This is a genomic window from Halomonas alkalisoli (assembly GCF_021412585.1).
In the GTDB taxonomy this organism is placed as follows: domain Bacteria; phylum Pseudomonadota; class Gammaproteobacteria; order Pseudomonadales; family Halomonadaceae; genus Halomonas; species Halomonas alkalisoli.
This window is the reverse complement of record NZ_JAKCMI010000019.1, coordinates 1-57,671: the sequence shown is the minus strand read 5'-3', so window position 1 is coordinate 57,671 and position 57,671 is coordinate 1. Positions and strand designations below refer to the sequence as shown.

Genomic DNA, 57,671 nt, shown 5'->3' with positions numbered 1-57,671 from the left:
GGCGTTGGTGACCGGATGGGGGGCGCTACCGTTGAAGGGCCCCTCCATCTCGCCGTGCTCCAGCAGGAACTGAATGATGCGCACCAGATCCTCGCGGTGGATCCAGGGCATGAACTGCTTGCCGTCACCGAAGCGTCCGCCCAGCCCCAGCTTGAAGGGCGGCAGCATCTTCTCCAGGCTGCCGCCTCCGAGGTCCAGCACCAGGCCGGTACGCAGCAAGGCGACCCGCGTGCCGAAATCCGCCGCCTCCATGGCGGTGTCCTCCCAGCGCTTGCAGAGTCGGTGGGCGAATTCATCGTGGGGCGGCGTCTCTTCGGTGACCTCGCGATCGCCCTGGTCGCCGTAGTAGCCCATGGCCGAGCCCGACACCATCACTCGCGGCGCCATCCCCCCCGACTGCTTGAGCTGCTCGCAGAGGATCACCAGGTCGCGGGTGATATTGACTCGCGAGTCGATCAGCCGCTTCTTCTGACTGTCGCTCCAGCGACGCGCCGCTATCGGCTCGCCGGCCAGGTTGACGATGGCGTCCGGTGGCGAGTCGACGAAATCCAGCACGGAGCGACGAAGATCGGTGCCCGCCGGGAGCTGCCCCTTTACGGCTGCAGGGTCCCGCGAGACCACCTGCAGGCGATGCCCTGCCTCCTTGAGGCGCTGACAGAGGCGCTGTCCCACGAAGCCACTGCCACCCGTAATCAGCACATGCATAGCACCCTCCTCCCCTGGATTCATGATGGCGCGCAGATAGTTATACAGCCGTTGTACGCTTCTGCTAGTCTAACGTAAAAATCGATCCACCGTGTGAGGCCTCCATGTCACCACCGACACGCCCCACAGCTGCCATCATCGGTGCCGGCATCGCCGGCCTGGCCTGTGCGCGGGTACTTCAGGCCGCCGGCTGGCAGGTCACCCTGTTCGAGAAGGCCCGCGGCCCCGGCGGCCGCATGACCAGCCGGAGCCTCGCCGCCGCCACGGTGGATATCGGCGCGCAGTTCTTCAGCGTCCGGGACGAAGCCTTTCGTCGTGAAGCCGAAACCTGGCTGAAGGCCGGCCTGATAGCGCCCTGGCCTTGGAAACTGTGGCGGGTCACGAACGACGGCTGGCACTATCGTCATGATGGCAGAGAACGCTACGCAGGCAAGCCACGCATGAGCGCAGTGACGCGCCACCTCTCCCGGGGGCTGGCCCTGGAGGCGAACTGTCGCATCGTCTCGCTGGCGCGGGACACCGGCGGCTGGTCGCTCCAGGATCAGGCCAGGCAGCACCATGGCCCCTTCGACCATGTCGTGATCACGGCGCCTTCGCCCCAGGCTCAGGCACTGGTGGCGCCGCATGATTCCCGGCTGACCGAGGCGTGCGAGGGCGTCATCCAGCGCCCCTGCTGGGCGGCATGGGCCTGCTTCGACCGGCCGCTGGCCACGGCGCCGGGGGTCTCCCTTGACTGGCAGGCCGTGATGTTCTCCGAGGGTCCGCTGCGCTTCGTCGCCCGCAACGACCACAAGCCCGGCCGTGAGCAGCAGGGTGAAAGCCTCACCCTGCTTGCCCGGCTGGAGTGGAGTGAAGCGCATCTGGAAATGCATGAAACCAGCGTGGCCGACAGTCTGCTGACCGCCTTTCGCAAGACCTTGCCGGATTCGACCCTGCTGCCCGCCATCACGGCGATCGGCGCACACCGGTGGCGCTACGCCCAACCCGATGTCTTCGCCGGCGGCGAGGCCGTCAATCGGGACTATCGACTCTCGACCACTGGCCTTGCGCTCTGTGGCGACGGCTGGCGCGGGCCGCGGGTAGAGGACGCCTGGCTCTCAGGCCACCACCTGGGGCATGCGCTGGCGGCCCAGGATTGACGCCGCGCCCTGCAGGCACCACCCACTGATTGCGACGCCAATGGTTGTACATTGCGCGATTGGTGTACAATATTGTCCACCAAGGAGAGTCACGCCCGGGTGCCTGGCACCCTGCGGCGGCCTGGAACGGCAATGACAACAGCGAGAGGCAGATGCGAGCATGACCGACAAGGCAACCCACCCGGCCGACACACCGCTCTATCCGATCCGCGAAGTGTCGCGCATAACCGGTGTCAATTCGGTCACCCTGCGCGCCTGGGAACGGCGTTACGGGCTGATCTGCCCCCAGCGCACCCCCAAGGGTCATCGCCTCTACGCACGGGAAGACATCGAGCGCGTCGAGCAGATCCTGCAGTGGCTGAGCCGCGGCGTGCCGGTCAGCCAGGTCAAGGAACTGCTCGACCAGCCCGAAGCCGCCCCCGTCCCGGAGCCCGCCTCCGGGGATTGGCCCAGCCAGCGGCGCCAGCTGGTTGCCGCCGTGGAGGCGCTGGACATGGCGCAGCTGGAGCGGCTGTTCAACCAGAGCCTGGCGCTCTACCCGGTGACCACCGGCCTGGCCGAGCTCTGGCAGCCCGCCATCCGCGAGCTGGAAGAGCGCTGGGACGACCAGCTCGGTGCCAGGCTGCAACGCGTCAACCTGGAAACCTTCCTGCGCACGCGGATCGGCACCCGGCTCTACCATGCCAATCAGGTCGTCAAGGGCCCCGTCGTACTGATGGCCGCCCTGCCCGATGACCCCGGCCCGCTCTGGCTGCTGCTGGCAGCCCTGGCCGGCAGCGATGCCGGCTACCGCATCCAGCTGCTCGACGCCCCCCTGCCCTTCGGCGAACTGCCGCTGGCGGTGGAACGCCTCAAGGCCTCGGCCCTGATGCTCGTCAGCGGCCGCGCCGAGCGCCCCGACCTGATTCGCCGCCAGCTGCCCCGCCTGGCCGAGCAGCTCGATGTCCCCCTCGGGCTCACCGGGCCGGTGGCCCGCATACGCGGCAGCGACCTGGCCGATAGCCATGTGGAACTGCTCGGGGATGACCTCCCCCTGGCGCTGGCAAGGCTGCGCTCGCTGCTCAACGACGCCTGACCTTCGCTTTCCCACCAAGGAGCCACCATGTCCTGCGTGCTGATGTGGTTTCGCAGCGACCTGCGAGTCCATGACAATACGGCGCTGGCTGCCGCGGCACGCCAGGGCCCGGTTGTGGCGGTCTTCCTGCGCTCCCTGCCCCAGTGGCAAGGCTACGGCCACGGCCCCAACAAGCTCGACTTCTGGGGCCGTGGCGTGGCGGCGCTGCGTGACGACCTGGCCGGCCTGAACATCCCGCTGCTGCACCGGGATATCGAAACCTACGACCAGGCCCCGGCGACACTGCTCGGCATCGCCCGGGAGACAGGGGCGCAGGGGCTGCATTTCAATCGCGAGTACCCGCTGGACGAACAGCGGCGCGACCAGGCCGTGGCGACCACCTTCGCCCGGGCCGGGCTCTCCGCCACGGGGCATCACGATGCCACGACCTTCGCCCCCGGCGAACTGCTGACGGGAAAAGGGGACTATTTCCGCGTTTTCACCCCCTTCGCCAAGGCTTGGCATCGACAGCTCAGCGCCGAGCGCCTGACCCTTCGCGATACCCCTCCTCCCCAGTCACCGCCGGCCATTGCCAGCGACCCACTGCCGCCCTCTCCCCATTTCGGTGAGCAGCCCGTGTCGACCGATGACTGGCCTGCCGGCGTGGAGCCGGCAGCCGACCGGCTCGAGCGCTTCCTGCGCTTTCGCGGACGCCACTATGCGCGGCAGCGGGATGTGCCAGCCGTCCACGGTACCAGCGAGCTCTCGCCCTATCTGGCGCTGGGGATGATTTCCCATCGCCAGTGCCTGCAGGCCGTGTTCGGCGAGAACCATGGCCGGTTGGCCGAAGGCGATGTCGGCCTCGTGGCCTGGGTGAACGAACTGGTCTGGCGCGAGTTCTACCAGCACGTGGCGGCAGGCTTCCCGAGGGTGTGCCGGCATCACGCCTTTCAGCAGCATACCGAAGCCCTGGCGTGGCGCAGGGACGAGGCCGGCTTTCGTGCCTGGTGCGAGGGTCGGACCGGCTACCCCATCGTCGATGCCGCCATGCGCCAGCTGGTGCAGACCGGCTGGATGCACAATCGCCTGCGCATGATCACCGCCATGTTCCTCAGCAAGCACCTCTTGATCGACTGGCGACAGGGCGAGGCCTTCTTCCTGCGGCATCTGGTCGATGGCGAATTCTGCGCCAACAACGGCGGCTGGCAGTGGGCGGCTTCCACCGGCACCGACGCCGCCCCCTATTTCCGCATCTTCAACCCCACCACCCAGTCGAGCCGCTTCGACCCCGAGGGTGCCTTCATCGCCACATTCGTGCCGGAGCTGGCCGCGCTTCCCCCCAAGGGCAGGCTGGCTCCGTCCGCGGAGCAGCGTCACCAGACCCGCTACCCACCGCCGATCGTCGATCACAAGGTCGCCAGGCTGCGCGCCCTGGACGCCTTCAAGGCACTGACGCCCGACTGATCCTTACCCACGGGAGAGCCACCCCATGAGCCAGGAACCTGCCCTGGAGGCCTTCTGCGCCTTCTTCAATAAGCTAGACACAACCTATACAAATAAACTGTACGAGGTATATACTGAGGACGTGGTCTTCACCGACCCTCTGCACCATATCCAGGGGCGGGATGCGCTGGAAAGGTACTTCCATGGGTTGTACGAAAATGTGACCGAGTGCAGCTTCGATTTCCACGACCGCCTGCACCAGGGCAACGAGGCCTGTGTGACCTGGACGATGCGGCTGATCCATCCGCGACTGGCTCGCGGGCGCCCCGTCTCGGTGGATGGGTGCTCGAGGCTGTCATTCCCGGCTGAAGACCCACGGCGGGTGTGTCGACATCGGGATTTCTTCGATGCCGGCGCCATGCTCTACGAGCACCTGCCGATTCTGGGCCCGACGGTTCGCTTGCTCAAGCGCCGCCTGGGCGAGTAACCGGCACCGCCCTGCGGTGCGCTCAGGGAGGCGGCATGGTGGCATTGAGTGGAAGGCGGGTTGTCTGGCTGACCGGAGCGACCTCGGGTATCGGCCGCGCCCTGGCTACGCGCCTGCTGGATGAAGGGCATCACGTGGCACTGAGCGCCCGTAGCCTCGACGCCTTGGCCGAACTCGCCGGAGACCGGAGCAATGCCCTGCTGCTGCCGGTGGACGTGAGCGACCGTGAGGCGGTACGCGCCGCGGGGGTCCATCTCGACGACCTGTTCGGCCGACTGGACCTGGCGATATTCAACGCCGGCACCTGCGAGTACGTGGACGCACGGCGGTTCGATCTCGACCTGGTGCAGCGGGTCTTCGCGCCCAATTTCTTCGGCGTCCTTCATTGCCTGGATGCCGCACTGCCGCTGCTGCGCAAGGCTCGCGCCGAAGGCAGTCGCCCGCTGATCGCCGCGACCTCCAGCGCCTCGGCCTACGTGCCGTTGCCCCGGGCGGCCGCCTACGGCGCATCCAAGGCCGCCCTGAGCCATTTCCTGGAGTCGCTGCGCCTGGACCTGTACGAGGAGGGCATCGATATCAGCCTGATCCACCCCGGTTTCGTCGAGACGCCCCTGTCGGCGCGCAACGACTTCCCCATGCCCATGCGAATCTCTGCCTCCGCGGCTGCCGACGCGATTCTCGACGGCCTCGAGCGCCGCCGCCTGGACATCCATTTTCCCCGCCGCTTCACCCTGGGAGTGCGACTGATGGGCATCCTGCCCCCGACCCTGCGTCATCGCCTGGGCCTTCGCCTGGTGCGCCCGACGTACAGTGAGCCCCGCCCATGACCGCCTCCTTCTCCCCCGGCAACCCAGGTTCGCAAGCCGCTCAGCACGTCGCCGTGGTGGGCAGCGGCATCAGTGGCATGGCCGCCGCCTGGTACCTCAGCCAGCGTCACACGGTGACGCTGTTCGAGGCCGCCGACCGGCTGGGCGGGCATACGGCGACCGTGGATGTGGAGCTGGAAGGCCAGCACCACGCCATCGATACCGGGTTCATTGTCTTCAACGACCGCACCTACCCTCATTTTCAGCGCCTGCTCGCCGAACTCGGCGTTGCCAGCCAGCCCACCGAGATGAGTTTCTCGGTGCATGAGACGCTGCTGGATTTCGAGTACAACGGACACACCCTGGGCTCCCTGTTCGCCCAGCGCAGCAACCTGCTGAGCCCCCGTTTCTATCGCCTACTGGCCGATATCCTGCGCTTCAACCGGCGTGCTCTTCACGAGCTGGAGAGTGGCAGCCTTGGCGGCGACATGAGCCTCGGTGACTACCTGGACCAGGCCGGCTACGGCCGCGATTTCCAGCGCCGCTACCTGCTGCCCATGGGCGCGGCCATCTGGTCGGCGAGTGTTCGCGACATGCGCACCTTCCCGGCCCTCTTCTTCCTGCGCTTCTTTCATCACCACGGCCTGCTTTCGGTCAACGACCGCCCCCAGTGGTACACCCTGGTGGGCGGCTCTCGCGCCTACATTCCGGCACTGACCGCGCCCTATGCCGAGCGCATCCGGCTGGCCACCCCGGTTCTCGGCATCCACCGTGGCCCGGAAGGCGTGTTCATCGATTCCCGGGCGGGCCGGGAACGGTTCGATCAGGTGGTACTGGCCTGTCATGCGGACCAGGCCCAGGGGCTGCTGGTGGACGCCACCCCCGACGAGCGCGACATACTCGCCGCGTTGCCGTATCGAGACAACGACGTGGTACTGCACACCGACACCCGGCTGCTGCCCCGCCGCCGCCGCACCTGGGCAAGCTGGAACTACCGCCTCGATGGGCGGAGCGAAGACGCCCGGGCCGCCGTGACCTACAACATGAACATCCTGCAGCGGCTCGATACCGCGCACACCTTCTGCGTCACGCTCAACGACAGTGCTGCCATCGACCCGACGAAGGTACTCGGCCGATTCCGCTACGCGCACCCCCAGTTCTCGCTGGCCGGGCAGGCGGCACAAGCCCGCCACGCCGAGATCTCCAGCGTGCACCGACGCACCCATTTCTGCGGCGCTTACTGGCGCAACGGCTTTCACGAGGATGGCGTGTGGAGCGCCCTGCGTGTGGCGCGCGCCCTCGGCTGCGACGAACAGCGGCCCCCGGCCGCTACGCCCCCGCTTGCCCTGGAGGCGTCGTCATGACCGCCGCCCCCCGGTCGCGGGTCTATCATGGCACCCTGCGACACCGCCGCTTCCTGCCGCGAGAGCATGCCTTCGTCTATCGGCTATGGATGGCCTGGCTCGACCTGGATGAACTGCCCACGCTGTTCGATGGCGTCCCCGGCTTCAGCGCCCGGCGGCCGGCCCTGGCGCGCTTTCGTCGCAGCGACTACCTGGCACCCCATGACCGGCCACTCAAGCAGGCGGTGCGAGAGGAGGTCGAGCGCCAGCTCGGTGTCGCCCCAGGGGGCCGCATCTGCCTGCTGACGCAGCTGCGTACCCTGGGCTCGGGCTTCAACCCCCTGTCGCTCTATTACCTCTACGACAGCGACGGAAGCTTGCGCGCCCTGCTCGCCGAGGTCACCAATACGCCCTGGGGCGAGCGCACCCGCTACGCCTGTCGCGTGGAGCCTGGCCGTCACCATCACACCGCCGGCTTCGACAAGACGCTGCATGTGTCGCCCTTCCACCCCATGGACATGACCTACCGCTGGCGTTTCAACACGCCGGGGGAGCGGCTGTTGATGCATATGGAAAACTGGCGGGAGCAAGAGCGACACTTCGATGCCACCCTGCTCCTCGCCGCCAGGCCGGCCACCCGCCGGGTACTGCTGGAGACCCTGGCGCGCCAGCCCTGGATGAACCTCAAGAGCCGAGCCGCCATTTACCTGGAGGCGCTACGCCTGTGGCGCAAGGGCGTGCCGATCCATGGCCATCCCGCCCGTTCCACCCGCGAGGAGACTTCACCGTGACGTCCTTACGTTCCGCTTCCTGCTGCCCGGTGCCGGCCGACGGCGGGCGCCTGACACGCTGGCTCCGGCCCCGGGTGATGGCCCAGCTCGACCGCCTGGAGGGCGGCCGGATCACCCTGATCGAAGGCAACCAGTGCCACCATCTCGGCCAGGACGGCCCATTGCGGGTGACGCTGGTGGTGCGCCATCCACGGGCGTGGCGGCGCCTGGCCCTGGGAGGCAGCGTGGGAGCGGCCGAAGCCTTTATCGACGGCGACTGGGATGCGGACGACCTGGTGGCGCTGATCCGCCTGTTCGCCGCCAATCTGGAGCGGGTCAATGGCGACCTGGAAAACGGCACCGCCCGGGTCGGCCGCTGGCTACTGGGAGCCCTTAACACCCTGCGGCGCAATACCCGCCGCGGCGCCAAGCGTCACATCGCCGCCCACTACGATATCGGCAACGAGCTGTTCGCCACCTTCCTGGATCGCGAACACCGGATGTATTCCAGTGCCGTCTTCCCCCATGCCGATGCGACTCTCGAGGAGGCCTCGACCCACAAGCTCGACCTGATGCTGGCAAAGCTCGACGTGCGACCGGAGCATCACCTGCTGGAGATCGGTACCGGCTGGGGCGGGCTGGCCATCCATGCGGCGAAGACGCGCGGCTGCCGCGTCACCACCACGACCATTTCCGCCGAGCAGTACGCCTATACGGCACAACGCATCCGGGAAGAGGGGCTGGAGGAGAGGATCACGCTGCTGCAGTTGGACTACCGGGAGCTGGAGGGGCGCTTCGACCGGCTGATTTCGGTGGAGATGATCGAGGCCGTGGGGCATCAGTACCTGCCGACCTACCTCAAGACGCTGGATCGGCTGCTGACCGACGATGGCCTGGCCCTGCTCCAGGCCATCACCATTCGCGACCAGCGCTTCGAAGCCGCCAAGCGCGAGATGGACTTCATCAAGCGACACGTCTTTCCCGGTGGCTTCCTGCCCTCCCACCGGGTGATCCTCGACGGCATGACACGCCACACCTCGCTCAACGTGCTGGCACTCGACGAAATCGGCCCCCATTACGCCCGCACGCTGCGGGAATGGCGCCATCGCTTCGAGGCGAACCTGGAGACGGTGAGAAAGCTGGGCTACGAGGAGCGCTTCATTCGCCTGTGGCGCTACTATCTCTGCTACTGCGAGGGAGGCTTTCTCGAGCGGACGATCGGCACCTGCCACCTGCTGCTGGCCCGGCCCGGCGCCCGTCCGGGACCGCTGAAAGGCCTGCCGTGATCGCAGGCAGCGATCAGGCGACGGGAGTGGTGCCCAGCGAGGCTGTCGACGACTGCCCAGCCAGGCTCTGCCAGTGCTCCTCCAGCGCCCCGACTGCCATCGGGCGGGCGAAGTAGAACCCCTGAACCAGACGACAGCCGGCATCGCGCAGGAAGTCGAGCTGCCCCTGGGTCTCCACTCCCTCGGCGATGACATCCAGCGACAGCCCCCGAGCCATGGCCAGCACCGCACTGACGATGGCGGCATCGGCGGGGTCGTCGGGCAGCGAGCGGATGAAGGCCCGGTCCAGCTTGATCTTGTCCAGCGGCAGGCGCTTGAGGTAGCCCAGGGACGAATAGCCGGTACCGAAATCATCAATGGCAATGCGGTGGCCACGCTCTCGCAGAGCCTCGAGGCGCGGCACGATATCGCCGGCGCGTTCGTCGAGCAGCACCGACTCGGTCAGTTCGAGACCAAGCTGGCCGGCAGCAATGCCGTGGCGGGCCAGGCCGGAGGAGAGCGCCGACTCCAGCTCGCCCTGAAACATCTGGATGGCCGAGATATTGATCCATACCGGCAGCTTGGGCATCCCCATTTCACGCCAGCGCGCCATCTGCCCCAGGGCCTCGTCGATGACCCAGTTGCCAAGCATGCCCATCAGGCCGTGCCGCTCGGCCAGGGGAATGAAGTCGCCCGGCGAAACGAGGCCGTGCTCGGGGTGCCGCCAGCGCAGCAGGGCCTCCAGTCCCACCACGAGGCCATCGCTGGTGCGATGCTGGCTCTGGTAATAGAGCTCCAGCTGGCCGCCGTTGGCCAGTGCGTCACGCAGGCTATAGACCAGCGCCATCTGCGGCGTGTCCTGGACGTCCAGTGCCGGCCGGAAGCGCTGGCTGACGTTGCGGCCGTGACGCTTGGCCGAGTAGAGCGCCGACTCGAGCCGCTGGAAGAGCACGCCGGAGTCGCTGCCGTCTTCGGGGGCCCGGCAGCTGCCGATCGACAGCCCCAGGCGCAGGGAACGGTGATCGATCTCGAAGGGCTCGCCCAGGTGTTCACGCAGGCCGGCAATCCACTTGTCATGGTCGTCGAAGGTGGTGGTGCGGATCACCAGGAATTCGTCGCCGCCCAGGCGCCCCACCACGCCACCCGCCACATGCCCCGCCAATCGCTGCCCGAAGCGTGCCAGCAGGCGGTCGCCCTGGTCGACGCCCAGGCTGTCGTTGACCGACTTGAAGCCGTCGATATCGATCATCGCCATGTCCAGGCTTTCTCCCGCCCGCAGGTGGCGCAGGCGCGATGTCATCAGGTCATGGAGCCGTCGACGGTTGGGCAATCCGGTCAGCGGATCCTCGAAGCCGATGCGCCGCAGGTCCTGCTCGCGGGCCTTGTGCACGGAGATATCGGTGAAGGTGCCGACGTAGTGGCTGATCCGTCCTTTCCGGTCCACCACCGCCTTGACCCGCAGCCACTCGGGGTACTCCTCGCCCTGCTTGCGACGGTTCCATATTTCGCCCTCCCAGCGACCCTTGCTTTCCAGGGTTTGCCAGAAGCGCTTGAAGAAGCTGGAATCGTGCCGGGACGCCACCAGGTTGGCGGCATTGACGCCACGCACCTCCTCCTCGGTGAAACCGGTTATCCGGGTGAAGGCGGGGTTGACCGCCAGGATCCGGTTCTCGGCATCGGTGATCTGCACCCCCTCTTCGGAGAGCATCAGCGCCTGCTGCATCAGGTCGGCATTCTGCCGCTCACGTCGCAGCTGTCGCCAGGCATGGGTCAGGCCGGCCGCCACGACGGTCACCGCCACCAGGCGCAGGCCCGCACCAGGCAGCCAGATGCATGCCGGCAGCGCAGCCATTGCGGCCCAGGTCAACGGGCGATTGATCGCGTAGGGTGACCACATGTCGTATCCCGGTCAGACGGATGGAGGGAAAAACGCGCCCGTGCTGCGCATCGACCTATCGAATAGAGTATCGACAGCTAGCGCCATCACTTTAATCGCTCCTGCACCTCGCGTCATGCCTGACGTGCAATCCCCGGCCTCGGCCAGTAGACTAGTCGGGGCCGCCCAGGGCGGGACGGCCCAAGAGCCAATGCCGCGTCCGCTATACTCGCGGGGAGGCCCACAACAACTGCGACTCGGAACGACTCAGTGACCAAGCAACACTCTTTCGTACGCGAAGAACTGCTGGCGTGCAGCCGCGGTGAGCTTTTCGGCCCCGGCAATGCCCAATTGCCGGCTCCCAATATGCTGATGCTCGATCGCATCACGCATATCCACGAAGCGGGAGGCCAGTTCAACAAGGGCGAACTGACCGCCGAGCTGGATATTCATCCCGACCTCTGGTTCTTCGATTGCCACTTCCCCGGCGACCCGGTCATGCCCGGCTGCCTGGGCCTGGACGCCATGTGGCAGCTGGTGGGCTTCTATCTGGGCTGGCTCGGCCACCCCGGCAGGGGGCGGGCACTCGGCTGTGGTGAGGTGAAGTTCACCGGCCAGATTCTGCCCGATGCCAAGAAGGTCACCTACCAGATCAACATCAAGCGCATCATCACCCGGCGCCTGATTCTGGGCATGGCCGATGGTACAGTGACTGTCGACGGCCGCGAAATCTATCAGGCGAATGACCTGCGTGTCGGCCTGTTCACCTCTACCGCGAATTTCTGATCAGGAGGCTTCCATGCGACGAGTGGTAGTCACCGGCCTGGGCATCGTATCTTGCCTGGGCAACGACCGGCAGGCGGTCGTCGAGGCGCTAAGGAACGGGCGCTCGGGCATTCGCTTCAAGGAAGAGTATGCCGAACGCGGCTTTCGCAGCCAGGTGGCTGGGGCCGTGGATATCGATCTCGATAGCCTCATCGACCGCAAGCTGCGCCGCTTCATGGGCGACGCGGCGGCCTATGCGTATGTCAGCATGGCCCAGGCCGTCGAGGATTCGGGGCTCACACCGGAACAGGTCTCCCATGAGCGCACCGGCCTGATTGCCGGCTCCGGCGGCGCTTCCAGCGCCAACCAGGTCGAAGCCGCCGATGTCATGCGCGAGAAAGGCCTGCGCCGGGTCGGTCCCTATCGGGTCACCCGCACCATGGGCAGCACCGTTTCCGCCTGCCTGGCCACGCCCTTCCAGATCAAGGGGGTCAACTATTCGATCTCCTCGGCCTGCGCCACCTCGGCCCACTGCATCGGCAACGCCATGGAGCAGATCCAGCTGGGCAAGCAGGACATCGTCTTCGCCGGCGGCGGCGAGGAGGAGCACTGGACCCTCTCCTGCCTGTTCGATGCCATGGGCGCCCTGTCGACGCACTACAACGACACGCCCGAGAAGGCCTCACGGCCCTACGACAAGGCCCGCGACGGCTTCGTCATCGCCGGTGGCGGTGGCATGCTGGTGCTCGAAGAGCTGGAACACGCCAAGGCCCGCGGCGCGAAGATCTACGCCGAGCTGGTCGGCTATGGCGCCACCTCCGACGGCCACGACATGGTGGCCCCGTCGGGTGAAGGCGCGACTCGCTGCATGCGCCAGGCACTCGCCACGGTGGAAGGCGATATCGACTATATCAACACCCACGGCACCTCGACCCCGGTGGGTGATGTCGCCGAGCTCAAGGCCATCCGTGCGGTGTTCGGCGACAGCACGCCGGCCATGAGCTCCACCAAGTCGCTGACCGGTCACTCGTTGGGGGCCACCGGCGTACAGGAAACGATCTATTCGCTGCTGATGATGGAAAACGACTTCATCGCCGCCTCGGCCAACGTCGAGGAACTCGACGACCAGGCCGCCGGCTTCGATATCGTCACCAGCCGTCGCGACGGCGTATCCATCGACCGCGTGCTCTCCAACAGCTTCGGCTTCGGCGGCACCAACGCCTGCCTGGTACTCCAGCGTTATCGCGACTGAGCCAGTGTATTACTGACATCTGTCGCACCCTGAAAAAGGCGTCCGCTTCGCGGACGCCTTTTTCGTGACCCGGTTTTTTCCTGACCGGCAGACTTATGACGCGGAGCGGACACTCCTCCCGCGGGCAGGCGCAGGGGCCTCGGGCCGCGGCACTTCGGAAATCTCCGCCAGCCGCGCCTCGATCCATGCCTCCACCTCGACCAGCACCTCTTCGGGCGTGCGGCCCTCGGTGGCAATGGGCTCGCCCACCACCACGCTCAGCAGCCCCGGGTTCTTGACCCAGTGCCGACCCGGCCAACGCTCGCCGGCGTTGTGCGCCACCGGCACCACAGGCACCCCGGCACGACAGGCGATCACCGTACCGCTCTTGTTGTAGCGCCTGCGCTCGCCGGGCGCCACCCGGGTACCCTCGGGGAAGATCAGCACCGACAGGCCCTCGTTCAGGCGCTGTACGCCCTGGGTCAGGACCTGGCGCATGGCCCGGGCCGGCTTCGAACGGTCCAGTGCAATGGGGTGCAGCAGGCGCAACCCCCAGCCGAACAGGGGAATCCTCAGCAGCTCCTGCTTGAGCACCGTGCACACCGGCGGCTTGAGCACCTGCAGATAGATGGTTTCCCATTCACACTGATGATTGGCCAGGATCACGCAAGGCCCTTCCGGCAGATGCTCCCTGCCGCTGACCCGGTAACGCACGCCACAGGTCCAACGGAACCAGGCGGTAATGAAGTGGTTATAGAGATTGAGCAGCCGGTAACGGGTCGGCAGCGGCATAAGCGGTGCCACGGGCAGGAAGAGCCCCCCGCAAACCAGGATGGCGAGGAAATAGCCCAGGTAGAACAGCAGGCTGCGAATCACATTCATGGGTGAGCGTCACCCTCCTCGAGCGGTTGCCGCGCGTGACACCACTCGTCCAGCAGACGCCCCACCTCCAGCCGCCAGGGCTTCTGGTGAACGCCGAAGGCCTCCAGCACGCGCCGGCAATTGAGCACGCGTCGCAACGGCTGGTCGTGATGATGCTTGAGCGCCTTCACCTCCCCCAGCGCCACCTGTTCCCCCAGCCCCTCGAGGCGAGTCGACAGTTGCGTGCGAACCATGGTGGTGAAGGTATAGGCGCTGACCGGCTCCGTGCCCGCCAGGTGATAGGCGCCCCAGGCAGTGGAGCCGCAGCCGAGCTGGTGAAGCATGCCGATCAGTGCCATGGCCACGGCATCCGCCGAGGTGGGGCAGAAGATGACATCCTGGGCGGCACGCACATCCTCTCCGCCCATCAGGCTGTCGATCACACCGCTCAGCCAGGCATGCCCCCCCTCCAGGGCAAACAGCGGCCCCAGCCGTACGATCAGATGCCGGGGGTGACTGCTGCGGATCCGATCCCCGATGGCGATCAGGCGCCGCAGGCTCTCGTCCCGCGGCGCCGGGATCACATGCTCATCGATCGGGGTATCGAAGCCATCCTGGTAGAGCTGATCGGAGACGCACCAGACCAGCGGCATATCGATCTCGCGGCAAGCCGCAAGGACGACATCCACACCTTCGCCATGGCTCACTACCGCGGAGGGATCGATCTCCATCGGCGCCGACAGCGGCGGTATGATCACCGCATCCGGCTGCAGTTCGCGCAGGTAGGCGGCATCGACGGCGATACCGGGCTCGATAACCAGCTCGGTATCGCTTCTACGGTGCGCCACCCGGGCCAGTGCCAGGTTCAGGCAGTGACCGGCATCCAGTATCAGCAGCTTCACTCAACGCCTCCGCCCGTCATGACATGGGCACTCAGAACGGGAACATCAACTTATCTGAATCTGTGCAATAGATTCGCCACTGATTCCCCTTTAACAACAATGACATAAAGCACCTCGCTAGTCAATAGTCAACAAAAAGTGTGCAAGAAACTAAGCTGGGCCCCGTTCTTGGGACATTTTTGAACACTTTCTCGCCACGAAAATTTAACCCATTTATATCAACAGGATAGCCAAGGCCAGGGGCGGTGTACACCACGGAGATTACAACCTGACCTTGAAACGAAAGACACGATCATCAGGGCTGGGGGGATAGCCCGAAGCAGTTCCTCGTTCTATGCCTACTGCCCGCCGCCTCCTGAGCCATTTGAGGTCCTTCGTACCAGCGTCGACGAGTATATCATTCACATCACAGAGCACACGTGGCGGTCACTATGACTCCCATCGCCGCCAGACCTGATGCATGCAACATCGCTTAATAAGGTTAAGCACCCCAACCTGCCCCCCTTGACGTTCCTAGGACCGTGCATGGTGGCTTACCGCTGGGACGCAAAAACAGAATACAGGCTCAAGCAACTACCCACCGAAGTGGTTATGGTACCCCCATGGACGGGGTCAATGTAGATCTACCAGATTAGTTGACAGATGACACAGATGTAAGCAGTAGCTGATATTCGATAGGCGCTAACGCTTCTCATTGCGTGAAATCCTAGATACAGAAGATGAAGATGGTGCGTAACACAATGAAAATACTGGATATATCTACAGAAGAAATCGGACGCCAATCACATCATATAGTACCTGATACCAGGAGTAGCACTACATATTGACATTTGAGAATGCCAAGCTAGACTCATTAGGAAGCCCATGATGAGGTAAACCTGATGAGTAGTAGCCAGCACCCCGGATCTGAAAACAGCCAACGCCCTGACGTCCCCAAGGGCCCACCCAGCCAAACGCCTGGACGTCCCGACCATGTTCCTGGCCCTCCTCCGACACCTCGTTCGCCTGGGCACCGTGAGGTTGGCTGATGTATTGGTGGGATAAATGGCCTGGGCGGTTGGAAGCCGAAGCTCAGGCCTTTGTTGAATATGGGATCCCATATGAGATCGATTTAGAGGCCAAGGAGAAAGGCCTCTTGATCATTCAAGCCGCCTTTCTTTGGGAAGAAGAGGAACTCCCCCTCTCTATCTACTTCCCCGATGATTATCCGTACTTCCCTCCCAAGGTTACTACACAAAAACGTAACCTGAGACACCAAGAGCCTCATGAAGGCGGCCTCTGCCTACTAGCTCACGCACAGGATACTTGGGATACCAGTGATACGATTGCAGATGTAATCTCACGACAGCTACCAGATATATTACGGATCAATGAAGGTGATCCTAAAGCAAAACACAGAGAGGAGAAGATCGGCATCCCTATTGGGGCTTATATGACCTACGAAATCAACAGCCATTTATTACTTCCCAGCCTCCCTGAAAGCATATCACAAGGCAAAGGCACCCTTAATCTCAGACTGTCCAGCGCACATCCATTGAGGGGCATTGCATATAGCGCAAACAATGAAATGACAAGCAGTAAAATCGGAACCAACACAGTTGTCCAACAAAACACTGGGATATACTGCCATACGAATGCTTCTGGCTATTGGGCATATCTAAGCAATCCCCCTTCTTCTTTAGATGCAAAGACAATTATCAAAGAAGCCGAAAAGGACTTGGGCCACTCACTGCCAAGAAACATGCACAAATTCAAGGAGTATAGAAAAGACCAAAAACACCCATTAGAGCATAGGCTGGATATTTACGCATTCGCATATCATGATGAGCTAGAGCATGAAAAGAGCATTCCCACTTGGATTGTCGTAGCCAGGCGGAGCGTGAAAGGCACTGCAAGAACTGATGCACAGCTTATAAGATCACATGCTGAGAGCCGGAAAGAGGTTTTCAAGAGAATACCTGAAGCAAGTCCGCTAGAGGGTGCCACTGTCACTTGTATTGGGCTAGGTAGCATCGGATCACCTATAGCCATTGAGTTGGCAAAAGCAGGTATCGGTAAGCTCCACCTCGTTGACAGTGACATCGTAGAGCCAGGGAATAGTGTCCGATGGGCAAGCGGCTTCGGTGCAGCGGGATTGCACAAGAGCATTCATATAGCTCAGTTAATAAAGGTCAATTACCCCTACACACAAATAGGTGAACACATCCCCATTCGCATTGGAAGCACAGCTTATTTTGACGCCAAAAGTGGACAAAAATCATCTCATAACGAAACCCTTCACAGAGCCATTTCGGATAGTGACTTGATCATTGACTCAAGTGCATCTATGGGAGTACATCGTTACCTATCGAGTTTATCAAGAGGTTATGAAATTCCACATATCATCGTATCTTCCACTCATGGAGCATGGGGAGGAAGAGTTGCCAGGCTGACTCCTGGAGAGACGGGCTGCTGGAGCTGCTTACTACATTATGAGAATGATGGAAGCATCCCGATACCTAGTGACAAGATGGATGATGAGGCCGTGCAACCTCATGGATGCCTCGATCCAACCTTTACAGGCACATCCTTTGACTTGATGTCTATTTCTATGATGGCGACTAGGCTATCTGTTGCTACTTTGTGTCGCGGTAGCGATAGCGGCTATCCCGACTACGCTTGGGATTATAGTTCAATTTGTTTCCGAAATGAAGATGCCAACTTGTGTACACCATCGTGGAAGACTGCACGTATCAAACCACATCCAAGGTGTGCGGCATGCCAGCAAGATAAACAGCCACAACAGTCATAATTCATTATGCTTTTGAAGCAGAAAAAATTTAAGTAAAAAATTCAGTTGTTATCAATTGAAGACAAGACTCTTTGTACAGTACTAGGAGAGCACCCAGCCAGCTCAGCTGTCTTGCGTATGCTAAATCCTTTAGTTCGAATTTCTGCCACTCTCAAGTGTAGAGCGCTATCAGAAGGTCTCCCCTTGTAAACGCCACGAGATTTGGCTTTCTCAATGCCTTCTGCTTGCCTTCGCCTACGATCTTCATAATCTTTCCTAGCCACCGCAGCAAGCATATCCAAAAGCATGTCATTAACAGCATCAAGCATCCGGGCAGTAAAATCTTCACCACCTGTAGCCCGCATCGCTGCATGGCTCGTTGGTAAGTCCAGAGCGACAATTCGGACGCCAGCTTGCTGTATAGCCACTTTAAGCGATTCCCAATCAGCTCGGGCCAAGCGGGTCAGTCGATCCACCTGCTCTATTAGAAGCACATCTCCTGGCCCTGAATCTGCTAGTAGTCTGAGTAATTCAAAACGATCAGCTTGAGCACCACTTGCATTTTCAGTATACCAAGCAGCCACTCTGACACCATGTTCATCGGCAAATCGCTTAAGCACTATTCGCGCTCGATTCGCATCTTGGTCATTTGTAGAAGCTCGAAGATATCCACGGACAAAAATCTGTGGGGACATGATTGCGCACCTCCTTGTACCGTTTTGGTTGTATTTATATCCATTGTACCTCTTTGGATGCAAAAGGCAATATTATCAGTACAAAAGCAATGCCAACCAAGTCGTACTTGTTTAGGTATACCAAAATGGTCACAGGAAATTACAGCCTAAAAATATAAATGGTAACTAAATTAATTTTCCAAATAATATTCGGACGCTAAAAAAAGCGCAATAACTTATCAGCTAGATTGACAAGTGAAAAAAATGAGTCAAAATTATACAACCAATCTTTGGAGATAAGAAAAATGGATTTTCCTAATGTAGAGAAATGGGTCTTGGTGACTTTCAGCGATGGTGACACCACATATCGATTTTTATTTATTCATGTAAAGCTTCCAGGTGGGGGTCTTGATAACAGGGAATTTTGCATAAAACACTTTGATCCAACAGATTTGGTCGCGGAAACAAAGGATGAAGCGATTCAGTTAGCGGGTGAAGGCTTTGAATTAGGCTTCGATCTAGATTATTTATCACCGGCCAATGAGCCTTTTAGCATAATCTTGGCACTTGCTAATAGGAACAATCATCATGGGATTAAATACTTTCAAAACATTCTCAACAAAATAAGGTGGATAAGGCACTTTGGAAATTTTTCTGATAAGGACTTATGTCTCGAATCGACATTCGAAACACTACAAGCTTGGGAAGTAAACTGAATGTTGATCCAATGAACCAGAGCATCGACATGGATGTCATATTGAGGACTCTAGAAGCTGACCGCCGCGCCGATACGCTGGCGAAGGAGGTATCGCGCAGCCGGGTCAGGTACGGAATTGAAACCGAGAATCCTGAGAGACTTGTGGCCATCAATGTAAGAGGTAAAATCAGAAGCCTTACTCGGAAGGACGATTCGCGGTAGTGTTTCAGGCATTGCCGAACAACGTAGGAATTCTCCATGAACTTCAGCGTGCTAACGTATCTCGACGAGACTATCCCATACGAGGTGCGCGGAAGGGTGCTAAAGTTTGCCAAGGAGCGTCCTGAAACGGGGGATGAGCTGCTTTCTATCCTCCGGAAAGAAGCCCGAGCCTTGGAGCTGTATGACGCCATTTACGCCGATGTCGATGCAGAGCATGACCTACCCAACCCGATGCTGTCACGCACAGTCAGGGGCTGTATCGACCACGCGGGCCTAGTGCCAGATGGAGTTGACCGGGATATTCTGCACTGCGAATGCCCCAAGATCCTGGAGGCAATCGAAAGTGCGTATCAAAAGCACGTCCGGGATCAGCTTCAGGTTACGTGAAGTGGCCAACGAAATTCTGATCAGGTGCTAGGCTCAGATCAGACCGACCAAGAGATACTGATCATGAGCAAGAGACGTCGGCAGTACAACAGCAACTTCAAGTCCTATGTGGCCCTCGACGCCATGAACTGGCTTGATCTTTGCCATCATTTTCGAGGTGGAGCACCTGCACGCATCCGGTACCAGGCAACAAAAAACCCCACACCGCTGAGCGAGTATGGGGTTTCATGATCGAGCATCAGCAGCTGCCGACGCGCTGAATCAGTCTTCGGTGCGGACCAGCCAAGATTCGACAGTCTCATCGCCGAATTCGTCTTTCCATGCTTTTAGGGTTTTTTGATTGCCGCCTCGCGTTTCAACGACTTCGCCCGAGTGCGGATTTTCATAGATTTTTAGCTTACGCTTCCGACGCTGACCCGGTGCCTGCTGGCCACTATCAGCCTGCTGTCCGGGCCGGAGCAGAGACAGAACATCGGCAGAGCTTTTGTCAAAATCCTTCATTAACGATTCAAGCTGATTTTTGAACTCAATCTCCGTTTGGAGCCGGGGATCAGATTTCATTTTTTCCAGCTGTTCAGCGATTTGCTGCATTTGTTTTTCTTGCTGGGCGTACTGTTGCAGAAGATTTGACATAGGATAGGTCTCTAGAGGGTTAATTCACATGTGGCATGATAATTAAATGTAAATAAAAACGCAATGGCATTTTTTCCTTGCTGCCTTGGTTCAATGGCAAATGGCGAGTGGTGTACTCGAGTAGCTTGCAGAAGTTACCACTGCTCAATCTAGGCTGCCAAGCCAAGGACTGCGTCTAATAGCCTTCATATGCTTCACATTTTCACAGCAACCAATCAATCTGTCGAGTGTCTCGTGCTGCTTAGATCATCGTTGATGGGCAAGCATTTCTCAACAGATCAAGGATACGGGAAGGGAAGCTAGCTTCTTGCCCACCAAACGTCACAGCTGTTCATCTATAGCCTTACCGGTTCAGAATTTCCGCGCACCCTGTACGACATCAAGGAATAATTAGACACATTCCAGATGTCGGGCGCGGCCAATCCGCCTAGCCAACCGGCCAGGTGCCGTCCTGCGTAGGTAACGACAAGGGTGGTACCGAAGACATGTGGCTGCATGGTTCGTGGGTATGGTTTCGGTCGATGTGGATATTCCCGCCGATCTTCCTTGCCGTGATGCTGATCTATCTCTTTCGCGGCGCGGGCTGACCAAAGCGCGGTGGATGTCAACGTCAGTGAAGAAGACCCGTACCCGTCACTCCCAGGCCTACAAGGACGAGGCCTTGGCACTCGCTGATCGTGTTGGTGCCAGTACCGCCGCTCGTGAGCTAGGGCTTCAACCCAGTCAGCTCTACCAATGGCGAGCCAAGGCCAACAGCAGCAAAGTGCCTCGGCTCGCGGCAGCCAGTATTGCTCGACGCTGTACCAGTCGTTGCTGACGCGGCACGACCTCAAGTGCAGCATGAGCGCCAAGGGCAACTGTTACGACAATGCCTGCGCTGAGAGCTTCTTCCACAGCCTCAAGGTTGAAGCCTTCCACGGTGAGCGATTCGAGACCCGTGAGGCGATGCGACGACAGGTGTTCAAGTCATTGAGTTGCACTACAACCGGCAGCGCCGGCACAGTGCAATCGGGATGATTAGCCCAGAGGCCTTTGAGGCTCGAATGATCGCTTAGATCGGTGTCCAATAATGCTGACTAAGATCACTCTCAAGCGCTATTGATGGCTGTATAGCCACCATATCCCGCTGAAGGCGCTGGACCATCAAGCACCGATTGCAGCGATGAAGGAATGGCAGGCCAAACGGCCTAAGCCATTTACCAACGGGTAGTCAATCATACAGCACACGACAACTAACTGAAGCAGTACCCACCTCCTGAATAGACTGCGCCATGAAGCTAGTTTTAATCTTTTGTTCCCGGCGAGCACCAAAACAATAAAGCGGGGCCTTCGGGGGTCCTCTCTTTTCCTTCCGACCAGATTAGATAATGAAAGTAAACTTAGCGTCTAAAAGGCACTTTCTTCTAGTAAAACAGTCCCTGTTATTTCGCCTTCGGAAACTATTACCAGGCAATTATGTACTTTTCTATAATGCTTGGAAACCTTCGTATCTCTTGGCTTCAGCTTTGCACTACATAGCTTGCACTTTACTAAATGACTTATGCTAGCAGTCTTTTCGTTTCTGACTGACTCTTTATTGTTAACTATTAGTTCTCTGTGCCCATCCAACTCCTCGGTTATCCCAATGCAGTTAAACTTTATAGTAGCTTCGTAGAAATCCCATACCACTCGCTCAGAGGGGTCATAAAGGCATAGCTGTCCGCTAAGTTTTCTAGCATCTCCCCTAGACTCGAATACTATGATTTTATCCTCAGCCTCCATGGATAACTTTGTAGAATGAAAATAATCAGAATACTCACATTGAGTGACAACTCCGAGTGACGATAGCTTAGAGATATTTCTTTTGGATTCTTTATCCCCCAAACCTCTACGCTTGTTTGCATCCGTATTATCCTCAAAACAGGGATGTAAGTACCATGGAGGTGAGAGAGGAGGGTCCAACCAGACTGCCCCCCATTATGTCTAATAAAAAAGACAGATCCACCACATTTTGGGCAGCGCGTCGGACGGCAGCCACTATCTTTAGAAATGGCTGAGTTCGTGCTTGCCTGGTAACTTAAATGCTTATCTCTGAAGCTACCCTTCCCACCTTTTCCTAAATGCCCATCTCCTCCCCAGCCGCAGGTACAATCTAGCGGGTGGTTCCATGCATTACATCCCATACTTCACCACTTCTTTAGGTTGGTTCTTGGATAGCAGGCTAACTGGCCAGTGAAAGCATTTCTATCTAAGTAATCCTTATCAAAAAATTAAGCGGCAATTCTGAATCCAGGTTTTTTACATGCGGCAACGACCATCGGAAAATAGTGATACTTGGCGAGGAAATCCAATAACTGTGTCCACAAACTGGATTCTAACCCCTCCATTTGCCCAACCCCACACACCTTTGCCAAACTGAGGAGCCTGGGTATCGCATGATTGTCCCATGTAAATGACCCCATCCTTGTATCGGAGACGACGAACGGGGAAGCGAAGGCCTATCTCTTCCTCGACCAACTCGGTAGCGAGGATCTCACCAAGATCTCCAGAACTTCCCTTGGTCGTTTGACGCATTGTGGCGCTGAGGATTTTACTGGCGACGTCGTATCCGAGTCGCTCCACGTCCTCAGCGATGCGTTCGAGATGATCGTAGTGCGAGCGGATGGTGTTAACTAGGTCATTGCGGATCTTATCGAGGCCACCATCCTTCTCGACGTAGGTCCAGTAATGCTTGCGCTTATTCTTTTCTTTGGTGAACTGGCACCACCTTTCATACAGCCGCACGGCGCTCCACCGTTTATCTGACTCTAATCCTGACACCGGTTATGGCGCACTGGCGGCACCTTGACAACTTCGCTTACCCAGCTTCATTGATGTCACCCTTTCTGAATGGCAACTTTGGGTCTTTTAGAGCTGATCATTGATGGAAAGTATTGACCGCCATACGAGCAGGCACGCTACCGCCGAGGGAATCCTGACGCGAGCTGCGCCTTCCCATCCTGGAGGCCTGAGACGTCGCCATTTCGAGACATGGCAGCATCAGGCAGATACATACTTTCACATTACAGACTAATCAAACTTTCTTCGATTAGCGAATGGTGGTCTTGAGGCGTGTCAGTGAAATGTTCCCTTTGTGCACGCGTTGGGATTAGGGCATGGATGACAAAGCCAGTCCCACACGGGGAGGGCCGGGGCCGACGAGATGTGTTGGGATGGGCCAGTGCTAGCTCGGCGACAGTGAAAGTGCCGTGTTCAAGGTGAGCTTGAACAGCAAGAAAGCTCGTCGGCGGCCATCAGCCTCACATCACGCCAGCTAGCGGTGAGGGATCGTGCCCAGTTCGTTCACCCAGATCAGAACAATGGCTCACCATAACAGCATCGGGTGGCGGCTTAATCGGCACAATGACTCACCACAACGGCCTCGGCAGCTACCAACTCGGCACGATCACTCACGATAGTGCCCTGGCGGCCCGCAGCTAGGCACAATCTCTCACCACAACGGCTTCGGCAGCTATCAACTCGGCACGTTCACTCACCGTTAGAGCCCTGGCGGCCCGCAGCTAGGCACAATCTCTCACCACAACGGCTTCGGCAGCTATCAACTCGGCACGATCACTCACCGTTAGAGCCCTGGCGGCCATCAGTTAGGCACAATCTCTCACCACAACGGCTTCGGCAGCTATCAACTCGGCACGATCACTCACCGTTAGAGCCCTGGCGGCCATCAGCTAGGCACAATGGCTCACCACAACGGCTTTGGCAGCTACCAACTCGGCACGATCACTCCTCGGGAGTGCCCTGGTGGCCCGCAGCTAGGCACTATCGCTCACCACAACGGCCTCGGCAGCTATCAACTCGGCACGATCACTCACCGTTAGAGCCCTGGCGGCCATCAGCTAGGCACAATGGCTCACCACAACAGTCCCGGCAGCACCGATCTCGGCACAATCACTCGCCGGAGGAGTTCTGGGTGGCCGTCAGCTAGGCACAAAGACTCACCACAACGGCTTTGGCAGCTACCAACTCGGCACGATCACTCCCCGGGAGTGCCCTGGTGGCCCGCAGCTAGGCACTATCGCTCACCACAACGGCCTCGGCAGCTATCAACTCGGCACGATCACTCACCTGGAATGCCCTGCCGGCCCTAAGCTAGGCACAATCGCTCACCACAACGGCTTCGGCAGTTCCTTACTCGGCACGATCACTCACCGGAAGTAGCTTGAGCAGCCATCAGCTCGGCACAATGGCTCACCACAACAGTCCCGGCAGCACCGATCTCGGCACAATTACTCACCGGAGGAGTTCTGGGTGGCCGTCAGCTAGGCACTAAGACTCACCACAACGGCTTCGGCAGCTACCAACTAGGCATGATCACTACTGGGAGTGCCCTGGCGGCTCTCAGCTAGGCACAATCACTCACCGGGAGTGCCCTGGCGGCTCTCAGCTAGGCACAATCACTCACCACAACGGCTTCGGCAGCTACCAACTAGCCATGATCACTCCTGGGAGTGCCCTGGCGGCCCTCAGCTAGGCACAATGGCTCACCACAACGGCCTCGGCAGGTCCGATCTCGGCACAATCGCTCACCAGTTCCCCTGGACGGTGGCCTACTAGGCACGATCATTCACCTCTAGAAATGTCTTTAACCGCTCGCTTGGAGACTCATGAAAGTGAGTTCATAGGTCGGGGATAGCGACCAGCTGCCGGATGTGGTGTAGGCAACGCACCCTCCGCTGAAACCGGTGAGCCATCGTGCCTAGCTGAGTGGGATCAACCTGGATATAGCCGTCGATCCTCCCTACCCTCCGGCCGGTTTTGACGGTTCCGGTGAGTCATGGTGCCTAGCTGATCGCCCTTCAGGCGCCTTCTAGCGTGCCAGTGGGATCGGGGATAGCGACCGGCCGCCGAATGTGGTGTAGGCAAAGCATCCCGGGTGGTGAGGCGAGAGGCGGGCCATCGCGCCGCGCTGAGCGAGATCAACCAGGATAGGGCCGTGGATCCTCCCTACCCCACGGCCCTATTTCAGCTGCCGGCTAGCAGAATGCGCTACGGAATACGATGACGCGCAGATGGGACCTGGCGCGATGTGGTATAGGCAACGCCCCCGATTGCTGGGGCGAGAGGCGGCGGCTCGGTATCAGTAACCTGCCGAAAGTCAGTTTCCTTGGGGAAGCACTGAAGGGACCCCATCCTCTGGACCACCTGACAGGTCATCTAAGCTCTGATCAGTAGTTCATAGGCGTCAGGGAGTGTATAGAGCACGACGGACGGGTGCCTGACGGGAATGATCGGCATACTTTTCGCTCTGAGTGCCCTGAGATACTGGTTGCCATAGAAAGCACTTTCCGTAAGCACGCCCTGGCCCACCTTCAGGCCATTGACAAACAGGTCCAGGAGCACTTTCAGGCGATGAGCAAAAACTGCCGCTAATTTCCTGACTCGCCGATAATGCGCCACCATGAAATTTACTTGGGATAAGTAGGTGATGCATGGGCATCCAATCGATATCGGCGACCACGCTTGGTAAATAAGCTATAGTAGCTGAGCTGCGCTAGAATGGATGCATTAGCTAGAAGGGTGCCACCAACAGATGTCTTCATTTTATGGCTTGCCCAAGTAAAAGACAGGTCGTGCTTATAGCATCTTGATTACAGAATGCGGATGAGACTGTGTGAAAAATTTGAAGTATATCACATATCTTAAGAATTTTTTGGATTTGGCGATCTCTCGAAAATTTTGAGGAGGCTGTATATGAAACCCCACCAAATTACGCGTACAACTTCCTGCTCTAGGAATAATCTAAATTTCAATATAGCCTCGACCAGAGCGATCAATTAGACAAGGTTGTCATAATACCTTCGCAAAGATCCACTTGCAGTGCCTGCGATAAACAGTCCCCTTTACACAAAAACCAACACTCTACTCATACATTATAAAATACTGCGAACTGGGGACAACAAAACGTTTTTTATTTATCTCCAGCACACTATTGGCCCCAAGACCATGAAGCAAAAGAGACGCCTTATAAATACGATTATCCTCCTGCCCAACCTCTGACTCGACGAACTTCCTGTAGTCGTCTTTGAACTGAACAGTAGCACTTTCATTTCTAACGCCAATCAAACTTAATGCGTTAGCAATTAAATTACCTCCAAATTGAGCAGCATTAATAACAGGTATTAGATAGATTACCAACACAAAGACAACACTTATTTTACTCTTCGACTTTTTCTTTTCTTCTGATTCTTCACAAAACTCATCTATCGAATCCCATATCAGATAGAAAACCGTCATGAGCACAACTGATGAAACCACCTCTTTGATCGACAACAAATCCTTGAGCATTACAATTAAGGCCAACAAAGCAAAAATAGTAACAGCATTGTAGCGCAAGGCTTTCTTAAGCTTACCCTTTGTCAATGGTAGAAACTTAGACTCTTCGCCTTCCCTAGGTATGTTACGAACCTTATTATAGAACCAGTTTTTATTAAAATAAGGAACGCCTAGTTTTCGCAACTGCCGCAATGCAATAATAGACACACAAAAGAGAAGGAGCACCACGACTGAATACACCAAACCGAATACAAGGGCCACTGCGATTAACAAAATGCCATCGCCTACCGTCAAGCCAGAGGGATAGTATCCAACGCCACCGCTATATATAAGAATTATAAGTAAACCTATCCCCATGCCAAGTTGTAACGACACTTTAAGCATTTTTGAAATCATGTTTAGCTGCGTTTCAATTTCAGCCAACTTCATATAATATCCCCCTATCGAGTAAATATTATTCGACAGCAACATCTGTTCTCTATTATAAGAGCATGACAACAGAGCAGAAATGGCGCAACAGTTGCACGACTGGTACGAGAGATTGGATCTATCAATAGTGACATTTCTTCGTCATGCCAGCATCGACAGAAGCGCTCCTTGAAGGCTGGTACAATGAGGCAGAGATCAACTGCCGCCAGCTAACGAAAGCCGATGACATCGCGAGGTCCCGCTGATCATGTGCGGACGTTTTGTGCATTTCTCCGAGATTTCCAGCGTAGCTGGCCGTCTCGGGCTGTCCGAGCCGCACAGTAGCTGGAAGCCCTGCTACAACGTGGCCCCTGGCACCTGGATTCATGTCGTCAGGCGACATGATGACGACTCTTCCCTAGTACTAGATAAAGTGTGGTGGGGATACAAGCCTCAGTGGGCTAAGGAGGACGCCCCTGAGCCGATCAATGCCACTGTCGAGAAGGTGGCCATCTCCAACTTCTTCAAGGGAGCGTTTGCCCACCATCGATGCCTTGTACCGGCAGATGGATGGTTCGAATGGGTGGTAGTTGATGGCCAGAAGCAACCGCACTACTTTTGCCGCGAGGATCGTGAGCTGATCTGGCTGGCAGCAATCTGGGCCGAGCGCGTCGATGGTGTCCCCGGCTGCGCGATCTTGACCGAACCCGCTCGCGGCGTTGCCAAGCAGATCCATGCCCGCATGCCGCTCGTGCTAGATGACGAGAGCCTGGAGCCTTGGCTCGATCCAGACATGACAGACCGTGAGATAATGCGCCAGGTCATTCATCACCTGAGCGCCGAGTACATCACCCACTGGCCCGTGTCGTCGCGCGTCAACAAACCCATCGAGAACGATCCCAAGCTGATCGAGCCTGTTACCTCCGGCTCGCATTGATGTTTGTCCCTCCCCCCAAGATCATAGGTCGTTTTACGCAGGGGGCAGAAGGATCATGCTGAATCGCCTGTTCGTGGCCTGGCTGGCCCGCCTCCCACTAGCCGCTCAGGCCGATGTCCTGAGCGGCAGCTGGAACATCCGCCATCTCGGCTGATTACCGCTTGCCAAAATGATACCTCCTGCCTCTGGACCACCAAGAGGCACATGACCGCATCTCCGACCATGCACCAGTCTATGTCGGCCTGAGCGGCGCCAAGCTGCAAACCGTGCATGCCGTCAGCGGGACGCTTCTGCCTAGCACCTCGGCTCCCGATTGCATCGACCTCAATACGAGTAGCGGCTCGCGCCTGGAAGACTTGCCACACATCGGCCCGGCCCGTGGCAAGGACATCGTAGAAGGTCGACCCTAGACGTCTGCGGATCGCCTTACCCGTATTAGCGGCCTTGGTACCGTCAGGGTGCGAGAGATCCAGACCAGGGCTCTGCTGGGGGAGAGAGCATGAAATAGCCGTCGCCAAAAACAGACTTGTCGATAATAGTGACTGTCTATAGCCTGATAGACGCAAACCAGCAGAGGACATGCAGATGACTAGCAAGACAACTCAAAAGACACGCCAGCAACTCAATGATCGCTCAAATGCACTTAACCCCAATAGGGGTACCAACGGCACCAACCATGAGAACGGGAAAGTGCACGGCAATCGTGGGAAGCAGTTTAACCCGAACAATCGCTAAACCAATGGAGAGGCCCTAGCATACTCTAGGGCCTTCATCAATATGCGCAAAGAGCTAGGCTACCCTTCACTTGGAGATGTTGTTAAATACGTATTCCGAGCTTCAGGAACAATGCCTCGGAAAGGCGCTCATGGCAATAACAACATATTCTCTGAGGAAGAAAAAAAAAGCATACAGAAGAAATTACAACGCCTTGCCGCAGAGGAAGGTGAGCTAGAAAATAATTTATATGAATCATTCGCTGCTGCTAGCCAATTGCTTTCAGAAGTGCTCACCTGTCCAATAACAGCAAGCCAGATTGAGGATATCATCAACGACTTATATGAATGCTATTATGACTTGATCAAAGAAAAAGGCACGCTGATGTCTAAGCCGGACACGGTTCGGTATTTTGTGACAGCATATGGAGTGGATGTCGGTGTCCGCTCTCTTACTTTAAGCTGGCTCAAATGGAGGCCTCACTACCCTTGTACGATTACGCCAGACAAAGAGTTTTGGTATCTTCCAGCAGAGAAGCACGGTGGAGTGACATGGCCACTTTCACACGCTCTAAAATGGGCATATGACGTGGTTGGTGTTTCACAAACCCGATTTCACCAACCGCACGGCATCGGCACGGATTATCACCTAGACAACAATCTTAAGTGCGCAAAGTCTTGGACAAGTGGGCAGGCCATTCCCAGCATGTTTGTTCTCAAGAAAAATCTTGATGACTCCTTTCAGGCCTTATCAGATAACGGAATTTTTGTTGAAAACTCGAAACGCAATAATATTATTACGGTCGTGTCTTTGTCACGCATTTCAACAATGATCGCAAAAGATATTGAGCACTACTATGGGACTGACTTCCTATTTGACGTTATTGCGCAGATCAAGAAGTATGTCTCTTGGATACAAGAAGAGATAATTGAATATGACCATGAGCTTCAAAAGCATGCGACTTTTATGAACAAGCCTAGCAAGCAATACCATCAATTGAGGTGGAAAATACTTGCCGGCTTTTGGGGTCATTTTGAAGCCAAAAAAACTTCAGCTCAAAAATTAATTAACGAACACATGGGAGATGACCATAAAGTTAACCCAGGTATAATTAACTGGCTAGAAAAGCGTTATGGCCCCTACAGTGCTTTGGTGCCAATAGATAGTCAAAACCGGAGCAATGCAGATAAGCCGGAGCGATTTGAGGATATTGTCGAAGATGCCTTAAAGATGCTCAACGATTCGGCATCCATTAATGATTCATTAACCATTATTTGTGACGAAATACGTCTGCATCAAATCGACAAACATGCCCCATGGCTTATTCCCTGGCTACAAGGAGCATCCTGCTACTGGTCAGGGCATTATGGTGACGCTTTTCATTACTACCAGGAAGCGTACACGCTAGCCAAATATAGTGCTGGCAATTACCAGTACCGCTTGCTTAATCAATATCTCGAGGTCGCAGCAAAAACTGGACGATGGCGAGATTTCAAAAAAGCAGCTAATTGGGCATCTTACTTAAACTTTCCAATTCGCTGGTTGCGCGAAGATGAGCCAAACGACGAAAACCTAAGGTCCGTGTATAATTTATTGGGCAACCCTAAGCTTAAGTATGCAAGATTATAGTTGTTGTCACAAAAGTTAAGGTAATTACCGGACACTTGTCTCCTCGGATGCATACCCCAAGTTCAGTTGACAGCTCCAAGCCTGGACCAAAAAGTCCTATTCCAGCGCTGCTTATATGCGACTGACAGCAGCTGTTAATGCACCTTGGGCAGCTCATCCCAGTGCGTTGTCCAGCGTGGTGTGCGGTTGGCACAGCGAAGATGCCAGGCAGCACTGGCCGAGGGACGTCCGAACGTCACAGTGCCACGTCCTATCCTGCCGTTGAGTTTGTCGAGGGTCGCCATCAGGCGGTCGTTGCGTTCACGGTCAGCTCGGCTCTCTGGTGTATCCAGCAGCGAGAGCTGTTGCCGATTGGCATCCACCAGATCGACCAGCATCACACCCGCTTTCATGAACAGGTAACGCGGACGATAGATGGCATCGAATGCTTGGCTGGCGGCATGCAGGATGTCACGGCTATCGTCGGTGGGCTGAGGCAGTTCCACGATGGTGCTGGGGGAGTACTGCGGCAGATCGGGACGGTGACAATTGGTTTTGAGAAATACATAGACGGCACGCGCCACGCTGTTCTGGGTCCGCAGCTTCTCGGCGCTGCGCTGAGCGAACTGCCGGATGGCCTGGTGGATCTCCTGCCGGTTTCCGGTCAGGCGGCCGAAGGAGCGCGAGGTCATGATTCGCTGACGGGCCTCCCCCGAATCGTTCATCTCGATGCATGGGATCCCCTTCAACTCCAAGCAGGTGCGCTCCAAGGTCACCGAGAAGCGTTGTCGAATCTGCTTCGGCTCCGCCTGCGCCAAGTCCCACGCCGACTGAATGCCAAGTAGGCCTAGCCTTTCGACCAGCCGACGTCCCACACCCCATACATCGCCCAGCGACACCTGCTGCAACAGCGCCTCACACTGAGCGCTGCCGGGCCTAAGTACGCAAACGCCGCCATAGATCGGTATCTTTTTGGCCGCCCGGTTGGCCAACTTGGCCAGGGTGCGGGTTGGGGCAATCCCAACGCTGACGGGGATATGTGTGTATCGCCGTACTTTGGTGAACAGTTCCTGGGCATGGGCAAGCATTTGTTCGGGAGCGAAACCATCGAAGCGCACAAACATCTCGTCGATCGAATACGGCTCGACCCCTGCCGAGTACTCCTCCAGCACCTGCTGTACCCGAGAGGACATGTCGCCGTATAGCTCATAGTTGGACGACAGCAGCTGGATTCGGTGCTGACGCAGCAGCGGCCTCAGCTCAAAGGCCGGTGTGCCCATCTCCACCCCCAGTGCCTTGAGTTCATTGGAGCGTGCGATCACGCAGCCGTCGTTGTTAGAGAGCACACCCACGGGAACGCCCTCGAGACGTGGCTGGAAGGCCCTTTCACAGCTGACATAAAAGTTATTGCAGTCAATTAGTCCGATCATGGCGCTGCATCCAGACTACACGAGGTACTCATGGACCACGGCACGAACGACGCCCCAGGCTTGGCATTCCAGATCAGCAGCAGGGATCGGCCGATAGCTGGGGTTACCCGAGGTCAGGTAGGGCCGATTACCAATCAGCTCATAGCGCTTCACCACCAGCTCCCCTTCCACAGACGCCACCAGGATGTGTCCTGGCCTTGGCTCGATTGCGCTGTCGATTACCAGGAGGTCGCCGGCATGGATGCCTAGTGCCTCCATGCTGTCGCCGGTCACGGTCATGAAGAAGGTCGAAGCAGCTCGCTTCACCAACCGTTCGTTGAGATCCAGAGTGCGCCCCTCGTAGTCTTGGGCCGGGCTGGGAAAGCCCGAGAGGCCGCCCCGCGTGAGGACCAACGGGAACGGGAGCGGCAAGGCCGGCGGCTCCGGATGGGCAGGGATGAGCGTGTCGTGGGACATGGTGGCCTCCTATTGATACCTGATATTTATACAGTATCAGGCAGGAGGCGCCGTCTGCCAAGGTCTCCGGACACTCGTGAGGCTAAACTTGGCCTATTCCTCGTCCGCAGCAGGCATTTATTCAGTATCCCTACTTTAGCAGTGACAGAATTTCTGGATTCGGCCAGAAGCAGCCTTTGAGATTTTTTTGATATATAACGCCCACAGCATGGGAAAATTTGTCCCTGTGCCTGTGCCTGTGCCTGTGCCTGTGCCTGTGCCTGTGCCTGTGCCTGTGCCTGTGCCTGTGCCTGTGCCTGTGATTGTTAGGGCATTTATCCCTACGGGGCATCAATGCACTCCTCAATCGAGTTTTTCATATAGAAAACAAGCGCTTCAAAATCCTCCTGCCTCCCCCATCGATCCTCAATCTTTCCCAGGTAGCCTTCCCGCGCATACTTCAATAGCATTGCGTGGTGAGGAGGTGCTTGCTTCTCCGCCCACTCCGCAGCCGTATCTTTTGGGGCAATATCGCCAGTAGTTGCGGTCAGCCACATACGCGACAAGGTCAAAACGACATTACGCTCATCTCCAGCTGCCTCTGCCAAAAGACTGGGCAAAGAATCCCGGATTGCCCTCCGGATATCAGTCATTGGTACCGGCTCAAAAACCTTAGCAGCATAGCTTCCATACAGCGGCAGGCTGTTATCCATCACTTTCTTCAGAACAATTGCAAGATCAGGATCTTGGACTGGTTCCGGAACGCTTCCGGCGTCAAATTCCTCTCGCAACCACTCACCGTATACAAACTCAGCCCGAGGCGGGAATTGCCACGGCACGACATCAGAAACCGTTATCACCGTCAGCTCTACCGGCCTGATGGCTTGCGGATTCCCGATCGCGCCGGATACGCTCATTAACTGAGACACTAGGGTCTTTCTTTGCTCAAAGGTAGGCGGGGTAGAGACTGCAACCAAGATATCTACGTCGCTATCGCGCTTTAAACCACCAACAACGGCAGAGCCGAAGAGATAAATGCCGATAATCGAATCACCAAGCACACCTTCAACGACTGACTGTGCATTTTTCGCTTCATCTGGTATCTCTGTATCTGCCATATCCGCCGGGAGGTCCTGTCTCTCTAACGCCAAAATCAGCGCGAGTTTACGAGTCCTCTGGATTTTCTTGTTCAATGATTTTCATGCGATGTGCAACTTCATTTTCTAGCTCTATCATGTGGATTTGCATTTCTTTGTACTCGATAGACGATCTTTCTAAATTATTTCTTACTTGAGCATGCTCCGCTGATAACGCAGAATATTGGTTCATGAAACGCTCAAAATCTGGATTTTCTATATCGTCTCTGGATAAATGTTCTTGACGATGCCGTATATTATTACGTGCCGCATCTAGCTCCTGCATCCGTTGTTGTAGCATTTGTAGCTCTTTCTCATGCGACATTAACTTGTGCTTGCTGTGCTCCAACTCTTGAAACAAGTGATTCATCTCGATTTTTCGCCTATTCAGGTACTCCATCTCTTTCCTGCGCTTATTGGCCAGCTTGTCTCTTCGTCTAACCTCTCTAATCTCTTCAACTATTTCATCACTTACTTGCTCATCTAGATTTTCTCTAGCCAACTCTAAAAAACGATCAGCTTGATACATATGAAAAGTGCTGTTCGCTCTATCTTTGAACTCTTTAATTAACTCTGGGCGTGGCCCTACAGTTCTTCCCTTGAACTTCTCCCACCAATCTTCTTTTTTATCATCTGTGACTAGTACAACGCCTTTCCCGGAATCGATGGCTTTGTCGATGACTTGGGCCCAAACAATAAGATCTCCGTACTTTCGGCATTTTTCTACAAAAATCTCGCTATCACCAGACTTAGAGCCATCTTTGAATCCCGGTGGTATCTTTTGCCTATACCTTTCTTCACCCTCGGATATCAATTCAACTAACTTGTCTTTTTCGTAAGGCGAGCCGACCCTATTCTCGAAAATAGCTGAAATAGCCCCTTTAATTTCATCATTTGAAATTCTATTCGTATGAACTGCCTTATTCTTATTCAGCTCCTCACAAAGCTCATCAAACACACGACTAACTTTAGCCATGGTGCTGTTGCTAACAAAGGGGTGCTGACGAGCATTCTCAAGATCACTTTTTAGAGTCTCAATCGATTTTTGGGTTTCATCATATGACCTCTCTTGTTGATCTATAACAGAAAGGCGGTTATTCAAGTACTCTTCGGCTGCCCTATGCGGAATCCACGCTCGATCCTTAATCTTCTCTAGAATACGAAGAAATTCGCTTCGAGTTGTATCTGAGTACCTATATAAATTCAAAAGTATATTGGCATCGAAGACGAACAACGACGTGCCCCAGATCTCTCTCAGTCTTATTTCACTTTCTTTAAAGTGACCAGGGAATAAATCCTTCATACTTACTCCAAAATTGGAAAGTTGTATTATGTAGCATACTCGATATTCCACTTGAACGTGCATGCATGTTCAATAATATTATGCTGCGCGTTCGACCACACCTCATCCTATTGAAACCCCTTGGTATTAATTATAATTGGCTATATAACACCGGTCATCGTGCATGCTACATATCCCCAATGAACGTGATCGATGCCTTTCTGGCATGTCGGTTTTGGGCCCCTGGATTCATCAGAATAGACTAACATTTCTCATTCGGCCAGAAGCAGCCTTTCAGCACCTTTTGATATTACGTTCAGCTTGAGCCGCGGCTTGCCTTAGCGCGCAGCGGAAGAACAAGTCGTTGGACTCGAAGCGGTTGTTATGTAGTTTTGCTCCATTTCGCCAGAGTTTCATCATACGGGCCCTCGTACTTCCAACGGCTCAAGAAATACTTTCGCTCATCTCTTGGAAAACCGGTTGCGCAATATATGAACGCCATTTGCTGCCAAGGATCCATCTGACCATATGATTCTTTATGCTCACGGAGCCAATCGAATGCCTCATTCTCCCTAGCTGCCAGCAGAATCTCCCGTCTGGCATAAGAATCGCTATTTTGAAACCTGGCTGCGAGCACAGAAAAATGATTCATGTGTTTGTTTCTTGTAAACAGACTCAAAATAGAAAGACGAAAGAATTCATTATTTGCAATCTCTTCTACATCCAAGAGTTGAATGAGCTTTTCGCCAATCTCCACCCATTGCTCGGGCTTGATCGACTGGATTGAGGATATATAAGTGCAGATGTTTGCAAGGCAAGGGCCTAATCTCTCGATGTTTTCGACCGAAACATCCAGCGCCCCCGGATGTCCAACTTGCGCAAGCCTGCGATAAAACCAACGAAGTCGAATATAGTCAACCTCATCTTTGGAAAGATACTCATCAATGATTCCGCGAATCACTTTCCCCGAGAATCTCTTCCAATCTTCCGGCTTTACGTCGTTGTAGGAAATGCTGACATAAGGGTTCCCGCCAGTGTATTTACGAATGATCTTCAGTAGCCGATCTTCATTCTTATTGATCGGACGGTCTTCAATCATTTCCGCGCACAGCATTTGAAAATCAGCGGGAGAGAACACTTTGGTCTTGTGCCGCTGTAACATCAGCCGTTGTTGCTTGTCTAGAATGTTTGCCATCAATGACAAGGCTGATTGCGCTGCCTTGCTTGAGCCGCAAAAAACTACGATGTCATCAGCGTACCGTAAGAATTGAAGTCCGTTAGACTTCATGCTGTTATCTATTGGTATTAAGGTTGCCTCGGCAATCAAGTGAATTGCGTGCGGCCCAATTGGGACTCCTCTAGACACCCCGGCAGTGGTCGACTCAAGCAATGATACTATCCATTTGACAGCTTGATTGGGGAAGCCGGAAGCAATCAACTGGTTTTCCACTGCATGGTGATAAATCTGGTTATAAAAATCGGCAATGTCGCAGTACAAGATCGCCGACGCGCTCTTGCTCTTGTGGCATGCGCTTGTCCAGAAGTCATTCCATGCGGTCTTTGAGCTATACAATCCTTCATCAAGGTTGGGGGCAAATCGATAGCTGAAGACTTGCGCAGGCTCTAATCGCCGATCCTCTATTCCCGTTCCATATTGATGGATGATTGCCGTCAGAAGTATCGAATCTTGGGGGTGGAGCTGTGTGGCCTGTCGATAAGAAATGTCATCTTTCGGAACAATGAAACGACGACAGGACTTGGCAAGGAATGCGGTGAGCGGTTTTCCTTCGACTTTTGCGCGAAACTCATCTGCGGAAGCGCGAATCGCTTCATGCTCTAGGACCTTCGGGAAGATGTCGCCATCAGAGTGAAGAGTCAGGAACTCGATCGCCCATTCAATTGAGTCACTCCGTAATGTCATTCTATTTTCCTTGATTAAAATAACACCCGGCTCATGCGCCGATTTGGAGCTGCGAAGCGGCGGAAAATCAGTCGCCGTGCAGCCGATTGTTATTAGAAAGGTATCTCTACGAGTTCAAGGTTGAAGTCAAATTCATGATCGTAGTTCCCATCAGAAGTTTCGAGTCGGAGTATTCCCCTCCCACCAACATTATACTCCTCTTTAATTTCATCACCCTCCCATGCTTTCGCGATAGTCCGGCTCGCCTTAAGTTTAACTTGAGCCCATCCATTGCGGCCGATCTTCGGCACTGGCGGCGAGATAAAGTAGCGATACTTAAAAGGCTCTATATCTGCTTCAGAGTGAGGACACTCTTTGGAATCGTGGATTACTTTCCAATCGTTACCAGTATAGAGATAAATAGCAGAAATCTCCGGCGAGACCCGGTTCGTTTTGTTGTGCAGGTCAAACGTGAACGTTATTATTGCTTCAGCGGTGTGTTTTGATGTACTTAGATCCCCAGAAGGAGCCTTCGTTGTGACTGATATTTTATTTTCTTCTCGCCCTTGGGCTTCAGCTTTTGCCCATGCGATATTTTTTGAAAGCTCTTCTTTCAAGTAAGCAATAGAACCGCCATAAACAATATGTCTTTTGTGCTTTAAATCAAAAGGTATATCCGAAGCATCATTTGTTAAAAGAATGCATATTTTATCTTTTGCGTGGGCATAGCCAAGCTCATAAAATACGTTCGCGTTTCTATTTGTAAGATCAGCAATGATGAAATCGGCAACGTCTATTTGACGATATATTCTATCCAGCATCCCTTCACCAAAAAGCTGCTCATCAAGCCTTTCTGCAAGGACCTCATTTTCTTTAGCGGCGGACTTAATCCCCAACTGGTATATGTCATCAAAGTCTGAGCTAAAAGGCATCAGAACGAAGGTAAAATAATCTATCTCTTTACTCAAAAACCTCTCCATTGTAGATATAACAGTAGTATTAGGTAGCGTGCTCGATATTCCACTTGAACATGCATGCGTATTCAAATGTTATGCTGAGCGCTCGACCAACTGTCAGGATATTGAAATCCCTGGCCTTTAATTATAATTCGGCCACATAGCACACCGATCATAGCGCATACTACATATCCCCAATGACGTGCACACAGCCTTTCTGGCATGTCCGCTTTGGGTCGTTTCGAGCCAATCACTGATTGAAAGTATTGACCGCCATACGAGCAGGCACGCTACCGCCGAGGGAATCCTGACGCGAACTGACGTCTCCCTTGAGTAGCGGCCTGGTGCGTCGCAATTCTAAGACACGCCAGCATCCGGCAGATACATACGTTCACACAGATTAATCAAACATTCATCTACTTGCGAATATTGGCCTTGAGATGCGTCAACGAAATGCTCCATAGCTCAGTGCGTTGAGAGGGCCGCCAGCATAGGAGAACCGGTCTCACGCGACCATGGAGCGAACTGTACTGGCCTAGGCTTTGTCCGAAAAGTCTGCCCGTAGGCAACGGTCTATGCACGCCAGGCATACCATGGCCCTGAAGCTGCTGGCCAACTTGTCGTATCGCGTGCAGACCCGCCGCAGCTCCTTGATCCAGCCGAAACAGCGCTCGATGATGTTTCGGTCTCGATAGCGGGGCTTATCAAAGCCCCTCGGGGCGCCAGGGCGCGGTTTTAGCTTCATCTTGCGCCGGGCAATGATCGGCTTCATACGGTGCCGGTCGCAGTAGCGGCGCAGCGGGTCACTATCATAGCCCTTGTCTGCCACGATGAAGCGGCAGCGCTTGCGGGGCCGACCCTTGGCCCCAGGCAGATGAACGTGCTCCATGGCGGGGTTGAAGTGCCGAGTATCCGAGTCCTGCCCGGGTGACAAGGTGAACGTCAGCGGCCAACCATTCCGGTCACAGACCATGTGGATCTTGGTGGTCAGGCCGCGCCGGCTGCGGCCCAGGGCATGGTCTATGGGTTCTTGGTGCCCCCCTTTTTGCCGCCTCCAGAGGCGGCCCGGGTGGCGCGGATCGACGTCGAATCGATCATCCAGGTATCCAGATCCATCAGGCCATCCTCTCGCAAGCGGAGCTGGAGACGTGCCAGGACAGCTTCGAAGGTGCCGTCATCGCGCCACTGGCGGAAGCGGTCGTAGAAGGTCTTCCCAGGACCATAGCGCTCGGGTAGATCGCGCCATTTGGCACCCGAGCACAGGATCCAGAAGATGCCGTTCAACACCTGTCGGTCATCGCGGCGTGGGCGCCCTGTCTGCTGCGGTGGCGAGACGATGTCCTCGATGAGGCCCCAACCGCTCTCGGAGATCTCGTAGCGTCCTGCCATGGGTCACCTATGCTGCTGCGGCATAGGTGACATTAGCAAATTCGAGTTTTCGGACAAAGCCTAGGCGAGGGCAGCTTGGCAGCATGGGATTTCCCGAATTAACCGCACTTCCTGTGTCGTAAGTCTCGCGAGATGTTCCTGCCGGCGGCCACCTGGGACAAGCGTGACGGCGGCAACTCCGGCTGCGCGTTCCTCACTCCGCTCAACGATCCCTCCTTGAAAGCTCCCGAGCTGATTGGTCCATCAATGAAGACTCAGGTTGACCGCTGCCATCGTGATGACGAGGATTTGACGTTTCACGCAGGGAGTGAGGTGGCATGGTAATTCGTCTTTTTGTGGCATGGTTGGTGATGATGCCGTCGCTGACCTTCGCTGACATCATCGTTGGCAGCTGGAATATTAAGAATCTCGGATGGGATAACGATAAGCGCTACGACAAGGTCGCCCACGTTGCCAGCCACTTCGATTTACTTGCGATCCAGGAGCTAATGAACGAAGAGGCACTGGAGCGTCTGGAACAGGAGGTCGAGGCGATGACGGGAGAGTCTTGGTCTTCCATGGCCAGTCATGCGCTTGGGCGCTCCACATACAGGGAGCAGTATGCGTTCCTCTGGCGGGACAGCGCGGTCGAGTATCACAGTGGCGCGGTGGTCTTCTTCGACCACCGCGACATGTTTGCCAGGGAGCCCTACTCCGCTAAGTTCCGCAGCCGTCAGACTGGTCAGGAATTTGCAGCGGCCACCGTGCATATCACCTATGGCCGGCGCCTCGTGGATCGTTTGCCAGAGATAGAGGCCCTCGCCGATTACTGGCAGTGGCTCGAAGAGGTCTACCCCGATACGCCTCGCCTGTTGCTCGGTGACTTCAATCTGCGGCCCGAGCACCTTGGCTGGGAACCTTTGCGCGCACTCGGCGTGATACCCGTCATCACTGACGGAGCCACCACGCTGGGACTGACCGATGGTCGCTATGCAAACCTATACGATAACATCTGGAAAATTGGCAGTAGGCTCGATGTGACTGAGCGCGGCATCGTCCGATTCCCTGAGCTGTTCGGCATCGACCACGAACGGGCACGTGACGCCGTTTCCGATCATGCGCCGGTCTATCTAACGCTGGGTAGCGCCAGGCTTGAGTTGAGAGCATTCAACGGCAACGTCCATATCCCTGGTGAATTCGAGGAATCCTGTATTGACATCAATGCGGCCGATCCCGAACAGTTGAACCAGCTGCCCCATGTAGGGCCGGCACGCGCAACCAACATCGATGAGGGGCGCCCATGGCAGTCCCTGGAGGATCTCACACGGATTCAAGGCCTAAGCGCGGCCAGAATCGACGAAATACAAAAAAGCGGCCTGCTCTGCGAGTGATCGATCAACGGTCCGAAAGCAGGTCGCTCCAGCGAGTCTTATATTCAAGTGCCTTGTACTATGGAAGCATCGCTTATGGCTTCAAGATGCCATGAGCGCCTAGGAACACCGTCCCCTGCCCTAATAGCGATTAATAGCACTCAGCGTCTGCGTCAGCCTCTCCGAGCGTTCTCTACCCGCCGTGAAGCACAGTCGTATTGATGAAATTTCCTGCCGACCATTTAGACCTATGCCCGCCTTAATGTAGGTATTGCCTTGCAATCTGTGCTCGAGCCAACGCCATAATAGTTAGCCAGGCTCATACTTTCTTATTACTCTCATATAAGAATAATTTTTTATCGCTGAATTATTGATAATCACATAAAGCCCTCCTACTCTGTAACAGGAACTTACAATAGGGAGGGGGGGCAACATGAAATCCATAAAAGAAATACCAGTAGCTAACGCAATGAAAGCAAAAACCATCGCTGATGGTAATGTTGTTGAAATCCTTTCACACTTGATCATTAACGCGCTGGTTAGTGTCCTTTTTGCATGCCTCTTAGTGGCAATGTTTTTTATATTTTACGCTTTTTGCTTACCTCTTTTCTATGTTATGTACTCAGGTTCGATTACTGCTGGCATTAAATTTGGCTGGGACAATACATTGCAGTATTCCATATACTCAGGTGCAATAGGGGGTATAGGTTTTTTCTTGGTCATGGGGATAGGCCCGATCATTTATCGCGAAAAATCTGATGAAAACCACAAGCGCTATCATGAAATCAAAACATCCGAGGGCTTCGAGAATGCGGAAGAACTTAAGTCTAAAGAATTCAACATAATGACGAACAGCAATTTAAGCAAGGTGCTTATCATATGGGGAAAGCAGTACGCACCAAACCCGGATTACACTGTGATTAATCCTGAGGACATCATTGAATCCGAAGTATATGTTGATGATCTTATGGTTTCAAAAGCCACTTCGGGGGTCAGCGGCAGCCTAGCAGGCGCCGCAGTTGGCGGGATTTTAACCGGAGGGACCGGCGCGATTGTCGGTGCGATTGCGGGAAAAAACAACAAGTCAATGACCGAAGTGAGAATTCGTAAGGTCGCCATCAACTTGATACTGAAAAACCCAAAAAGACCTTATGTTGAGCTAGCATTCTATGAAACAGGCCACAAAAATTACAAGGGACTAAAGAAAGGCGACTGGCTCTTAGATCACCACATAGATAGTGCAAATCATTGGCAAGCCGTATTTCAGAATCTAATCGCGGCGAAGCAGATTAATTAATTATTGAAGATTAAATATTATAATGTATAATTTTAGAAGAGGGATAGTATCAGCCTTAAATATTGAGCACATGCTTGACTAACTTTAAAAATTGGAGCGTGGCATTAAAATGAATATGAAATCAATTGTCGTAACCGCAACAATTGCTGCTTCTGTTATGACCACATCAGCGTTTGCCTGGACTACCGCAACATCTGATGACGAGTGGCGCTCTGGATGGGGCCAAGGTGTAGCAGAGGCGGAAGTCACACGTGGGTCGGGCAATAAGATCTATGTAGCTTGTGAGAGTGGAAGTAGACGCGCCAGTTCTATTCATTTCAGTCTTGCAGGAGATGGGCCGAGGTCGAATGAGATCATAATGATTTTTGATCAAGGACCTCTAGAAACAATTTCTGTAGATCAAAATGGTACTATATCATCAGATAGCCGCGCGGGCGCATTAAACTTTGATCATGTTCTTGAAAAGCTTAAAATACATAACAGTGTCTATATCCGATTTTCTGATGGACGTGAATCAACATTCACTCTTAAGGGCTCAGCTAAAGCAATCAGCGAAGATTGTAGGGCCGCCTTCTGGGACTAAATTAAGGGGTAAGGTATTATAGGGATGCGATCATGCATCCAATAATTTTGTTATCCATAAACTGTGCAATAACCAAACTCATTACAAGCTTTGGGTATTGCTCGAAATCTTCACTCCTTAGAGGTAACTAGGGAATCCCAGACCTTCCACCCAGAAACCGGTCCACCGTCAATGTGAGATTTCCGCTACGTTTACTCTGATAGTATGAGATCTCGCGATGAACCCGGCTTATTCATGAGGCAAGTCTGAGAACGAAGATAGCTGGTGGTTTCTCGTTATCCCCATAGATTCCATCCTGCAACGGGGCCATCCGCGTTGAGCTTGATGGCCAGCGCATCACCAGTGACAACGGTGCCTTGCTGCTGCGCGAAGCCCTCGACAGCAGCGGCGTGATCGCCGCCCTTGAGGATCGCCTGGTCGACCAGCACGACCCGCAGCGCGTCCGTCATTCGCTAGCCAGCCTGCTGCGCACCGTGGTTTTGCAGCATGCTAAGAGTTGGATTGATCTCAATGAAGTGGATAGTTACAGGCACCCCCTCGATCTAATACCCTAATTCAGCACCTGATGAATAAAGCAGGTTCAGAACACCGCTGCATAGGCTTGAATGACAATCGCGACGACCGCGTTCATTACCTTGGGCACGGCCAATCCCTCCCACAGCGCCTGGTCGATGAAGTAGAAGGCGGCCGAGAGGATCAAGAGCGGGAGCAGATTTCGTAACGCATAGGCGATAACGAGCCCTGTCACAAGTACGAGCAGAGCGCCGAGGCCTGCCTGCTCCAGCGATCCGTCGGAGCTGACGTAGGAGACTGCGCCGCCTGCTAACGCTAACATCAAGAGGACGGCCTGTAGCGATCTCGGTAGGGGCATGGCCCGGCCATTTCGCCTGGGCGAGATGGGACCGCCGCTACCCGGCGCCTTGCGGTAGGGATCCCTGCCGGTACCGGCGCAATGGATGCAGACATGATTGTCACGATCGAAACCGAAACCACCGCAAATCTCGCACAAGGCAGCCGACATAAGCCTACCCTCCGGCGAACAACGCCCAACAATAACAAATTAGGTCAGAAGCGCATTTCGCGCAAGCGCTGTGAAAGCGAACGGATGCCCGCAACTTGCTGTCGTGCTTTATTCAACTGTCGTCGTCTTAAACCTATTGCTCTTGGTGAGCGCGAAACCAAAATAAAGGTTTTAATATCTAACCTCTACTTACCACACACCCCATAACATAAGAATGCTAATAACCTGAATTCAAGCATTAAGCGCAGCACCTGCGGTTTCCAGGGCTCCTGAGTACCCCCCAGGAACACCTGTGCCGGTGTCCGATAACCGAGTCGCTTCCTAGGGCGGTCATTCAGCTTATTGACCACCTTGGGTAGCTCGGGGTCCGTTACCTGCCGGGAGTCCGTTCCCTTGGGGAAGTACTGCCGTACCAGGCCATTAGTGTTCTCGTTGCTCCCACGCTGGACGGAGCAGTAGGGATCACAAAAGTACGTCGCTGCGGTCACCGCCATGGCCACCGCCATGGCCACCGCCATGGCCACCGCTTCATGACCGGCGAATTCGGAACCATTGTCTAGTGCGATGGTGTGGCCAGCACCCGGCGAGGCTTCAGCAGGCGGATCATGGCCGCTTGCGTCAGCTTCGCCGAGATCCTGGGCAGCCGTGCCGCCAGCAGGTAGCCGCTCCGACGCTCTACCAGCGTAACTAGCCCCGATTGCTTGTGACCCTGGATCACGGTGTCGCCCTCCCAGTGGCCGATGAAGAGCCTGGCATCGACCTCAGTCGGGCGATGCTCGATGCCCGCCCGGTTAGGAATCTTGCCAAGCTCTGCGCTCTTGGCCTGGGGCCGGTGCTTGCTGCGCCGTGTGGGCTGGCGGAGATGCCGCCAGTGATCACCACCACGCGCCCTGTCATCCCAGATCAAGAAGTAGATCCACTGGTGCCTGACGCCTACGCCTGCCAAGGGCGCCATGAAACCGCTGATCTGTTCCGGGTTCCACTCCTCACGCAGCCGGTCGGCGACGGCAGCGATCATGCTGGGCAACCTCTTCGTCCGCTTCTAGGCGGTGCGGCGCCGGTGATCACTGAGAGACTGGGCCTGCTCGGGCTTGTAGCCACCAAAGTTGGCGTTGCGGCGCAGCTCACGGCTGATGGTGCTGCTGTGGATGCCCAGCTCTCTGGCGATCTGCCGCTGGCTCACACCAAAGTCATGGCGGGCGAATATCTGATATCGTTGGGTCTGGGTCAGCTGTCGGTATCCCATGCTCTGCTTCACTTTGGTAGGTAAGGCAGGGAGGGTACCGGCGCTGGCCCTCCTGCCTCTACCGTGCGGTCCAAAGTGCTGGGGTACTCTATGAATCTAAAAAGTATTGTAACTATTGCTAAAAGAATGGCTATAACAGACAGAGATATTCTTAAAGCTCCCGGAGAGACAAGGCCTGGAAATTCTAGCTCATATCTTAATTTTAATAAATTGATTAGCGCTATAGCCACAGACAATGAAAACAAAATTAAAAATATAAACTTATTATCGTCATTTAAAAGGGCACCAACCACCCAAAAGTTGGCAGGGACTTCATAATTAGCGACCATGAGCGCAAAAGCAATAGAAGCCAAGGGTATTAGAATAGAATATAAAACAAATCTAGAAGATACAGAGCGTTGCATTCTATGTAGTGAAATGTCTTTATAAATTTTCTCTCGCACCACATACTCGGCCAAGCCAGAAAGAAGACGGTCAGGCAATTTTAACAAACAAAAATGCGTGCCTCCAGTTTTAGATTTTCTTCGTTCCTCCAGCGCCTTATCATATTCTGGCCTTACTTTATGTGGTTCCTCTTTTTTTAACCATTTTAGCAATGCTTTATAAAATGGCACAACGATATCATATGTTGTTTTATCAACTCCTTTAATTTCTGAAAGCAATGGCTTAATTTCTTCTAAACTATCTTCAATAATTTCCACATTAGGTTCTTCCATGTAAAACTGAATCTTACACCGCAATAGCTGCGAAAGGATAAATTCAGCAACTACATCTTTACGTTTGAATTTATTATTATCCTTGCAAAGATAGGACTGAAGCTGCTGCGTTAGTTCTTTTGCGTCTGATTCAATTGTTTTCACAAGATTTTTTTCATAGACTGAAAATGTCTCGACACGACAGCACATCGCACATATTCCATATGATATAGCTTTAAAATCATTATTTCCTTTTTCCTCAAAAATATGCTTTACCTCACAGTTCATCGAAGCGCCTTCAGTTGGATTGCCTAGCATACTGTTCAGTGTTGCTTTTTGGTGGAGGTAAAGTGGCCAGACTTCCGAGTTAACAACATCTTCATATTTTGTCTTTTTTACATACTCGAAATAACAACCCAAAGTATTTATGCTTTTTTTATACCCCACCAAATCAGAAGAATAATACTGATAATCTAAAAAGGCCAAAGCTGAAAATATTGATTTTATTTCCTCATGGAAGTCTCCGTGGTAAGCAGGCCTGTACCGCATCACTTGAAAAAAGCTCAAATCTGATTCAATGATTCTAATTCCTTCTTGCCACCCTTGTTCGAAGTCAAGGTCTTTGACTCTTCTTTTCCATATTCTTTTATAAGAAAAAGTACAAATTAATATTATTTTAACCAATCTCCAAAAAAAACATTTAAGCTGGAATAAAAACCACGAATGTATTTTTTTAAATTTCATTTTCTACCTCCCTACCTCTCTATCTGCCAGAGTAGTTGTCACCTAACCAAATTTAGAGGCCTGGATTCATAGAATAACCGCTGCAATTTGGATTTAACGGTAGAGGCAGGAGGGCCAGCACCGATACCCTCCCTGCTTTACCGAGGGGATGGAGTCCGACGCACCCTATACCGGTGCTGCTGCGCCACACTAGAGGGTGGGAGGGCCACTGCCCGCCCATGGCTAAGGAGCACTTCCCATGACTATTTCCCGAATCGGTGTTGATATTGCCAAGTCTGTTTTCGACGTCTACGGTGTCGACCGTCATGATCAGGTTCAATAGCGCAGTAAGTTCTCCTGTGACAAGTGGCTGGGCGCGATCGCCAACCGTGTCCCTGTCGGTGCCGAGATCGCCATGGAAGCCTGTGCCTCATCTCACTATTGGGCGGGTGAACTTCAGGCACGCGGATATCACGTTAAGCTGATCGCGGCTCAGTTCGTGAAGCCCTACATCAAGAGCAACAAGAGTGACCGCGTTGATGCCGAGGCCTTCTGTGAGGCCATGAGAAGACCAACGATGCACTTCGTGGCGGCCAAGACGGCAGCTCAACAAGATATTCAGGCCGCTCACCCTATCCGGGAAGAGCTTGTTCAGCATCGCACGGCCAAGGCAAACCAGATTCACGGGTTGGTTGGCGAGTACGGGCTGGTGGCCCCCATCGGTATCGGTCAGCTACGCACGGCACTGCCACGCTGGCTGGAAGACGCCGAGAACGGCTTGACCGATAACTTCCGCTTCCTGCTTGCGGGGCTCGCCGAAGATCTCCGGTACCTGGATGACCGCATTGCCACGGTCACGGAGCGCATCGCGCACCACTCCAAAACTGTCCCTGTAGCGAAACGCCTGATGACTCTCCGGGGTGTCGGCATCATTACAGCCAGCGCGCTGGCCGGCGGCCTAGGTGATGCTAAGGCCTTCAAGCGCGGACGTGACTTTGCTCCCCTCACTGGGCCTGACGCCGCGTCAACACAGTACCGGCGGACGAGATCGCTTGCTGGGGATCAGCAAAAGGAGACAGTTATCTGCGGACATTGCTGGTACATGGTGCTCGAGCGGTCTTGCGATACACGGAAGGCAAGGAGGACAACCTGAGTCACTGGGTCCGGCAGCTGGCTGAGCGAAAACATGCCAACGTGGCAGTGATCGCCTTGGCCAACAAGACGGCGCGTATCGCCTGGTCGATCACCTGTCACGACATTGCATATGATCCGGATAGGGCAGCCCAAGCTGCGTAAATCCAACCCCATGAATCTAATGATTTTATTTCACTGAGGTCACCCACCACCACGATTGCTGAGCATGCTGCAAGATGGCAAACAGGTCGAACCGACGTCGGTAAACCCCGTTTTGGTCGAAGAGCAAGCAACTCGCTTTACCATTTGGGAACTGACGTGCGGATAGCCCATCAGGGTCCGATGCCTCTGGCATCATCTTAAAGATCGGATATACGTGTGTAGTCGTACCTACCAACTATCGTGCCTCGTGCTTGCAACCGGGTCGGACTCCATATACGACCAAAGTGAAGCAGAGCATGGGATACCGACAGCTGACCCAGACCCAACGATACCAGATTCACGCCCAACGAGGTGTCGGCATGAGCCAGCGACAGATCGCCAGAGAGCTTGGCATCCACAACAGCACTGTCAGCCGCGAGCTGCACCGTAACGCCGCTGCTGATGGGTATGATCCCGAGCAGGCTCAGACACTTAGCGATGACCGGCGCCGCACCGCCTGGAAGAGGACGAAGCGCCTGCCCAGCATGATCGCAGCCGTCGCCGATCGTCTGCGCGAAGAGTGGAGCCCGGAGCAGATCAGCGGCTTCATGACGCCCTTGACGGGCATGGGCGTGAGTCACCAGTGGATCTACTCCTTGATCTGGGATGACAAGGCACTCGGTGGCGACCTGTGGCAGTGCCTACGACAGCCCAAGCGGCGCAGCAAGTACCGTGCTCAGGCCAAGAGTGCGGGGCTTGGCAAGATCCCCAACAGGGTCGGTATCGAGCACTGTCCCGCTGAGGTGGATGACCGGCTCACTATTGGCCACTGGGAGGGCGACACAGTGCTCAAGGGGCACAAGCAGTCCGGATTGGTCACGCTGGTCGAGCGCCGCAGCGGCTATCTGCTGGCAGCACGGCTACCCAATATCACCGCAGAGCTGACGCAGAAGGCCATGATTCGGTTGCTGAAGCCCCGTCGTGGAGCAGTCCAGACCATCACGCTGGACAATGGCTCGGAGTTTGCCAGCCACGAGGCCGTGGGCAAGGCGGTGACGGCAGCCACCTACTTCTGTGCCCCCTACTGCTCAGGCCAACGAGGGACTAACGAGAACACCAATGGCCTGATACGGCAGTACTTCCCCAAGGTGATCGACTTCCGGCAGGTGACGGACGCCGAGGTGAGAGCGGTCGTCAAGAAGCTGAATGATCGCCCTAGGAAGCGACTCGGTTATCGGACACCGGCACAGGTGTTCCTGGGAGAATACTCAGGAGCCCTGGATACCGCAGGTGCTGCACTTATTGCTTGAATTCAGGGTCCATGCGCGGAACCGGGATCATCGGCCCCATTGTTCTCGCCGGTCTTGTCGAGTTCGCAGGACAACTTTATTTTGGCGGCTCGATTCACAGCTATATCTTGGATTCCTTTTAGCTGGTCTATCCCTACCGCCCCACCATCGTAGCGGACGGAGAGCCATGCTCATGTTGGCATTTGTGTCTACCAGCGAAATTGAATGAGGTCCTATATCGGGCAGTGATCCCTGCGGAACTGCACTATCACCTAACGCAAGTCACGCAGCACTTGATTGCGTTGCAAGGTCTGTTCTTCCATACAGGACCAGTAGAACATGTGATCGGCGCTGCCGCCTGCATCCAGTTCCGGCTCGCAGTTCGCGTCGCGTTGCCGTAGCCATGCGTGCTGTTCGTCAAGTAGCCCCTGGCCAATTCCACGAGCGTCCGCCAAGGGCTTAACCTCTTCCCAGAGCTGATTTAGTTCTCGGTCCGCGATCTCAAATTTTTGTTGGGCGCAGATGTTAGCATCACGCTGGGTCGAACCGTTGCAATAGGGTTGCGCAATGGCTGTCGCCGGACTTAGGGCAGCTACAACTAGAAAAACGAAAATTCGCTTCATGGTTAACCTCCATCTTCGAAACAAGCTAATTTAATATAATAATATACGAATATATTGTGGTGAAATTACATTTTCTATAACCCTTATTTAGAGTACCACTGATCAATTCGATGCCGAGCGCCTGTAGCGCTCAGCCCAGCAAGTTTCGCGCTTCAGCGGCTGATTTCTGACCATTTCAGCTGGCCTATTTTCCTTGGCAGCCGGCCTGTCCGGCTACCAGGCCAAACTCAAGACGCACTGGCCCCATCAACTCGGCCTTCGCGTCGGTGAGACAGCATCAGGTTGACCACTCCGAACAGACTGAACAGCTGCACTTGGTTCTTGGCCAGCCCTTTGTAGCGAACCTTACTGGTAGCCGACGAGGTTCTTGATGACATGAAACGGGTGCTCGACCTTGGCGCTGCTGCTGGCCTTGGCCTTCTCGAATGCCAGCAGCAGCGCTTTCCTGGGAGTGTCTTCCATCTTCTTGATGGTGCCGCGTTTGGCGGCGACACAGCACCGGGAGTCCGAGTGTCCTTCTCTTCTCCAAGGTGCTTCCACACACCGAGGTAACCCGCATCGCCGTATACCCGCTTGTCATCCTCCCGGACCAGATGACCTGCCATGGTGACATCGGCGAGGTTGGCCGAGGTGACGACGACACTGTGGGTCAGCCCAGTCACGGCATCGACGCCGATATGGGACTTCAAGCCGAAATACCACTGGTTGCCCTTCTTGGTCTGCTTCATCTCCGGGTCGCGTTGCTTGGCCTTGTTCTTGGTAGAGGGCGCGGCCGCCACAATGGTGGCGTCGACGATGGTACCCTCGCGCATGAACAAGCCTTGCTCGGCCAAGCTGGCGTTGATCTCCTTGAGCATCCGCTGGGCGAGTGCATGCTTCTCCAACAGGTGGCGGAAGCGAAGCTGCGTAGTTGCATCGGGAACGCTCTCCTCGGCCAAATCGATGCCCACGAAGTCGCGCATCGCCTGGCTGTCGTAGATCGCATCTTCGCGCGCCTCGTCAGCGAGCGCATACCATTGTTGCAGGAAGTAGATCCGCAGCATGCGCTCCAGGTCGATGGGCGGGCGGCCGCGCTTGCCGGCCGCGTTCGGGAAGTAGGCGGGCGACAGCGCGTCGGTGAGCCGTTGCCAAGGGACAAGGGTCTCCATCTGAGCTAGGAATCGCTCGCGGCGGGAGACCTTTTCCTTGTTCTGGTGCTCAGCCTGAGCGAACGAGATCTGCTTCATCGGGCGGCTCTGTCAGACGGTGGCAGGAAGGTCGGACTTTACCCCACCACCGGCTGCCTGGCAGCTGCGGCAGGATTTATGCAGCGTTTCCCTAAGGCTCATCCAGAGAGAACGAGCTATACTTAGACGCGTGGACATATCATAAGATAAGGTAGCAGGATGGCTACTTGCTTTCGTGCCAAAGACTGACAGGCATCTGTGAAGTGAATTTACGCAGCTTTCACCGCAAAGATTATTTCAGAGGAATATTTTTAATATCATATAGCATTGCTGTGAATCACGAAATATAAAATTAACAAAATAATAACGATTCACTTTTACTATGCTGCGAAAGATGAGGCGCTTTTTAATTCAGGGTAGTCATGAAGTAGATTCAACATGTTATATTGTATTAAATATTGCCACATGGTGTGCTTATGACTGACCACAAAAAACCTAACAAACAAGATAAAATTTATGATGAGGAAGGCTATAAAAAAGCAGAATCTGCTGACGCCTTGGCAACTGTTGTAGGAGTAATATGCGCTTTTATAATGATAATCATAGTTTTAAGCCTAGTGAACAATAACTCTATTGGTGACAGCACACGCTTAATACCAATTTTTTATATTATATTTGTTGGCATAGCTTCTTTATTTGCAATAGTCGCCATGATTAAAAAAGAAGAGTTTGAAGAAAACGTTATTAGAAAAAAAACCAAGGAGAAGGAAATGAACGATAAAATACTCAACGACTTAGTTCAGCAAGCCGAGAGACACGGAAACATTATTGTTTATGGGAATGTCCAGGGAGATGTTGCTACTCACATTGATAAATCACAATACAAGGAAGCCATTATAAATATTAGCAATAAAAATCCCGAACTAGCCAATGAATTAAAGATACTAGGAGCACTTGTTGATAGATCGGGAAACGAAGAAGCTGCTGAATATTTTAACTCATTCCAAAAGCATTTAGCAAACAACGATATAAATGATATAGACAAAGCCTCACTAAAATCCTTATGGAATAGCATTAAAAACCTTTTACCTGAGGTCGAAAGAATCTCCAACATACTACACACGTTGACTAAAATTTTCATGTAGTCCAATAATACAATAATCATATAACTTATATCATCTCCACCCCGCCATGAATATAATTATGGGCCCAAGCCCCATAGCTGATGATTCTCATAAATCAAGCTCTTGCCGTTGCACATTACTTTTTCCGAGTGCACTCCATCCGCTTGTTTTTTGACCTGCCTTAAAATAAGAAAGTGATATTAAGTTAAAGCTTTCTCTTCATTCCGAATACAAAGCACCACCTCCCCCTGCTCTAAATTTTCTGCCGGCAGTCGGAACCGAATGTTCTCACTATTAGGGTAGCGCCTAGCAGTGGCAGGGAGATCACTATCAAGTCCCGTCCACTTGGCCCGCAACAGCCGGCCATCACCGTCATCCCTGTCACGAATACCAATTGTGAGGGTGTGCTGAAAGAGGTGCTCACCGAAGTAATGACGATCCCGCAGCACCTGGCGGTTGCGAACGTAATGGGGTAGAAAACGGAGGCGGACTTGAAAGTTGGAATAGCGGTCTTGGGCACTCGGCCGATTCGCCTTCATCAAATAGGTTTGAAAGAGGGTTTCGCGGCTGGACTCCAAGGCACGGGCACCGATGGTCAATGCCGACCCATGCTCCTCGCGCTGATCGCTCATGACGATCTCCTCACCACGGATAAGCACCGTGGTCTCAATAAGCAGAAAACGCAGATCAGCGTCTTTGCGAAGAGACTCTTTGAGGCGGACACCCTCCAAGTCGATTCGAACGCTGGTATCGCCAAAGAGGAAGCGCTGGAGATTTTGGTACCCCTCCTCCGAGTTGACGATACCAAGCGGTCCGCTGTGACTGCGATAGACGAATGCACGACTGCTACCTTTTATGTAGGCGTGTTCCATCTGTACCAAGCCGTCGCTGCCCGGCCCCACCGCCAAACTCGCCAAGTTATAGTCAGTGTGGTTGGTACCAATGAGCGAAAAGATCCGCTCGACGGGGAAATGATTACCAACTTCATTCAAGCGCTGTTCATCCCAATCGTCCGGCAAGCCGAGAAACTTCCGCATCCGTTTTGGGCCGAAGGTGTCCGAGTCATTTAACCCAAGCAGGTCGCGCACGCTGGTCAAAAAGCCGAGACCACGCCGGAAATGGATACCACGGTGCGGTGTGGCATAAGTGAAAAGCCGGTCAATCTTCCGTATGGCGTTTTTCTTGAAGACCCGCTGAATAAGCGAGCGGCAAATGAGACCTCCCATGGAGTGTGCCACAAGGTGGACCCGTTTCGCGCCTGTTTGCTCCAAGACATAATCCACCAGATGGCCGAGATTCTCACCCAGGGTCTCGATATCGTCCCTAGTGCCATCGCCGGCGCGTTCGGAAGTGCGGTCATAGTATCGATAGATCCAGAGGGATCGGACCGGGAACCCGCCGGCCTTATATATCTTTTGCTCACCGTTCAGCAACTCCACCTCGCCGCGTTCGCTTACCCTAGCAAAGAGATCAGTGTAGCCGTGGTCCTTCATCATACGGACCAACGGGCTCTCAAAGAGGAAGAAATTGGGATCTCCGTCAGGACCTGTGCGAACCTGCGTACTGCCGAGATTGAAGCCGTAGTATGGCCGATCCACCGTGGATTCAACAGCCCCCTTGCTTCCTGCGTAACCTCGTACATAGATGATAGGTAAATATTTATCCATGCTCCCTCCTAATAGTCATTATTTATTTATCGCGTATGTCTGCTCAAAGTTTTTATTGGCAAAGTTTAATCGCGCAGGACAGTTACTCTTCTCAGTGTAGGCACCTGTATTATTCATTTTCAGAACTATCAAAAATCTTAGATGACTTGTCGATGCTGCAAGCGATAGCCGATGCAGCGCTAAGCTCCTAGAATTATAAAAAACAGATTTCCAGTTAAGTGCTTTTCATGTCTGGATTGTATTTCCGCCCACCTTCTCCACTTACTTTTTCCGTGTCGCAAATGAAAGTTTAACTTCTTATCGAGCAAGCCGAGTAGCAATAGCAAATGATAACACCTTTTCGAATTGGTCATATCTTCCACATAAACATTAAGATAACCGACATTTGTAGTAATATTTTTTAGAATACACGATCAGAAGAAATATACTTATTGCAAGCAGTACCAGTCCTAAAACCAGCCCACCGTCAGTAACGTAGGGTATATATTGCCAGCCGTTAGGAGCAATGGCGAACAATCCTTCGTAGCTCTTTACACCTTGATGGGCAGCAAGACGGCTATCCCAAAAACTTGGAGCCAGCACCGCCCAGTTATCGTCTACCCATTTCGTGACAACGCTCTTTCTATACTTGCTAAGACAGGCAAATAGGGTGGAAAAAGGAATTAAGCAGTAGATAGTTATCATAATGTATGAGATCACTGGATCCCGGTAATTATCCGTCTCGAAGTGCGTTGGCGGCCAAAGGAGCGCCAGGTTACGATCTTTGCTCCTCCACAGATAAAGCACCTGAAGCAGAGCAAATGCCGCCAAGAACAAGCACAACAGGATGGCGGCAACAAGAGCTACAGATATTTTTAATCCCTCATCAACGGGAGTACCTCCAATACTAGTTAATCCGGTTGCGAGGAAATAAAACAGCGGAATGGCCTACACAATTAGGAAGACCCCCAGCCACTTCCACATTTTACATAGGGGATTTTCCTCGACCATTGCGGAACTCCAGATAAATTGTTTAATTACACGACTTGACTGTTCGTGAAGAAATTTAGGACTGTAGATCATAATCTGATCTACGTCGAGAGAGAACTATGTACCTGTTTTTTAATATGTTTCAGAAAGCTGGCCTAAGTTAGATGGCATTTATTCATCGGCGCTTTTTATGAGCGTTGATAAGGAAAAACAAGATAAGATTATAAAAAATAAATATCAAAAACAGGCGTTGCGCACCACATTCAGCAACTTACGAGTCTATCCTTGGCCAAGTTTGTGGATAGGTGTATACATTCCCTAAGATTTCAATAACGAAAATAATTTCGTCAGCTGTATTTTGGGTGCGATAAAATTAAATACGGAGGCAGAAATATAGACACCCTCTTCATACGTACAAGGTTCCAATAGCTAACCAGAATTCAAGCAGCACCTGCGGTGTCAAGGGCTCCTGAATATTATCCAAGGATTATCAGTTTCGGTGCCCGATATAAGAGACGCTATCTTTCGTAACTTGGCATCGGTGACCGGTCGGAAATTCATTCCCTTGGGAAGTACTGACATGTTAGACCAATAGTTTTCTCAATGCTCCCACGCTGGCCGGAGAACAAGGTGATCACAGAAGTGTGTCGCTGTGTCCGAAGTCTAGCAGTCTGTCGGACTTGAGATTAATGAATGAGCTGAGGCGCGGGTCCTTCACCAACCCCTGTGTTGGTCTGGTGTGTGGCTCTTAACCTGCCCCTCAGCGTCTGCAAGGCGGTTCTGACGCCTTGCCTGTTGGGCAGATAGGCGCGGTGTCAGCGCCGGAGCTATAAGACCGTAGATCATCAAAACAGGTTGTCCCCCCGACCCGCATGGCCTTCTCTTGATGGTGCCGAAGACCGGTTCCACGGTATGTTTGCGCAACGCGTAGAGCGCTCGGCCCGCCTGCGTCTTCAAGAGGTGTGCCATTTGCTCGACGGGGTCGGTACTCTCCGGTGCCGGCGGGTCAGCCATAAAGCGCTCGAATACCGGGAGGTGGTGGACGTAGCGCTTCATCGCGAGCAAGGGCTCGATATCATGCGCCTGGTTCTTGGCCAGACCCTGTAGCGAACCTTCCAGTAGCCAGTAGCTGAAGAGGGCTCTTGATAATATAGGAGAGATCTCGGTTCCTGGATGATTAATTAACCAGGAATCGACAGTTAGCAAAAGCTACCGCCAAGCGGCTCCAGCAAAGCCACCATGCCAATCACGCATGACGCATCCCTCCCCCCATCTCAGGGCAGCAACGCCACATTTGGATACATACTCTTTGAGTAATCTAGTCAGGAATGCTTCGGTTTGCGTAATCGGTTAGGAGGAAAAATTGGGATGGAGATGGTCAATGGACATACTTCTCTACATCGCATTCTAATAGTTTTTCCATATGGATTTAAACTGGTTTAATAACAGAGCGTTACTTTATCACTTTAACTTCGCTAAATTAAAAATTAATAACATAGAATATGTGTACTTTTCAATTTTCTCCCAGAATGAAATCACCGATCAGAGTGTCAATTCAGCCATATCGATAGATCTACTAGTATTAAGGACCTACTCCCCAGCCGTGCTCAGCCAACACACAGCAACCTCCTCCCTTTTTTCCTACTGAGCCCCCCAGTACCCTGGATTCAATCAATGAGCGCAGCACCTGAGGCATTCAGGGATCTTGAGTATTCACCAAGGTACACCAGTGCCGATGTCCGATAATTGAGACGCTTCCTGGGGCGGTCATTCAGTTTTCTGTCGACCTTGCGCGGCTCGGTATCAGTAACCTGCCGAAAGTCAGTTCCCTTGGGGAAGCACTGGCGTACCAGGCCATTGGTGTTCTCGTTGCTCCTTCGCTGCCCAGAGCAGTTGGGATTACAGAAATTAGGTCGCGGCTCTCTCGGCCCCGGCTGGCCGGTGAACTCTTAGCCGTTGTCCTAGGTGATGGTCTCTATATCGCCCCGGCCAGGATTCAGCAAGCGAATCATAGTCGCTTACGTCAGCCCCGCTGAGATTCGGGGCAACCGTGCCCCCAGCAGGTGGCCGCTACTACGCTCTATCAGCGTGACCAACTCCCCCTGAATCACGGTGTCACCCTCCCAGTGCCCTATAGGGAGCCAGTCATCGACATCAGCAGGGCGGTGCTCGATCCCCACGCGGTTCAGGATCCTGTTGAGCCCTGCGCTCTTGGCCTGAGCGCGGTGCTTGCTGCGCCGCTTGGGTTGACGGAGATGCTGCCAGAGATCGCCACCATGCTACGTGTCCTCCCAGATCAAGGAGTAGATCCACTGGTGACTGGCGACTACGCCTGCCAAGGCGACATGAAACTTCTGATCTGCACCGGGCTTCACTCCTCATGCTGCCGATCAACGACGGCGGCTATCATCCTGGCCAAACGCTTCGCCCGCTTCCAGGCGTTGCGTCGCCGGTGATCGCTGAGGGACTGGGCCTGCTCAGGATCGTAGCCGCCGGCGCTGACCTTCCTGCTTTTACCGGAAGAACAAAAGTGCTTCGCCTATTTTATGAACCCATGGATAGGAATGAAAAGTAACGGGAAAAAGAGTTTAGCATGAGCATGTAATGCAACATCTGTCATTGTTCGATAGTCACTGGGTACCCCTGGCGGATCTTCTTTAGCTGATTACTCAATAGGTCAAAATAGGTATTGCTCTTCTCTTATCAGCTGTCTAATCTATATGCAAATCACAGAGCGGAGTATGGCGATGCTTGATAACATCGAACGGGACAAACAGGCGGCACACTTAACAGAGCAGTATCGAGGTAAGCTAGCGCCTTCAGACCTTAAGACGCTCGTGGACAGGTTGCTTACCTGTGACATCATAAAGCCCCAGCCCCACTGGGCAATCCAAGAATCCGACATCAGGGAACGGGCAAGTATTGTCCGTGAGTGGCAAATCGTCAATGTCATTGATACAGATGAAAAAATGAGTTTCCTTTTCTCAGACATGCTGGTGTGGGATTACAAACATCGTGGGTCACATGGTGACTATATCTTCACCAGCCTGATTGCAAATTTTGATATTGAAAGAGGCCTAGTGCAAACCAGAAACACACTTTACTGCCTCGACGGCGATGGCGAGGAAGTAAATGCTACGCTGTTAGAAGCAAACAAAATGAAGATGCTCGGACAGTCACTGCACATGATACGGGCTGTAGAGCAAAATATTGGACCCATCATCGGCAGCGCTGAGTAAAAAAGTGATTTTTAAGCATAGCCGCCCTGCTCTGTGTGATCAAGGTAGCGAAGTACGGCGGCCATCCTGCCAGTGGCAACTAGCTGCTGCGCCGTGAGGGCTCCCAGCTCGGGGATTGGCGTCTCTCGATACAAGCGCAGTGCTTCTTTTCTAGAGCCCGCCCAAACCTCGACACGCGGAAAATGACTTTCTCTGCTGGATCGAATGGCCGATGATACGATTTCACGCTTCCGCGCAGTCGCTCAAGGGGTACTTTAGCCTGGTCAGGCCCGTGTGGGAGATACGTGCGGCACGATATACACGCCATCGGTCACATGCACGTCATTCGCCGCAGCTTGTACCGCCTGGGCGCTCGCTATGCTTAGCTGGACGATCAGCACGTCCAGCTCAAGCAAATGACCCTCCCCGCGCCTAACAACGCTGTACTGCGCGCGATGGACTTCCCCCACTCCAGTGGACACGCATCGATAACTCCCAGATAGGAGAGAACCGATGCCCGAGATGATAACGGGGAAGAAAACTCAGCGGTACAGTACTGAGTTCAAAGTCAAGGCAGTGGAATGGAGCCACCAAGCCCACCGGAGCGTCAAAGGCGTTGCCGAAGCGCTGGATATTCACCCCTTCATGCTGTCACGCTGGCGAAAGGAATACCGAGAGGGACAGTTCGCCATGAAACGGGTCAAGAAAGCCCCAGCTGATGCTAAAAAGAAGATCCAGGAGCAGGATGAAGTCGCTCGCCTGAAGCGCCGCGTATCGGAGCTTGAGGAGGAGAACGACATCCTAAAAAAGTTTCAACGTTTTCAGGCAGAGGAACGACGGAAGCGTTCCGGTTCGTCTGGAAACACCGAGGACAGCACGAGGTAAAGGC

General features: G+C 54.4%; 45 protein-coding genes and 6 pseudogenes (1 of these 51 running past the window's edge). 28 read left to right on the top strand and 23 right to left on the bottom strand.

The genetic code is table 11. The features are described 5' to 3' along the window. Positions 1-705: the 5' portion of a TIGR01777 family oxidoreductase gene (locus LY622_RS06055; protein WP_234290061.1), read on the bottom strand. Its footprint begins 207 nt before the window's first position; only the first 705 of its 912 coding nucleotides appear in the window; the start codon lies at positions 703-705; its stop codon lies off the left edge, out of view. Between the two features lie 104 nt (positions 706-809). Between LY622_RS06055 and LY622_RS06050 the strand changes: the two genes are divergently transcribed. From LY622_RS06050 to LY622_RS06015, 8 genes are all read left to right on the top strand, one after another. Next, entirely contained in the window at positions 810-1,844 is a 1,035-nt protein-coding gene (locus LY622_RS06050; RefSeq protein ID WP_234290060.1) for an NAD(P)/FAD-dependent oxidoreductase, read from the top strand. Between the two features lie 160 nt (positions 1,845-2,004). Continuing rightward, complete coding sequence (locus LY622_RS06045) at positions 2,005-2,919, top strand: MerR family transcriptional regulator (RefSeq protein WP_255762246.1); 915 nt, start codon at positions 2,005-2,007, stop codon at positions 2,917-2,919. A 27-nt stretch (positions 2,920-2,946) separates the two neighbouring features. Next, entirely contained in the window at positions 2,947-4,362 is a 1,416-nt protein-coding gene (gene phrB / locus LY622_RS06040; RefSeq protein WP_234290059.1) for a deoxyribodipyrimidine photo-lyase, read from the top strand. 25 nt (positions 4,363-4,387) lie between these two features. Then, positions 4,388-4,828, top strand: a complete 441-nt coding sequence (locus LY622_RS06035; protein WP_234290058.1) for a nuclear transport factor 2 family protein — start codon at positions 4,388-4,390, stop codon at positions 4,826-4,828. A 35-nt stretch (positions 4,829-4,863) separates the two neighbouring features. Further along, on the top strand, positions 4,864-5,655 hold the full coding sequence (locus tag LY622_RS06030; RefSeq protein WP_234290057.1) for an SDR family NAD(P)-dependent oxidoreductase: 792 nt from the start codon (positions 4,864-4,866) through the stop codon (positions 5,653-5,655). Continuing rightward, positions 5,652-6,998 (top strand): NAD(P)/FAD-dependent oxidoreductase, encoded by a 1,347-nt coding sequence (locus tag LY622_RS06025; protein ID WP_234290056.1) that lies wholly within the window; start codon positions 5,652-5,654, stop codon positions 6,996-6,998. The genes LY622_RS06030 and LY622_RS06025 overlap by 4 nt, the downstream gene beginning before the upstream one ends. Continuing rightward, positions 6,995-7,768 (top strand): DUF1365 domain-containing protein, encoded by a 774-nt coding sequence (locus LY622_RS06020; RefSeq protein ID WP_234290055.1) that lies wholly within the window; start codon positions 6,995-6,997, stop codon positions 7,766-7,768. Before LY622_RS06025 ends, LY622_RS06020 begins: the two co-directional genes overlap by 4 nt. 77 nt (positions 7,769-7,845) lie before the next feature. After that, complete coding sequence (locus LY622_RS06015; protein WP_234290124.1) at positions 7,846-9,033, top strand: SAM-dependent methyltransferase; 1,188 nt, start codon at positions 7,846-7,848, stop codon at positions 9,031-9,033. A 13-nt stretch (positions 9,034-9,046) separates the two neighbouring features. Here LY622_RS06015 and LY622_RS06010 read toward each other — a convergent pair whose 3' ends face one another. Further along, entirely contained in the window at positions 9,047-10,909 is a 1,863-nt protein-coding gene (locus tag LY622_RS06010; protein ID WP_234290054.1) for a putative bifunctional diguanylate cyclase/phosphodiesterase, read from the bottom strand. Positions 10,910-11,158: 249 nt separating this feature from the next. On the opposite strand from LY622_RS06010, the gene fabA reads away from it, so the two are divergent. Together fabA and fabB are read left to right on the top strand one after the other, a co-directional pair. Continuing rightward, entirely contained in the window at positions 11,159-11,674 is a 516-nt protein-coding gene (fabA, locus tag LY622_RS06005; protein WP_234281047.1) for a 3-hydroxyacyl-[acyl-carrier-protein] dehydratase FabA, read from the top strand. Between the two features lie 13 nt (positions 11,675-11,687). Continuing rightward, positions 11,688-12,905, top strand: coding sequence for a beta-ketoacyl-ACP synthase I (fabB, locus tag LY622_RS06000; protein WP_234290053.1), 1,218 nt, complete (start codon positions 11,688-11,690; stop codon positions 12,903-12,905). A 93-nt stretch (positions 12,906-12,998) separates the two neighbouring features. Here fabB and LY622_RS05995 read toward each other — a convergent pair whose 3' ends face one another. Both LY622_RS05995 and LY622_RS05990 read right to left on the bottom strand, forming a co-directional pair. Further along, complete coding sequence (locus LY622_RS05995) at positions 12,999-13,766, bottom strand: lysophospholipid acyltransferase family protein (protein WP_234290052.1); 768 nt, start codon at positions 13,764-13,766, stop codon at positions 12,999-13,001. Further along, positions 13,763-14,647 carry a sugar nucleotide-binding protein gene (locus tag LY622_RS05990; RefSeq protein WP_234290051.1) on the bottom strand — a complete coding sequence of 295 codons (885 nt, stop codon included), beginning with the start codon at positions 14,645-14,647 and terminating at the stop codon, positions 13,763-13,765. Before LY622_RS05990 ends, LY622_RS05995 begins: the two co-directional genes overlap by 4 nt. A gap of 1,027 nt (positions 14,648-15,674) precedes the next feature. Here LY622_RS05990 and LY622_RS05985 point away from each other — a divergent pair. Then, complete coding sequence (locus LY622_RS05985; RefSeq protein ID WP_234290050.1) at positions 15,675-17,438, top strand: ThiF family adenylyltransferase; 1,764 nt, start codon at positions 15,675-15,677, stop codon at positions 17,436-17,438. Positions 17,439-17,479: 41 nt separating this feature from the next. On the opposite strand, the gene LY622_RS05980 is transcribed toward LY622_RS05985, so the two are convergent. Further along, on the bottom strand, positions 17,480-18,112 hold the full coding sequence (locus LY622_RS05980) for a recombinase family protein (protein ID WP_234290049.1): 633 nt from the start codon (positions 18,110-18,112) through the stop codon (positions 17,480-17,482). A 284-nt stretch (positions 18,113-18,396) separates the two neighbouring features. On the opposite strand from LY622_RS05980, the gene LY622_RS05975 reads away from it, so the two are divergent. The 3 genes from LY622_RS05975 (at position 18,397) to LY622_RS05965 (ending at position 19,628) form a co-directional block, all read left to right on the top strand. Continuing rightward, positions 18,397-18,807 (top strand): hypothetical protein, encoded by a 411-nt coding sequence (locus LY622_RS05975; RefSeq protein ID WP_234290048.1) that lies wholly within the window; start codon positions 18,397-18,399, stop codon positions 18,805-18,807. A gap of 239 nt (positions 18,808-19,046) precedes the next feature. Then, positions 19,047-19,397 carry a hypothetical protein gene (locus tag LY622_RS05970; RefSeq protein ID WP_234290047.1) on the top strand — a complete coding sequence of 117 codons (351 nt, stop codon included), beginning with the start codon at positions 19,047-19,049 and terminating at the stop codon, positions 19,395-19,397. A gap of 63 nt (positions 19,398-19,460) precedes the next feature. Further along, positions 19,461-19,628 (top strand): hypothetical protein, encoded by a 168-nt coding sequence (locus tag LY622_RS05965; RefSeq protein WP_234290046.1) that lies wholly within the window; start codon positions 19,461-19,463, stop codon positions 19,626-19,628. A 30-nt stretch (positions 19,629-19,658) separates the two neighbouring features. On the opposite strand, the gene LY622_RS05960 is transcribed toward LY622_RS05965, so the two are convergent. Further along, complete coding sequence (locus LY622_RS05960) at positions 19,659-20,030, bottom strand: histone-like nucleoid-structuring protein, MvaT/MvaU family (protein ID WP_234290045.1); 372 nt, start codon at positions 20,028-20,030, stop codon at positions 19,659-19,661. Positions 20,031-20,538: 508 nt separating this feature from the next. Here LY622_RS05960 and LY622_RS22645 point away from each other — a divergent pair. From LY622_RS22645 to LY622_RS05950, 3 genes and pseudogenes are all read left to right on the top strand, one after another. Beyond that, complete coding sequence (locus LY622_RS22645; RefSeq protein ID WP_369413777.1) at positions 20,539-20,847, top strand: transposase; 309 nt, start codon at positions 20,539-20,541, stop codon at positions 20,845-20,847. Further along, positions 20,805-21,085, top strand: a pseudogene (locus tag LY622_RS05955) (IS3 family transposase); the annotation flags it as partial. The gene LY622_RS22645 and the pseudogene LY622_RS05955, both read left to right, overlap by 43 nt. A 29-nt stretch (positions 21,086-21,114) precedes the next feature. Next, positions 21,115-21,266, top strand: a pseudogene (locus LY622_RS05950) (IS481 family transposase); the annotation flags it as partial. A 1,041-nt stretch (positions 21,267-22,307) separates the two neighbouring features. On the opposite strand, the gene LY622_RS05945 reads toward LY622_RS05950, so the two are convergent. Together LY622_RS05945 and LY622_RS05940 are read right to left on the bottom strand one after the other, a co-directional pair. Further along, a complete protein-coding gene (locus LY622_RS05945) occupies positions 22,308-22,793 on the bottom strand; it encodes a Hachiman antiphage defense system protein HamA (RefSeq protein ID WP_234290044.1) in 486 nt (161 codons plus the stop codon). 3,135 nt (positions 22,794-25,928) lie between these two features. Further along, on the bottom strand, positions 25,929-26,771 hold the full coding sequence (locus tag LY622_RS05940) for a hypothetical protein (protein ID WP_234290043.1): 843 nt from the start codon (positions 26,769-26,771) through the stop codon (positions 25,929-25,931). A 247-nt stretch (positions 26,772-27,018) separates the two neighbouring features. Between LY622_RS05940 and LY622_RS05935 the strand changes: the two genes are divergently transcribed. Both LY622_RS05935 and LY622_RS05930 read left to right on the top strand, forming a co-directional pair. Then, entirely contained in the window at positions 27,019-27,687 is a 669-nt protein-coding gene (locus tag LY622_RS05935; protein WP_234290042.1) for an SOS response-associated peptidase, read from the top strand. Between the two features lie 777 nt (positions 27,688-28,464). Continuing rightward, on the top strand, positions 28,465-30,030 hold the full coding sequence (locus LY622_RS05930) for a hypothetical protein (protein ID WP_234290041.1): 1,566 nt from the start codon (positions 28,465-28,467) through the stop codon (positions 30,028-30,030). 134 nt (positions 30,031-30,164) lie between these two features. Here LY622_RS05930 and LY622_RS05925 read toward each other — a convergent pair whose 3' ends face one another. The 7 genes from LY622_RS05925 to LY622_RS05895 form a co-directional block, all read right to left on the bottom strand. Beyond that, positions 30,165-31,439, bottom strand: a complete 1,275-nt coding sequence (locus LY622_RS05925; protein ID WP_234290040.1) for a Y-family DNA polymerase — start codon at positions 31,437-31,439, stop codon at positions 30,165-30,167. A 15-nt stretch (positions 31,440-31,454) separates the two neighbouring features. After that, positions 31,455-31,895, bottom strand: coding sequence for a LexA family protein (locus LY622_RS05920; RefSeq protein WP_234290039.1), 441 nt, complete (start codon positions 31,893-31,895; stop codon positions 31,455-31,457). A gap of 320 nt (positions 31,896-32,215) precedes the next feature. Then, positions 32,216-32,992, bottom strand: a complete 777-nt coding sequence (locus LY622_RS05915) for an aminoglycoside adenylyltransferase family protein (RefSeq protein WP_234290123.1) — start codon at positions 32,990-32,992, stop codon at positions 32,216-32,218. Positions 32,993-33,038: 46 nt separating this feature from the next. Then, positions 33,039-34,313: a PIN-like domain-containing protein gene (locus LY622_RS05910; protein ID WP_234290038.1), complete on the bottom strand. Its 1,275-nt coding sequence runs from the start codon at positions 34,311-34,313 to the stop codon at positions 33,039-33,041. Between the two features lie 361 nt (positions 34,314-34,674). Further along, on the bottom strand, positions 34,675-36,213 hold the full coding sequence (locus tag LY622_RS05905; RefSeq protein ID WP_234290037.1) for an RNA-directed DNA polymerase: 1,539 nt from the start codon (positions 36,211-36,213) through the stop codon (positions 34,675-34,677). A gap of 92 nt (positions 36,214-36,305) precedes the next feature. Next, on the bottom strand, positions 36,306-37,160 hold the full coding sequence (locus LY622_RS05900; protein ID WP_234290036.1) for a TIR domain-containing protein: 855 nt from the start codon (positions 37,158-37,160) through the stop codon (positions 36,306-36,308). 523 nt (positions 37,161-37,683) lie between these two features. Further along, a protein-coding gene (locus LY622_RS05895) for an IS5 family transposase (RefSeq protein WP_234290035.1) occupies positions 37,684-38,537 on the bottom strand; the annotation gives its coding sequence in 2 pieces (ribosomal slippage) (positions 37,684-38,181 and positions 38,184-38,537; 852 coding nt in all). Positions 38,538-38,854: 317 nt separating this feature from the next. On the opposite strand from LY622_RS05895, the gene LY622_RS05890 reads away from it, so the two are divergent. From LY622_RS05890 to LY622_RS05875, 4 genes and pseudogenes are all read left to right on the top strand, one after another. Further along, entirely contained in the window at positions 38,855-39,907 is a 1,053-nt protein-coding gene (locus tag LY622_RS05890; protein WP_234290034.1) for a helix-hairpin-helix domain-containing protein, read from the top strand. Positions 39,908-40,319: 412 nt separating this feature from the next. Further along, positions 40,320-41,183, top strand: coding sequence for an arginine repressor (locus tag LY622_RS05885; protein ID WP_234290033.1), 864 nt, complete (start codon positions 40,320-40,322; stop codon positions 41,181-41,183). Positions 41,184-41,292: 109 nt separating this feature from the next. Beyond that, a complete protein-coding gene (locus LY622_RS05880; protein ID WP_234290032.1) occupies positions 41,293-41,766 on the top strand; it encodes a YfjT/YkfB family phage-associated protein in 474 nt (157 codons plus the stop codon). 287 nt (positions 41,767-42,053) lie between these two features. Then, a pseudogene (locus tag LY622_RS05875) lies at positions 42,054-42,296 on the top strand (transposase); the annotation flags it as partial. Between the two features lie 50 nt (positions 42,297-42,346). On the opposite strand, the gene LY622_RS05870 reads toward LY622_RS05875, so the two are convergent. The 3 genes and pseudogenes from LY622_RS05870 to LY622_RS05855 form a co-directional block, all read right to left on the bottom strand. After that, entirely contained in the window at positions 42,347-42,787 is a 441-nt protein-coding gene (locus LY622_RS05870) for a hypothetical protein (RefSeq protein WP_234290031.1), read from the bottom strand. Positions 42,788-43,018: 231 nt separating this feature from the next. After that, a pseudogene (locus tag LY622_RS22725) lies at positions 43,019-44,033 on the bottom strand (IS30 family transposase). Positions 44,034-44,041: 8 nt separating this feature from the next. Then, complete coding sequence (locus LY622_RS05855) at positions 44,042-45,472, bottom strand: hypothetical protein (RefSeq protein WP_234290028.1); 1,431 nt, start codon at positions 45,470-45,472, stop codon at positions 44,042-44,044. Between the two features lie 349 nt (positions 45,473-45,821). Between LY622_RS05855 and LY622_RS05850 the strand changes: the two genes are divergently transcribed. Continuing rightward, entirely contained in the window at positions 45,822-46,604 is a 783-nt protein-coding gene (locus LY622_RS05850) for an IS110 family RNA-guided transposase (RefSeq protein ID WP_255762338.1), read from the top strand. 439 nt (positions 46,605-47,043) lie between these two features. Then, on the top strand, positions 47,044-48,036 hold the full coding sequence (locus LY622_RS05845) for an IS30 family transposase (RefSeq protein WP_255762219.1): 993 nt from the start codon (positions 47,044-47,046) through the stop codon (positions 48,034-48,036). A gap of 251 nt (positions 48,037-48,287) precedes the next feature. On the opposite strand, the gene LY622_RS05840 is transcribed toward LY622_RS05845, so the two are convergent. Both LY622_RS05840 and LY622_RS05835 read right to left on the bottom strand, forming a co-directional pair. Further along, complete coding sequence (locus tag LY622_RS05840) at positions 48,288-48,638, bottom strand: lysozyme inhibitor LprI family protein (protein WP_234290025.1); 351 nt, start codon at positions 48,636-48,638, stop codon at positions 48,288-48,290. A gap of 227 nt (positions 48,639-48,865) precedes the next feature. Then, positions 48,866-49,864, bottom strand: coding sequence for an IS5 family transposase (locus tag LY622_RS05835; RefSeq protein WP_234290024.1), 999 nt, complete (start codon positions 49,862-49,864; stop codon positions 48,866-48,868). A 416-nt stretch (positions 49,865-50,280) separates the two neighbouring features. Here LY622_RS05835 and LY622_RS05830 point away from each other — a divergent pair, with 416 nt between their 5' ends. Further along, entirely contained in the window at positions 50,281-50,949 is a 669-nt protein-coding gene (locus LY622_RS05830; protein ID WP_234290023.1) for a hypothetical protein, read from the top strand. A gap of 179 nt (positions 50,950-51,128) precedes the next feature. Here LY622_RS05830 and LY622_RS05825 read toward each other — a convergent pair whose 3' ends face one another. The 3 genes and pseudogenes from LY622_RS05825 to LY622_RS22715 all read right to left on the bottom strand — a co-directional run. Beyond that, complete coding sequence (locus LY622_RS05825; RefSeq protein ID WP_234290022.1) at positions 51,129-52,595, bottom strand: esterase/lipase family protein; 1,467 nt, start codon at positions 52,593-52,595, stop codon at positions 51,129-51,131. Positions 52,596-54,443: 1,848 nt separating this feature from the next. Continuing rightward, a pseudogene (locus tag LY622_RS22720) lies at positions 54,444-54,638 on the bottom strand (IS5/IS1182 family transposase); the annotation flags it as partial. 593 nt (positions 54,639-55,231) lie between these two features. Further along, positions 55,232-56,073, bottom strand: a pseudogene (locus LY622_RS22715) (IS30 family transposase); the annotation flags it as partial. A 238-nt stretch (positions 56,074-56,311) separates the two neighbouring features. Between LY622_RS22715 and LY622_RS05815 the strand changes: the two are divergent. Both LY622_RS05815 and LY622_RS05810 read left to right on the top strand, forming a co-directional pair. After that, a complete protein-coding gene (locus LY622_RS05815; RefSeq protein ID WP_234290021.1) occupies positions 56,312-56,803 on the top strand; it encodes a DUF6957 family protein in 492 nt (163 codons plus the stop codon). Positions 56,804-57,295: 492 nt separating this feature from the next. Then, a complete protein-coding gene (locus LY622_RS05810) occupies positions 57,296-57,667 on the top strand; it encodes a transposase (protein ID WP_234290020.1) in 372 nt (123 codons plus the stop codon). Positions 57,668-57,671 lie beyond the last annotated feature (4 nt).

Coding starts and splice junctions, on each gene's coding strand:
- LY622_RS06050 (WP_234290060.1), top strand. CDS start 810: ATGTCACCACCGACACGCCCCACAGCTGCCATCATCGGTGCCGGCATC.
- LY622_RS06045 (WP_255762246.1), top strand. CDS start 2,005: ATGACCGACAAGGCAACCCACCCGGCCGACACACCGCTCTATCCGATC.
- phrB (WP_234290059.1), top strand. CDS start 2,947: ATGTCCTGCGTGCTGATGTGGTTTCGCAGCGACCTGCGAGTCCATGAC.
- LY622_RS06035 (WP_234290058.1), top strand. CDS start 4,388: ATGAGCCAGGAACCTGCCCTGGAGGCCTTCTGCGCCTTCTTCAATAAG.
- LY622_RS06030 (WP_234290057.1), top strand. CDS start 4,864: ATGGTGGCATTGAGTGGAAGGCGGGTTGTCTGGCTGACCGGAGCGACC.
- LY622_RS06025 (WP_234290056.1), top strand. CDS start 5,652: ATGACCGCCTCCTTCTCCCCCGGCAACCCAGGTTCGCAAGCCGCTCAG.
- LY622_RS06020 (WP_234290055.1), top strand. CDS start 6,995: ATGACCGCCGCCCCCCGGTCGCGGGTCTATCATGGCACCCTGCGACAC.
- LY622_RS06015 (WP_234290124.1), top strand. CDS start 7,846: ATGGCCCAGCTCGACCGCCTGGAGGGCGGCCGGATCACCCTGATCGAA.
- LY622_RS06010 (WP_234290054.1), bottom strand. CDS start 10,909: ATGTGGTCACCCTACGCGATCAATCGCCCGTTGACCTGGGCCGCAATG.
- fabB (WP_234290053.1), top strand. CDS start 11,688: ATGCGACGAGTGGTAGTCACCGGCCTGGGCATCGTATCTTGCCTGGGC.
- LY622_RS05995 (WP_234290052.1), bottom strand. CDS start 13,766: ATGAATGTGATTCGCAGCCTGCTGTTCTACCTGGGCTATTTCCTCGCC.
- LY622_RS05985 (WP_234290050.1), top strand. CDS start 15,675: ATGTATTGGTGGGATAAATGGCCTGGGCGGTTGGAAGCCGAAGCTCAG.
- LY622_RS05980 (WP_234290049.1), bottom strand. CDS start 18,112: ATGTCCCCACAGATTTTTGTCCGTGGATATCTTCGAGCTTCTACAAAT.
- LY622_RS05975 (WP_234290048.1), top strand. CDS start 18,397: ATGGATTTTCCTAATGTAGAGAAATGGGTCTTGGTGACTTTCAGCGAT.
- LY622_RS05970 (WP_234290047.1), top strand. CDS start 19,047: ATGAACTTCAGCGTGCTAACGTATCTCGACGAGACTATCCCATACGAG.
- LY622_RS05965 (WP_234290046.1), top strand. CDS start 19,461: ATGAGCAAGAGACGTCGGCAGTACAACAGCAACTTCAAGTCCTATGTG.
- LY622_RS05960 (WP_234290045.1), bottom strand. CDS start 20,030: ATGTCAAATCTTCTGCAACAGTACGCCCAGCAAGAAAAACAAATGCAG.
- LY622_RS22645 (WP_369413777.1), top strand. CDS start 20,539: ATGGTTTCGGTCGATGTGGATATTCCCGCCGATCTTCCTTGCCGTGAT.
- LY622_RS05940 (WP_234290043.1), bottom strand. CDS start 26,771: ATGAAGTTGGCTGAAATTGAAACGCAGCTAAACATGATTTCAAAAATG.
- LY622_RS05935 (WP_234290042.1), top strand. CDS start 27,019: ATGTGCGGACGTTTTGTGCATTTCTCCGAGATTTCCAGCGTAGCTGGC.
- LY622_RS05930 (WP_234290041.1), top strand. CDS start 28,465: ATGCGCAAAGAGCTAGGCTACCCTTCACTTGGAGATGTTGTTAAATAC.
- LY622_RS05925 (WP_234290040.1), bottom strand. CDS start 31,439: ATGATCGGACTAATTGACTGCAATAACTTTTATGTCAGCTGTGAAAGG.
- LY622_RS05920 (WP_234290039.1), bottom strand. CDS start 31,895: ATGTCCCACGACACGCTCATCCCTGCCCATCCGGAGCCGCCGGCCTTG.
- LY622_RS05915 (WP_234290123.1), bottom strand. CDS start 32,992: ATGGCAGATACAGAGATACCAGATGAAGCGAAAAATGCACAGTCAGTC.
- LY622_RS05910 (WP_234290038.1), bottom strand. CDS start 34,313: ATGAAGGATTTATTCCCTGGTCACTTTAAAGAAAGTGAAATAAGACTG.
- LY622_RS05905 (WP_234290037.1), bottom strand. CDS start 36,213: ATGACATTACGGAGTGACTCAATTGAATGGGCGATCGAGTTCCTGACT.
- LY622_RS05890 (WP_234290034.1), top strand. CDS start 38,855: ATGGTAATTCGTCTTTTTGTGGCATGGTTGGTGATGATGCCGTCGCTG.
- LY622_RS05885 (WP_234290033.1), top strand. CDS start 40,320: ATGAAATCCATAAAAGAAATACCAGTAGCTAACGCAATGAAAGCAAAA.
- LY622_RS05880 (WP_234290032.1), top strand. CDS start 41,293: ATGAATATGAAATCAATTGTCGTAACCGCAACAATTGCTGCTTCTGTT.
- LY622_RS05870 (WP_234290031.1), bottom strand. CDS start 42,787: ATGTCGGCTGCCTTGTGCGAGATTTGCGGTGGTTTCGGTTTCGATCGT.
- LY622_RS05855 (WP_234290028.1), bottom strand. CDS start 45,472: ATGAAATTTAAAAAAATACATTCGTGGTTTTTATTCCAGCTTAAATGT.
- LY622_RS05845 (WP_255762219.1), top strand. CDS start 47,044: ATGGGATACCGACAGCTGACCCAGACCCAACGATACCAGATTCACGCC.
- LY622_RS05840 (WP_234290025.1), bottom strand. CDS start 48,638: ATGAAGCGAATTTTCGTTTTTCTAGTTGTAGCTGCCCTAAGTCCGGCG.
- LY622_RS05835 (WP_234290024.1), bottom strand. CDS start 49,864: ATGAAGCAGATCTCGTTCGCTCAGGCTGAGCACCAGAACAAGGAAAAG.
- LY622_RS05830 (WP_234290023.1), top strand. CDS start 50,281: ATGACTGACCACAAAAAACCTAACAAACAAGATAAAATTTATGATGAG.
- LY622_RS05825 (WP_234290022.1), bottom strand. CDS start 52,595: ATGGATAAATATTTACCTATCATCTATGTACGAGGTTACGCAGGAAGC.
- LY622_RS05815 (WP_234290021.1), top strand. CDS start 56,312: ATGCTTGATAACATCGAACGGGACAAACAGGCGGCACACTTAACAGAG.
- LY622_RS05810 (WP_234290020.1), top strand. CDS start 57,296: ATGCCCGAGATGATAACGGGGAAGAAAACTCAGCGGTACAGTACTGAG.